The following is a 57,239-nucleotide window of genomic DNA, read 5'->3' on the forward strand; positions in this document are numbered from 1 at the left end:
CAACCGCGGCTCGGCCAGGCCGTACAGCGTGGTCAGCAGCACGAGTCCGCCGAACCACAGCAGCGCCTGGTCGCGCACGAGCCTGCGCGGTACCGCCGTGGCCGCTGCCTGCTCCTCGTCGGTCGGCACGCGCTGCGGATCGGTGGCCCACCGCAGTGCGCGCACTTCGCGGGTGGTGCCCCACCACAGCCCGAGCAACAGCGCGCACGTCGCGTACAGCGGCGCGGCGAGCGCGTCGAGGAGCAAGAGATCCCGGGTGAACACCGACGGGCCCGGCAGGACGAAGCCGACCAGGACGATCGACACGACCATGCCCGTCAGATTGCCCAGCAGCGTGGGCACGGTGAGCAACAGCTGGACGCGGATGCGTCGTAACCCCGACGACTCCTCGGCCGATCCGAGCAATCGCGACCCCCACGGCGCCGCGGCGAGCGTCACCTCCCTGTGTTGCATGGGTGCAGCGTAAGCCGAGTAGCGCCCCAGCGCCGCAGGCCCGACTCGCCCCAGAGGCGACCCGCCGCCCAGGTCCGCTGGGTGTACACCAGCAGTGGACCACGCTCTTCCACAGGAACCCTCGGCGAGGCAGATCCGGTGGTGGCTGGACTGCGGGCGATCAGCGGCCCGGCGGCAACTCCCGGCGGCCGGGCTCCGGAAGCTCGGGGCGGTGGTGGCCCGGCAGTTCGTCACGGTTGGCGCCGGTGGGCAGGCCGTAGCCCGCGGCGCCGGTGGGCGGAAGCGAGGAGTAGTGCGGCGGGGGATAGCCGGCGTCCACGACGGTGGAGGCGATGTGCTGGGCGTGCGCGATCTCGGGCGTCCCCGGCTGCAACTGGTAGCCCATCGCCTGCGGATGCGAGGACTGGCCGTCGACGGTGACCTTGCGGGTGCGCCGCAGCGTGAAGGTGATCTCCTCGACCTCCTCGAACGCCTGCCGCGCCGTGCGCAACGGATGCGTCGCCGTATCGATCGCGTTCGCGACGAACGAAGGAACCAGCGGCCGGATGAAACGCGCCGCGGTGTCGGTGAACGGGACCGTGCCGATCAGCGGCAGCTCGAGACCGCCGCCGCTCGGCGCCGCCGGTGCGGATGCGACGGCAGGGACCTGCGGGTGCACACCGGTGGGAGCGGGTAGGTTCGGCGTCGCCTCGTCGGGCATGGCGCTGTCCTTTCGGTCGTCCGCCGCGGCGGCGGGAAGTTCGGGGCGGCGCGGCGGCTCGGTGATGCCGATCTCGATGCCGCCGATGGCCGCGATGATGCGGGTGCGCTGGCGCTCCCGGTCGATGGCCGTGTCCGCCTCGACGGCGAGGCGGGCGGCGGTGAGTTGTTGCTCGGCGCGCAGGGTTTCGGCCTCCGCGCGCACTTCGGCCTGCTTGACCGCGATCGCCGCGTCGGCCTCGCGCTCGGCGCGGTCGTGCACCGTGCGCGCCGCGTTGTGCCGGTCGAACGAGGTCTCCCCACGCCACCAGCGCAGCGCCAGCGGCAGCAGCGCGAGCGCGACGAACGCCACGATGGTGAGAATCCGCAGCGGCAGCGCGTCGTGCACGGTGTAGTCGTTCATCGCCTGCCAGCGGGCGCCGAGCCCGCGGTCCGCCTCGTCGAAGGCGGCGGTCCGTGCGGACGAAAGGGCGTGCTGGTCGGCGTCGATCCTGCGGTCCGCCGCGTCAACGCGGCCCTGCACGGTGGCGAGCTGCTTGCGGGCGTCGTCGAGCATGGCGTTGGCCGTCTGCGCCTCCGGCCCGCGGCCCGGCACGCCGGTGATCCTGGTTCGCGGGCACTCCGGGCTCGGGTTGAATTCGCAGCGCGCGACCACCAGGGCGTGGTCGATGTCGTTCTGGGCCATCGCGATCGCCTGTTCGAGCGCGGCTCGGTCGGCTTTCGCCCGGTCCAGTTCCGCCTGCGCCGCGACCACCCGGGGCGCCGAATCGAGCGAGCGCTGCGCGTTCTGTTCCAGCACCCGGTCGACGGACCCGCTGAACAGCACGATCGCGGCCAATTCCGCCAGCAGTCCACCGGCCAGCACGGCAACCGCGATGCGCGCGAGCAGTCCGAGCCGATCCGGTCCTCCACTCGGTCGCGCCGTGGCCAGCGCCCTGGCGAGCGCGCCGGTCAGCGCGGTGACGACGATGCCGGAGATCAGCGCGGCCCACCACGGCCACGCGGAGGCCGCGGCCAGTGCGGCGACCACGCCGGAGATCACGGCGAACAACAGCACGACGGCGCCGGTGACGGCGTATCCGCCGCGCTCGTGGCGATCGGTCATCGCGCTGGTCCGGCCGCCGCCGAGCCAGGTGAACAAGCCGGTGACGGTCATCGGAATGCACATCCTCCACGTCCCAGGCGCTTTCACGGGCGCGACGAAACTGTCACGGATTCGTTGTGACAGCGTGACAGGCCCGCACGGTTCGCAGCGACCAGGGACGGCCGGATGTGGCCAGGCTCACAGCTGCCTCGCCGCAGCGCGGGCCGCGGCCGGTTCGTTCGCCTACGCTGGCGCGGCGATTCCTATCGGGGTGGGCGATTGCAGGAGGTCACGACGTGCGCGGAGTCGGGTTGACGCTGCTGCTGGCGGCGGCGCTGCTGATGTGGCCGGTCAGCGCCGACGCCGCTCCGGCCGACCGATCGCTGGACCGGCTGGTCGCCCTCGTCGTGGAGCGCTTGGACACCGCCGACGCGGTGGCCGCGGCGAAGTGGGTGGCCGCAGGGGAGCGCGGCATCGAGCCGACCATCGACGATCCGGTCCGGGAGGCGGAGGTCTACGACGCCATGGCCCGGCTCGGCCGCGATCGTGAGCTGCCGGAGAACTGGGTGCGGCAGGTTTTCCTCGGGCAGATCGAGGCCAACAAGACGGTGCAGCGCGGCCTGATGACGCGATGGCGCTTCGATCCCGCCGCGGCGCCCGCCGCGCCGGTCGGGCTCGACTCGGTGCGTCCCGTCATCGACCGGGTGAACGTCGAGATCATCGATCAACTCGTCCGGCGCCGAGCCGAGCTGACCGCGCCGGACTGCGCGGAACAGTTGGCGCGCAGCGTCTTCGGCGTGTTCGTCACCGACGGCGCCGACGCCCTGCACCGAGCGGCGCTGGTGCGGGCCGCCGTGTCGCTCTGCCCGGTGTAGGTCGCGCCGGGGCCTGTCCGGCGGGGCCGGTCGGAAAAATGTGTCGAACACCACTTTTCGATATTTGCTGGTTATGTGCTGAACCCCACAGTGGACAAAAGAGTCCGGACGGTCGGATCATATTCATTGCTTGTCACGCAGCTGTCGGAAATCTCTCATCGGTTTCGACGCCGAGTTAGCCGCCGGCGCTTGGTTTGCCGGGCACCCGGCGGGGGAAATCCATTTCGACGCAGGTGAGGGCGGTTTCCCGGCCTTGTGAGGAAGGTCTCGGGTGGGTGTCGCGCGTCGGTTTTCCCAGCTGGCACCGGGTGCCATGGGGATCGATCGCACGGCACTCGCTGCTTTACACTGGACGACGCGCACACGTGGAGGACCCGATGCAGAAGCCCAGCTAAACCTGGTTATTAGCGCAACCTAAGTTGGTTGGGCCCTGGACCTGACTTATCGTTTGCTCTTACGCCGAACACAGAACGTTCGGCTACCTCGCCCGCTCGGGCAGCCCTAGCCAGGTGCTCAGCGTAGCGGGTGGGCACCCGCTCGGAGGTAAGGATCTTGTTAGGGATTCGTTACCGAAGGGCACCCACTACGTCACAGAAGCGGGTGGAAAAACTGCAGACCTGACTGCACGCCGAAGACCATCAGCGCGGCTGGCTTCGGAACGTACGGGCGCAGTCTTGTACGGAGGCGTTCGACGAAAGGCCGTTTTCTTCGAAGGCCGACTTTCTTGAAGGCAGAGGCATGACGCAACTTCCTGGCCACCGGTCACCTGGACCCATCGGGCTCTACGACCCGGCGAACGAGCACGACGCCTGCGGCGTCGCATTCGTCGTCGACATGCACGGCCGCCGCAGCCGCGACATCGTCGACAAGGCTATTACGGCTCTGTTGAACCTGGAGCACCGTGGCGCCGCGGGCGCCGAGCCCAACAGCGGCGACGGTGCGGGCATCCTGATCCAGGTCCCGGACCGCTTCTTCCGCGCCATCGTGGACTTCGAGTTGCCGCCGGAGGGGTCCTACGCCACCGGTATCGCCTTCCTGCCGCAGGCCCGCCGCGAAGCCGCGCGCGCCGCCTACGGCGTGGAGAAGATCGTCAAGGAAGAGGGCCTCGAGGTTCTCGGCTGGCGCGAGGTGCCGATCGACGAGTCGTCGCTGGGCGCGCTGGCGCGCGACGCCATGCCGAGCTTCCGGCAGATCTTCATCGCATCGCCGAAGAACGCCTCCGATCCGCTGTCGGATATGGATCTGGAGCGTCGCGCCTACGTGGTGCGCAAGCGCGTCGAGCGTGAGCTGGGGTCGGCCGGAGCTGGTGAGGGTGCGGTCGGCCGTGAGTCGGTCTACTTCCCGAGCCTGTCCGGGCAGACCTTCGTCTACAAGGGCATGTTCACCACGCCGCAGCTGCGCGCGTTCTACCTGGATCTGCAGGACTCCCGGGTGGAGAGCGCCCTCGGCATCGTGCACTCCCGGTTCTCCACCAACACCTTCCCGTCCTGGCCGCTGGCCCATCCGTTCCGCCGGGTCGCGCACAACGGCGAGATCAACACCGTCACCGGCAACGAGAACTGGATGCGCGCTCGCGAGGCGCTGCTGCGCAGCGACGTCTTCGGCGTCGACTCGGCGGGCAAGAACCGGCTGGAGAAGATCTTCCCCGTCTGTACCCCGGGGGCGAGCGACACCGCCCGGTTCGACGAGGTGCTGGAACTGCTGCACCTCGGCGGGCGCAGCCTGCCCCACGCCGTGCTGATGATGATTCCCGAGGCCTGGGAACGCAACGAGAACATGGACCCCCAGCGGCGGGCCTTCTACGAGTACCACTCGATGCTGATGGAGCCGTGGGACGGCCCCGCGTCGGTGTGCTTCACCGACGGCACCGTCGTCGGCGCCGTGCTCGACCGCAACGGCCTGCGGCCGAGCCGCATCTGGGTGACCGACGACGGCCTGGTCGTGATGGCCTCCGAGGTCGGTGTGCTGGACATCGACCCGTCCAAGGTGGTCAAGAAGGCGCGTCTGCAGCCGGGACGCATGTTCCTGGTCGACACCGCCCAGGGCCGCATCGTCGGCGACGAAGAGGTCAAGTCCCAGCTCGCCGCCGAGCATCCGTACCAGGAGTGGCTGGACGCGGGCGTCTCCCGCCTGGCCGACCTGCCCGACCGCCCGCACGTGCACATGTCGCACGACCGCGTGCTGATCCGTCAGCAGATCTTCGGATACACCAACGAGGAGCTCAACCTGCTGATCTCGCCGATGGCCAAGACCGGCGGCGAAGCGCTCGGCTCGATGGGCACCGACACCCCGATCGCGGTGCTCTCGGCCCGGCCGCGCCTGCTGTTCGACTACTTCTCCCAGCTGTTCGCGCAGGTCACCAACCCGCCGCTGGACGCGATCCGGGAAGAGGTGGTCACCAGCCTCAAGCGCAACATCGGCCCGGAGGCCGACCTGCTGCACCCGGGACCGGAGTCCTGCAACATGATCGCGCTCGAGCAGCCGATCCTGGACAACGACGAGCTGGCCAAGCTCGTGCACATCAACGACGACGGATCGCACCCCGAGCTGCGCTCGGTGGTCGTGCGCGGCCTGTACCCGGTGAAGAAGGGGGGCAAGGGCCTGCGCCGGGCGCTGGAGGCGATCAACACCCAGGTGTCGGCCGCCATCGACGGCGGAGCGCGGATCATCGTGCTCTCCGACCGCGAGTCCAACGAGAAGCTGGCGCCGATCCCGTCGCTGCTGCTGACCTCGTCGGTGCACCACCACTTGGTGCGCGAGCGCACCCGCACCATGGTCGGCCTCGTCGTGGAGGCGGGTGACGCCCGCGAGGTGCACCACATGGCCACCCTGGTCGGCTTCGGCGCCGCCGCGATCAACCCCTACATGGCCTTCGAGACCATCGAGGACATGCTCGAGCGCGGTGCGCTCGAGCTGCCGGGCAGCACCGGCGACCTGGCCGCCGACTACCGCAAGGCGGTCGCGAACTACAACAAGGCCGCGGGCAAGGGCGTGCTGAAGGTGATGTCCAAGATGGGCATCTCGACGCTGGCCTCCTACAACGGCGCCCAGCTCTTCCAGGTGATCGGCCTGTCCCAGGACCTGGTGGACGAGTACTTCACCGGCCTGCGCTCGCACCTGGACGGCATCGGCCTGGACGAGATCGCCGAGGACGTCGCGCAGCGGCATCGCATCGCGTTCCTGGAGAACCGCAACGAGCGCGCGCACCGCGAGCTCGAGGTCGGCGGTGAGTACCAGTGGCGGCGCGAGGGCGAGTACCACCTGTTCAACCCGGACACGGTGTTCAAGTTGCAGCACGCCACCCGGTCCGGCCAGTACTCGATCTTCAAGGAGTACACCAAGCTGGTCGACGACCAGTCCGAGCGCCTGGCGTCGCTGCGTGGTCTGTTCAAGTTCAAGCACAACGCGCGCTCCCCGATCTCGATCGACGAGGTCGAGCCGGCATCGGAGATCGTGAAGCGGTTCTCCACCGGCGCGATGAGCTACGGCTCCATCTCGGCGGAGGCGCACGAGACCCTGGCGATCGCGATGAACCGCCTCGGCGGCCGGTCCAACTCGGGCGAGGGCGGCGAGTCGCCCGCGCGCTTCGAGCCGGAGGAGAACGGCGACTGGCGGCGCAGCGCGATCAAGCAGGTGGCCTCCGGCCGCTTCGGCGTGACCGCGCACTACCTGACCAACTGCACCGACATCCAGATCAAGATGGCGCAGGGCGCGAAGCCCGGTGAGGGCGGTCAGCTGCCGGCGCACAAGGTGTACCCGTGGGTCGCCGAGGTGCGGCACTCGACGCCGGGCGTCGGCCTGATCTCGCCGCCGCCGCACCACGACATCTACTCGATCGAGGATCTGGCGCAGCTGATCCACGACCTGAAGAACGCGAACCCGCAGGCGCGCATCCACGTGAAGCTGGTCGCGGAGCCGGGTGTCGGCACCGTCGCGGCGGGCGTCTCCAAGGCGCACGCCGACGTCGTGCTGATCTCGGGCCACGACGGCGGCACCGGCGCCTCGCCGCTGACCTCGCTCAAGCACGCGGGCGGCCCCTGGGAGCTCGGCCTGGCCGAGACCCAGCAGACGCTGCTGCTCAACGGGCTGCGCGACCGCATCGTCGTGCAGGTCGACGGCCAGATGAAGACCGGCCGCGACGTCATGATCGCCGCGCTGCTCGGCGCCGAGGAGTACGGCTTCGCCACCGCGCCGCTGGTGGTCTCGGGCTGCATCATGATGCGCGTCTGCCACCTGGACACCTGCCCGGTCGGCGTCGCGACGCAGAACCCGGTGCTGCGCGAGCGGTTCACCGGCAAGCCGGAATTCGTCGAGAACTTCTTCCTGTTCATCGCCGAGGAGGTCAGGGAGCTGCTGGCGCAGCTGGGCTTCCGCTCGCTGGACGAGGCCATCGGCCGGGTCGACCTGCTCGACACCTCGCGCGCCAAGCAGCACTGGAAGGCCAGCAAGCTGGACCTCTCGCCGATCCTGGACGACGTCGAGACGGCGTTCATGTACCAGGACCGCCGCTGCACCAAGGCGCAGGACCACGGCCTGGACAAGGCACTGGACCAGCAGCTGATCGTGCAGAGCCGCGACGCGCTGGAGCGGGGTCAGGCGGTGAAGATCGAGACCAAGATCACGAACGTCAACCGCACCGTCGGCACCATGCTCGGCCACGAGGTGACCAAGCTCTACGGCGGCGCGGGCCTGCCCGACGACACCATCGACATCACCTTCACCGGGTCGGCGGGCAACAGCTTCGGCGCCTTCGTGCCCGCCGGCATCACGCTGCGGGTGCACGGTGACGCGAACGACTATGTCGGCAAGGGTCTTTCCGGCGGCCGCCTGGTGGTGCGCCCGTCGCTGAACGCGCCAGGCGAGTTCGTCGCCGAGCAGAACATCATCGCGGGCAACGTGATCCTGTTCGGCGCCACCAGCGGTCAGGTGTTCCTCAGCGGTGTGGTCGGCGAGCGGTTCGCCGTGCGCAACTCCGGCGCCACCGCGGTGGTCGAGGGCGTGGGCGACCACGGCTGCGAGTACATGACCGGCGGCCGGGTGGTCATCCTGGGCGAGACCGGACGCAACTTCGGCGCCGGTATGTCCGGCGGCGTGGCGTTCGTCTTCGACCCGGAGGGCACCTTCGCGTCGAAGCTCAACCCCGAGCAGGCCGACGCCGTCGAGCAGCTGGCCGGTGACGACTTCACCTGGCTGCACGACATCATCACCCAGCATCGCGACCAGACCGGTTCCCCGGTCGCCGAGCGGATTCTGAGCGACTGGTCGCAGCAGGTGAACCATTTCGTGAAGCTCATGCCGCGCGAATACAAGAAAGTTTTGCTCGCCATCTCCGAAGCTGAGAAGAGCGGCAAGGACGTGGACGAGGCGATTATGGAGGCCGCTCGTGGCTGACCCCCAGGGTTTTCTGAAGCACACCGCACGCGAACTGCCCAAGCGGCGCCCCGTGCCGCTGCGCCTGATGGACTGGAAAGAGGTCTACGAGGAGAACTTCTCCCATGAGACCTTGCGGACCCAGGCCAGCCGGTGCATGGACTGCGGTATCCCGTTCTGCCACAACGGCTGCCCGTTGGGGAACCTGATCCCCGAGTGGAACGATCTGGTCTACAAGGACCGCTGGCGGGAAGGCATCGACCGGCTGCACGCGACCAACAACTTCCCGGAGTTCACCGGGCGGTTGTGCCCGGCGCCGTGTGAGGCGTCCTGCGTGCTCGGCATCAACCAGGATCCGGTCACGATCAAGCAGGTCGAGGTCGAGATCATCGAGAACGCCTTCGACGAGGGCTGGGTGACCCCGGTCTACCCGACCCGCCTCACCGGCAAGAAGGTCGCCGTGGTGGGTTCCGGTCCGGCCGGCCTGGCCGCGGCGCAGCAGCTGACCCGCGCCGGGCACACCGTGACCGTGTTCGAGCGGGCCGACCGCATCGGCGGTCTGCTGCGCTACGGCATCCCGGAATTCAAGATGGAGAAGCGCTTCATCGATCGCCGTCTCGCGCAGATGGAGGCCGAGGGCACCATCTTCAAGACCGGTGTGAACGTGGGCGTCGACATCACCGCCGAGCAGTTGCGCGAGCAGTTCGACGCGATCGTGCTGGCCGGTGGCGCCACGCTGGCGCGTGACCTGCCGATCCCTGGCCGCGATCTGGACGGCATCCACCAGGCGATGGAGTTCCTGCCCTGGGCCAACCGGGTGCAGCTCGGCGACGACGTCACCGACGAAGCGGGGCTGCCGCCCATCCACGCGAAGGGCAAGAAGGTCGTCATCATCGGCGGTGGCGACACCGGCGCCGACTGCCTGGGCACCTCGCACCGCCAGGGCGCGGCCAGTATCCACCAGTTCGAGATCATGCCGCGTCCGCCGGAGGAGCGGGCCGCGTCCACCCCGTGGCCGACCTACCCGCTGATGTACCGGGTGTCCTCGGCGCACGAAGAGGGCGGCGAGCGGGTGTTCTCGGTGAACACCGAGCGCTTCGTCGGCGCGGACGGCAAGGTGACCGGCCTGGAGGCGCACGAGGTCAAGATGGTCAACGGCCGGTTCGAGAAGGTCGAGGGCACCGACTTCACCCTCGAGGCCGACCTGGTGCTGCTGGCCATGGGCTTCGTGGGTCCCGAGAAGCCGGGTCTGCTCACCGATCTCGGCGTCGGCTACGACCAGCGCGGCAACGTGCAGCGCGACAAGAACTGGGCGACCAATATTCCCGGCGTCTTCGTCGCGGGTGACATGGGCCGCGGCCAGTCGCTGATCGTCTGGGCCATCGCCGAAGGCCGCGCCGCTGCCGCGGGCGTGGACCGGTACCTGGAAGGCGAGACCGCCCTCCCGGCGCCGATCACCCCCACCATGGTGGCTCAGCGCTAGATCCCCTCTCTTACCGGAGCGGAAACGAAGGCGCCTGTGGACAACTCGTCCACAGGCGCCTTTTCGCGTTCGATGGGAAATCCCGCCGCTCGGTTTCCCGGCTTCGAGTCGCCCCGGCAACGGAAATCCGACACACTACGGGGTTCGAATGGCATTGCGGCGGGCGTGGCCTTATTGTGATCTCCGGCGTGCTGCTGATCTTGGGATGTGGTTGTGAGTGCACGTCATCCGATCGGATGACTTGTGTTCACCCGGCGTGCACTGGAACGACATCCGGTGAGTTCAGCATTGACGCGGCAACTCGGCGGGAAGTTCGACGAGGGCGAGGTTTGGAGCGGTATGCAGTGGAAGAAGGTCGTCGCGGCTCTGGGCGCGTCCGCGACCGTGATGTCCGGGCTGGTTTTCGGTAGCGGATCGGTGAGTGCCGCTCCCGGCTGCCCGAGCCTGTACGTGGTGGCGATCCCGGGTACGTGGGAGACCGGGCATGAGAAGAACCCGCAGCCAGGCATGCTGGCCGGCGTCACCCGTGGTCTACCCTCCTCCGCGGAGGTCGACTACGTGACCTACGCCGCGACCGCCTTCCCCTGGGAGGGTGAGGTTTACGGCAACTCCAAGAAAGAGGCGGTCGACAACGCGCGCGGCCTGATCGCGAACATGGCGCAGCAATGCGGCGCGACCAAGATCGCGCTGGTCGGCTACAGCCAGGGCGCGGACGCCGCCGGTGATCTCGCCGCCGAGATCGGCACGGGTCTCGGTGTGGTGTCGCCCGAGCGCGTCGCCGGTGTCGGCCTGATCTCCGATCCGCGCCGTTCGCCCACCGATATCCAGGTCGGCCCGGTCGCGCCGGGAGCGGGCGCCGGTGGCCCCCGCGTCGGCGGCTTCGGCTGGGTCAGCGACCGCACCCGCACCATCTGCGCGCTCGACGACCTCTACTGCGCTACCGCGAGCGAGGACTTCGTCACGCGGTTCGCCGGTTTCCTCGCCCAGGCGTCGGACGCGAACCCGGCCAACATGTGGCGCTACCAGATCGAGGCGGGCAACATCCTCGGCGACCTGATGAGTTCGGGCGGCGTCCCCGTCCTGCAGGCGCAGCTCACCGACTCGGCCAACGAGCAGCGGGTCAAGGACCTGGAGCGTTTCTACAAGTCGCAGGCGCACACCCTGTACGGCAGCTACCCCGTGGGTGGCGGCCAGACGGCCATCACCTGGATGCACAACTGGATCGCGGGCATGGCCTGAGCGGCACCGAAACCACAGGGCCCGCCTCCGACAACTACGGAGGCGGGCCCTTTTTCCTATACGGCCTGAGGACTAGCTGGACCCGGTCGGCGGGAGGACGTGGAAGAAGTGCTTCTCCCGCGGGCCATCCCGCCGCGGGCCATCCCGCCATGGTCCGTCCGGCCCGCAGTCCGGGCCGTCATGCCGTTCGAAGCGTTCGAAGTGATGGGGACCGCCGTCGATGTCGGCGCCCTGCTGCGGCGCGTCCACCAGCTGGATCTGGCCTTGGTCGGAGGGGGTTTCGGCAGACGCGGTCCCGGCGAGGGCCGCGAGCGGGACGGTGATCAGCGCGCCGGCAGCGGCCACCGCGGCCAGACGCCGCAGCGGCGTAACGGTTTTGGAGAGCGACACGGAATTCCTTTCTCTCGAACCGTGAGTCGCTGTTCGGCAGCGGCTCACCGGTCCTATCGAAGATTCCGTCACTGGGACATCGGTGCGACAGGCCTGGCAATCGGCTGTGAATCCACAGCGCTCGTCGACGTCGTCGGCCGGACCCGGCGCCGAAACCGCAGGGCCCCCCTCTGGATTCGAGGCGGGCCCTGCGGTTTCGATGTAACGGGTCGGGTCAGCTCGACCCGGTCGGCGGCAGGAATTGCTGCTGCGGTGCCGGGCCATCCTGCCGCGGACCGTCGTTCGGTCCGCGGTCGGGCCCGTTGTCCGGGCCATGGCCCGGCCCGTTGTCCGGTCCGCGGCCCTGATCGTCACGCCGTCCGTCGCGGTCGAACTGGCGATCGTGGTCGGCGACCTGCTGCGGAGCGTCCACCACCTGCACCACGCCAGGGGCCGCCGGAGTCTCGGCGGATGCGGTCGCTGCGAGAGCTCCCAGCGGGAGGGTGATCAGCGCACCGGCTACGGCCACGCCGGCGAGGCGACGCAGGGGCGTAGCACTTTTGAAGAGCGACACGGAATTCCTTTCGTTGGGACCGTGGGCCGCCGATCGGAGCGGCTCACGTGTCCTATTCCAGATTCCGTCACTGGGACACCGGTGCGATCGGACTGGCAATCGACTGTGAGTGGTCAGCTCGCGCCGATATTGCGCGGCAACAGGTCCCAGACGTGCCCGTTCTCGTTGACGGTGGCGGCCGTGCGGCGCCCCGTGCGGGAGAACAGGATGCGGGTGATCGAGCAGTAGTCGATGGGGAAGGTCAGCGGCCGCTCCAGCCCGAGCACCTCTTGCAGCAGCACGTTGATCACACCGCCGTGCGCGAAGACGACGACAGTGTCGGCCGGATCCGTGGCCGTGACGATATCGGTGACCGCGGCATGCACCCTGGCCTTGAAGGCCGCACCGTCCACCTGTACCGGAAGATGCCCGGCCTTGATCCGGTCGTAGGCGTCGCGGAATTCGATCTTGGCGTCCTCGATGGGGATGTAGGCCGGCAGATCGCGATCGTATTCGGCGAGGTCGTCGACGACATCGACGCCGAGCCCCAGTTTCACGGCGGTCGGGGCCGCGGTCTCCCGAGCCCGGCGCTGCGGGCTGCTCACCACCCGGGAGATCCGGTGATGTCCGAGCGCCGCGGGCACCCGCTCGGCCTGCTCCACCCCCACCGGGGCCAACTCCGGATCGGCGGGCCCACCCGAACTCAGCATCCGGACCGGCTGGGCATGGCGAACGAGAATCAACTGCACGCACCCCACTCTGCCGCATACCCCTGGACCACTCGATCCGGCCCCGGCAACCCATCGTCCGACCCACTAGGGGGTGACATACTCGAACCATGACCGTCGAGCCGTTTCCGCAGTGGCTGCGCCCGCCGCCGGGCGGGTTCGTAGCCGAGGATCTCGATCGCCTGCCAGACCTTCCCCCACACACCGAGTTGATCGACGGGAGTCTCGTCTTCGTGAGTCCGCAGGCGAAGTTCCACATGTTGGTGATCACGCTGCTCGACTCCGCGCTTCGTCACTTCGCCCCTGCGCACCTGCGGGTGCGGCGGGAGATGACGGTGACGCTCGGGCGGGACCAGCGCCCGGAACCCGACCTGATCGTCATCCACGCCGACCGTGACGGCGGTCCCGAACTCACTTCGTACCTCGCCGATGACGTCGTCTTGGCAGTCGAGGTGGTGTCGGCGGAATCCCGTACCCGGGATCGGGAGCGTAAGCCGCAACTGTATGCCCGAGCGGGGATCGCGCATTTCTGGCGAGTCGAGAACGTGGACGGCCGACCGGTCGCCTACGTCTACGAACTGGATCCGGCCACTAAGACTTTTGCGCTTACCGGAATTCACCACGATCGCCTGAAGCTGACCGTGCCGTTCGATATGGACGTCGATCTCACCGAGATCGATCGGCTCTAGACCACAGCAACGACGGCCCGGTTCGCATAGTCCGAGCCGGGCCGTCGAAGTCTGCCGTCAGTTGTTCTTCCTGCGTTTCGTCAGCAGGTAGATGCCGCCGATGATCAGGGCGACCACCAGCAGGCAGCAGAGCGCGCCGATGATCAGGCCGCCGCCGCCCCTGCTCTTCTTCTTTTTGGCGGCCAACTCCAGCGCGGAATTCCACGTGTCGGGGCTGGCCCACACGGAATGGTCCAGCAGACTCGCGTTCGTCAGCAGGTCAAGGTACATATTCGAACCCCTTGGTGTGTCGCGGCCTCCTCCCGGAGCCGAATCTCCAAGGGTAGCGGTCCGATTCGCTCGATGAGAACCCTTCCGGGACGAAGGCTCGCCTCAGCGCGGTTTCACCAAGGGGAACGGCAGCGTCTCGCGAATGCTGCGTCCGGTGATCAGCATGACGATTCTGTCCACGCCCATGCCGAGCCCGCCGGTCGGCGGCATGGCGTGCTCGAGCGCCTGCAAGAAGTCCTCGTCGAGTTCCATCGCCTCCGGATCACCATTGGCCGCGAGCAGCGACTGCTCGGTAAGCCTGCGGCGCTGCTCCACCGGGTCGGTGAGTTCGCTGTAGGCGGTGCCGAGTTCGACGCCCCAGGCGACCAGGTCCCAGCGCTCGGCCACGCCGGGGATGCTCCGGTGCTGTCTGGTCAAGGGGGACACCGAAGTCGGGAAGTCGATGTAGAAAGTGGGCTCCTGGGTGTGCGATTCGACCAGGTGCTCGTACATTTCCAGCACCACCTGACCTGCGTCCCAGCCGTGCTGATAGGGCACCTCGGCCTTTTCGCACAGCGCGCGCAGCTCCTCGATGTCGGTCTCGGGGGTGATATCCGCGCCGACCGCGTCCGACACCGCGCCGTGTACCGTTCGCACCCGCCAGTCGCCGGAGATGTCCACCTCTTCGAAGGTGCCGTCTCCGTTGGGCCGCAGGGCCACCATGGCGCCGTTGGCCGCGAGCGCGGCATTCTGGATCAGCCTTCGGCAGGTGTGCATCATGCGCTCGTAGTCGCTGTGCGCCTCGTAGGCCTCGAGAATGGTGAACTCGGGATTGTGGCTGAAGTCGACGCCCTCGTTGCGGAAGGTGCGCCCGATCTCGAACACCTTCTCCATTCCGCCGACGCACAGCCGCTTCAGATACAGCTCGGGGGCGATCCGCAGGTACAGGTCGAGGTCGTAGGCGTTGATGTGGGTGAGGAACGGCGTGGCGTTGGCGCCGCCGTGCACCTGTTGCAGGATCGGCGTCTCCACTTCCAGGTAACCCAGGGAGTTCAGCGAGTCCCGCAGCGAGCGCACCACCGCACTTCGCTTGGCCAGCACCTCGCGGATCTCGGTGTTGATCGCCATGTCGACGTAGCGGTGCCGCACCCTGGCCTCGGGATCGGCCAGACCCTTCCATTTGTCCGGCAGCGGGTGCAGGCACTTGCCCAGCATCCGCCAGTCCGCCGCGAGCAGCGAGAGCTCACCGCGCCTGCTGGCTCCGATCTGACCGCTCACCTCGATCAGGTCGCCGAGGTCGAAGAACTCGCCGAACTCGGCGCTGCGTTCGGCGCCGACCCGGTCGCGATCGATCACCAGCTGGATGTCGTCGGTCCAGTCGCGGACCACGGCGAAGATCACGCCGCCGTAGTCGCGGATGCGCAGCAGTCTGCCGCAGATCCGGACCGTGGTCCCGCGCGGCGAACGCCGCGCGTCGGCCACGGTATGCGTCGGCGGGTAGGCGACCGGATACGGCTCGATGCCCACACCGGTCATGCGCGTCAGCTTGTCCATGCGTACGCGGACCTGTTCGGGCCTGCGCGGCAACTGCTCGGCAGCCTCGTGCTCGGGGATCTCCGGCGGTCTGCCGTCGGCGTGCAGACCCGTCACGCCCGCGGGCACCGCGACATGCTCGCCGGTGTGGATCGCGGTGTCCGGCTCCTTGCCGAACCGGGGGAGGAAACCCTCCGCCAGCGCGCTGGCCAACGCGACGCGTGGCAGGTGCCTGCGCTCTTCGAACAGGAAGAACCGGGGCACCCAGTACGGCTGGTACTTCACATTCGAGCGATACAGCGCCTCCAGCTGCCACCAGCGGGAGAAGAACAGCAGCACGCCGCGCCACAAGCGAAGCACGGGCCCGGCCCCGATCCGGCCGCCCTCCTCGAACACCGACCGGAACACCGCAAAGTTCAGCGACACCTTGGTGATGCCGTACAGCTCGGAGTTCAGCGCGAGCTGCGAGATCATCAGCTCCATCACGCCGTTGGGGCCCACGGGATCGCGGCGCATCAACTCCAGCGAGACGCCGGTGCGGCCCCACGGCACCAGTGACAGCATGCCGAGCACCCGGTCCTGCGGATTGACGGCCTCGACCAGCAAGCAGTCGCCGTCCAGCGAGTCGCCCAACCGGCCCAGCGCCATGGAGAACCCGCGCTCGGTCTCGGTGTCGCGCCAGGCGTCGGCGCGGGCGATGACCCGGGCGAACTCCTCGGCGGGGATATCGCGATGCCTGCGGATACGGACCACGACACCGTGCTTGCGCAGCCGGTTCGCCGCCTGACGCACCGGCTTCATCTCGGGCCCGGCCAGCGAGAAATTCCTGGTGTCCAGGATCGCCTCGTCGCCGAGGCGCAACGCGGAAAGACCAGCGCGCCGATAGGCCGTCGCTCCGAGTTCGCTCGCGCCCATCACCGCCGGAGCCCAGCCGAATTGATCGGCCTGACGCAGCCAGGCGTCGATCGCTTGCGGCCACGCCTCCCTGATGCCGATCGGGTCACCGCTGGCCAGGGAGACGCCCAGCTCGACTCGATAGGTCACCGCCGCCTTGCCGCTGGGCGCGAACACCACCCCCTTGTCGCGGCGGGTGGCGAAGTAGCCGAGCGAATCCTCCACGTCCGAGCGCTCCAGCAGCCCCCCGGATCGCCGACTCGTCGGTGCCGGTCATCGCGTTCGCCGCGCGCTGTGAGCGCAGCAGGATGACCACCGCGGCCAGCAGCGCGATCGCGCCGAACAGGCCGAGCAGGAAGTTGACGAACGGCCGCGGATGTCCGTCGAAGTGCTCGTTGTCCGCCAGCACCGCCGCGGTCACGCGGTAGACCGCCCACCCCGGCCGCTGCACGCCCCGCGGAAGACTGCCGGGGAACAGTTCCACCAGCCCCCAGCCCAGCAGCGCGCCGATCGCCAGTCCGCCGACCAGCACGCCGAGCGCCTTCCACCCGGCGCCGCGGCGCACCTTGGTGTAGAACTCCGGCCATGCCGCGATGAGCACGCCGATCACGGCCAGGTGCACCACCATCGCCACCAGCGCGTGAATACTGCCGCGGTCGGCGAACGTGACGGCGTTGACCGCCGTGTAGATCCCGAGATAACCGATCAGCAACCACCAGGCGATCCGTTTGCGGCTGGAGATCGCACCGGCGGTCAACCCGACCACCAGCGCCCACATCAGGTTCGTGTCCGGCGCGTCGAAGTAATAGGCATCGATATAACGGCGCGGCACCTGGGTCAGGAAACGCAGTGCGGGGGAAAGGCTCCAGAGGAAGCACGCCACCGCGAATACACCGAGCGTCAACCCCGCGATATGCGGCACTTCCGAAAGGCGTCCGTGACCTCGGTGCGGAACCGGCGGAGTGGGTTTATCCGCGGGTGGTCCGGTGTCGAGGTGTTGCTGGGCTTGCGTGGAGGTCACGGAACCAGTGTGTACGTGAGTGTGTCGGATTTGCCAAGCCTGCGGCGCGCGTGTTCGTGTGGTATTCGCGCGGCCAGGGCATTCGTCGCGGCGTGGTCGCCACCGGGTAGAGCCGGAAACCAACTTTCTCGATTGTGCGCCGACCTGGACGGAGCCGTCAGCCGAATCGCGAGAATTCGGCGTCAGCGGTGGATTTCCGCACGGCGCCGCGATTCCGATGGGTTGCCCGGAGATCGCTGGTGATGTGGGGCGGTTGTCGGCGAGTTGGGATGGGGGAGTATGTATCTAGTTCATGTCGGAACCAGTCGAAGTACCGATCGATGACGACGTTATTCGACTCGGCCAGTTTCTGAAGCTGGCCAACCTGATCGATTCGGGTTCGGAGGCGAAGACGGTGATCGCCGCCGGATTGGTGCGGGTGAACGACGAAGTGGAACTGCGGCGCGGGCGGCAACTGCACATCGGTGATGTGGTCGCTCTCGCCGGTCACAAGGCGATCGTGTCCGCCTGACCACTGCGGGTGCGGCGGCAGGCGCGCCGCCGCACCGGCTCAGTCCTCGGCGCGTACCACGATGCCGTCGTGATCGCTGTAGAGCATGTCGCCGGGGACGAAGGTGACCCCGCCGAACTCGACCGGCACGTCGCGGTCGCCGCTGCCGGTCTGCGTGCTCTTGCGGGGGTTGGTGCCCAGCGCTTTGATGCCGATGTCCAGGGTGCGCAGGATGGCGGAGTCGCGAACGGCGCCGTTGACGATGACCCCGGCCCAGCCGTTCTCGACGCCGCGCCCGGCGATGATGTCGCCGACCAGCGCCGTGTGCACGCTCGCACCGCCGTCGACCACGAGCACCTTGCCCTCGCCCGGCTCGCCGAGCGTCTGCTTGACCAGCAGATTGTCCTGGAAGCAACGGATCGTGGTGATGCGTCCGGAGAACGCGGCCCGCCCGCCGAACTGGAGGAACTGCGTGTCGCAGCTGCGGATCTCCGGGCCGATCTCGTCGGCCAGGTCGGCGGTGGCGATGACATTCTGCGATTCGGGCATGTGGTTATTTTCCAGCGCCCGCGGCGCCGGCTGTTCGCGGGGCTCTGTTTGATTTGCCGCGACTGCGTCGCGGCGTGTTCGCGGCCCCTTATGGCTCGGACCCGGTGCCATTGGTTGTGAGCCGGGCGGCGATCGGTCGGGCTCATCTCGCTCGAACCGGAAGCTGAGCCGGCCGGTGGCCGTCGGGCGTCCTCGCGCGTGGTTGTTCGGCGCGCGTCACTTCTCGATGGCGGCGGCGTTATCTGTGGCCGTAGCGCAGTTCGTAGAGGTCGCGGTCGTGGTCGGTGCACTTTCCGTGGTCGACCAGTTCGGCGTCCAGGCCGTGCTGGACCAGACGGAAGCGACGCCAGACGTAGCTCAGCGCGACCGTGAAGACGACCAGCGGAACGATCATCATCACGATCAAGCCGATCTTCAGCGGCATCGGCCCGGGGAACAGCAGCACCAGGGCGAAGAACGGGATGATCGGCCCGAGAAAACGGACGAGATAGCGTTCCATGGCCCCGTGTCCCACGAGGTCGTGGACAACCCACTCGTGCAGCTCCTCGGGGAGCTCGCGGCCCAGGTCATAGGCGACCCGCTGCCTGAACGTGGGGGTTTTCATGTCTCTAGGCTATGCCCGTGATATAAGCCACCGCCAGGTCTCGATACGGGTCAACCGCGCCCGTGTCTGCGCTCGTAGTCCAGGCGTTCGCGCTCGTCCCGGCGGCGGGCGTCGGCATCCGCGAGCGTGGGGTCGAGACCGTGCTTGATCAGCCGATGGCGCCGGTAGACGTACAGCAGCGCCACCGTGAAGTAGATCAGCGGGATGTACAGCAGCGCCATCATCGCCAGACCCATCCACAAGGGGCCGGGCAGCAACAGGAACAGGCAGAGCACCGGAAGCACGGGCACCAGGAACCGCAGCAGGTAACGCCGCGTAGCGCCCGGCCCGACCAGATCCTCCCGCACCCAATCGGACATCGATTCCGGCAGCGTCCGGCCGAAGATGTAACCGATCCGCTGTCCGAACGAGGGTGTAGCGCTCACCCCTCCAGCATCCCGACCCCGCCAGCACCGGCGCAACCGGATCCGCCCCGCATCGGCGGGGTAGCCGGAACCTCACGTGGTGCGGTCACCCAATGCGGATATCTGGGTGACGAGGTTATGGGCGGTGTGCTGCACGGCGATCTTGACGAACGGCTCGATGGTCTTGCCGAGCGCTCGCCCCGCCAGGCCGCCGGGGATCCGGTAGTCCACGATCGCGTCGACGGTGCACAACCTGTCGCCCTTGGCGTGGAACAAGAACGTGGACTCGACGTCGAAACCCTTGATGGACTCGACGCCGATGGCGAAGTTCTTCTCCCAGCGGACCACGCGGATCCGCGATTTCAGCGAGGCGGGCCCCAGCTTCATGTGCCCGTCGAACGTGGCGCCGACGCCCTCGGTCTGCTCGCCGACCGGGGTGAAGGACTGGATGCCGTACAGGAACCGCGCCAAGTTCCGATAGTCGTTCACGTAGGCGAACGCGGACTCCGCCGAGGCCAGGCAATCCTCGACGATCTTCACTTCGGTCATGCGCAGACCCTAGCGGCTCAGGCTGTCACCGCGAGGGTCGCGGCGAGGCCGAAGGCGAGCGCCATCACGGCCACCTCGGCTACGGCGCGGCGCAGCGAGTCCTTCGCGTCCATCCGGTGGTCGGCCGCCTTCGGCACCCAACTGCGCCGCCACCACCAACCCAGCGCGAGCAAGCCGAGCAACACCACGGTCTTGGCGAGCAGAATCCGGCCGTAACCGGTGCTGACGAACGGAGCTACCCCGCCCACCCGGATCAGCCCGTTGAGCAGCCCCGTAACCGCCACGACCGCCACCAGGGGCAGCGCCACCGCCGAATACCTCGGCAGCACGGCCGCCCACTCGCCGCGGGTCCGCACGACCAGCGCCAGCGCGACCAGCAACCCGAACCAGGCGCCCGCGGCCAACGCGTGCACCGCGGCGAGCACCGACCCGAACGCCTGCTGCGACATGTGCCCGGTGATCGGCCGCAACGCCAGCGCGACCGCCGCGAACACCAGCACCAGATCGGCGGAGGCGGACTCGGGCCGCCGGAAGGCCAGCGCCGACCCACCGGCCACCGTCGCGACCCCGACCAGGATCGCGATCCCGATCTGCCCGCCGCTGACGTCGACCAGATAGGTGCCGAACTCTCCGGCGCCGAGTCCGCTCACCGGAACGCCGACCACCTCGGCAGCCTCGAAGACCAGCACGGCGAATTCGGCGACCGCCCAGATTCCGGCGAGCACCGCGAGCAGCCGCCACGGTGTCCGCAAGCGCGGCGCGACTCTGGGCAGCGCGGCCAGCCCGAGCGCGGTGGCGCCGACGCCGTCGGCCAGCACCCGAACCACGGCCTCGCCGGGGAGCGGGCCGGGCAGGATCAGGACCCAGGCGAGTGCGACGCCGAGCAGCCCGGCCGGGAAGGTGAGGAGCACCGTGGGCCATGGCATTCGGCCGGTGCCGCGGCGAGCGCCGTCCCGGCCGCGAGACTTCACGTCGCTCACCGCTTCTGGTCGCGGCTCCTGCCGCCGAACAGCGCGAACGCGAGCCCGCCCCCGAACAGCACGACAGCGCCCGCGACGAACACCCACAGCGGAATCCCGTCCGAGCCGTCCGCGCTGTCGTTCGATTTCGCGTTCGGTTTCGGTCCCGGCGTGCCGTTGCCCGGCTTGCTGAGCGTGAAGTGCCGTTTGCCGCTGACCGGGTGACCGTCGGCCGAGGTCACCCGATAGGCGATGGTGTATTCGCCGACCGGGCCCAGTTCGCCGACGGCGACGCTGACCGTCTTGCCCTCGACCACCGGGTCACCCTTGGACCACAGATTGCCGTCGGGTCCGACGACGGTGAGCGACGGGAAGCTGGGCTGTAGTTCCTCGTTGAACGTGACGCTGGCACGGTCCGGGCCCGCGTCGACGGTCGCGTTGTCCTCCGGGACGCTTCCGGTCGCCGCGGAGTGCGCGGCGGCGACTCCTGTCGCTGCGATGCCGAATCCGAGCAGTAACAGGCCCGCCACGAAGGCGGCCAGCAGGCGGCGGCTCATTCGCGCCGCCCGCGGATCACGTTGCCGAGGCCGAGCGCGACACCGAGCAGACCCAGGGCGAGGCCGATCCCGCCGAGCCAGCGGGCCGTCTGGTCCTCGTGGTCGGCGTCCTCGTCGTCGGCTTCGCTGCTCACTTTGTGCCCGTCCGCGTGGTCTTTCCCGGCGGCCAGGGTGATCGACGGGGCCGGGTGTTCGGGTTCGTCGCCGTCCTTCTGAATCGGCTGGTCCCAGCTGACCACCTTGCCGTCGGAATAGGTCTGCTTGGCGGGAAAGCTGACCGAATCCAGCGCGGGCAGCGGGCCGACGGACACCGCGAAACGCTGGAACTGACCGGGTGCGATGCCCGGCGCGCCGGGATCGGCGGTCCAGGTGATCGCGGTGACCTCCTTCTTGTCGTTGCGCTCGACCTTGGCCGACCATCCGGGAACCGGTTCGGTCCGAGCCGATTTCAGGTTGGGCATGGTGACGGTGAGCGCGGTGGTGCTCGCGGTGTCCGATTCGGTGGGGACGCGGAAGGTGGCGACGGCGTATCCGCCTTGTGTCGCGCCGGGCGCGTCCACCGTGACGTGTGCCGCGGCGGCGCCGCCTGCGAGCAGAACGAGTGTTGTCGTGGCGACCGTCGTCGTGACGGCGCGGGAAATCGAGCTGGGCATGCTGAAGTCTCCTGTGCGAAAGGAATGAGGGTGTCGGACGATGATCAGACCGACACCGGCGGCGCGCGAGGACCGAGCGCACCCAGCGAAGCACAGCGATAGGGCGGAAGGCCCGGGTCAGCCCAGAGTGGCGCGCCGCCGATGCGCGTCCGTCGCGGCGGAGCGAGTATCACGCGCAGTGCACCGGAGGCGGCGGCGAAAAGCCGCTCGGCGAGGACGATCAGCGCCGCGCAACCGACCGTCGCGACAGTATGCGCGAGCAGCATCCAGCCGGTCGCCGGGGGCGAAATCGTCGCGGTGTCGGCGGTTCCGGAGTGGTCGTGGCCGACCAGCACCGACAGCGCGGCGTGGCTCAGCAGCTGGCCCGCGCCGAGCAGCCCGGCCACGGCGGACGGGCGTAGGCACGCCCGCGTGGTTGTCGCGGCCGCGCCGACTCCGGCCGCGATCAGCAACAGCAATGTCAGTTCGGTGGAGCCAGGCGCGCCGCCACCCGCCGCACCGTGTGCGGCCACGGCGAGCACGCCGACCAGCACGCCGACCACGCAGCCACGCAGGTGGCGGGTGATCGGGTGCGCAGACATCGGGGCGAGTGAACTCAGCGCACGCCGAGCCGGGCCAGGATGTCCGACTCGATCCCGGACAGTTCGTGGGAGATCGACGCGTGCACGGAGCGGCGGCGGTTGGCCGGCATCTGGTCGGAGGTGTGCACGGCGGCCGTCAGGCTGCCGAGGCGATCCTTGGTGGCGGCGACGAACTTCTGCGCCTCGCCCTTGTCCTTGCCGTCCTGCGAACTGATCTTCGCCAGTGCCGCTTCGGCATTCGTGATTCGCGCCTGCAGTTTGGCGCCGTGTCCGGTGAAGTCGCCGAGCTGGTCGATGCCGACGCCGAGCTGCTGAGCGCGGCGGGTGTCGAGCTGCCCGCGCAGGAAGGTCGCGCCCCGGTAGGCCAGCGGAGCGAGCACCGGGATGAGCACCCGGGCCACGCCGAGGTATTTCCGCACCTGACCGGCGCTGAACGGATCGCGTTCGGCCTTGGCCGCCACCTTCAGCGCGGCCTTCTCCTCCGCCTGGAACGCCGCGATCTGCGCCTTGGCGACCTTGCGCTGGGTGCGGGCCTCGGCGCGGCGGGCCTTGCGGTCGTTCTTCGCTACGAGCTTGGCCTCCATCGCGGCCTTGTGCTTGAGAGCTTTCGCCTCGGCCCTGCGGCTCGGCCGCCGCTTGCGCTTCGTGAACAACCCCATCGAAGGCCCTCCGTCATGCTGGTTCGCCATGGCAGTACGACGCCGGGGAAGCCCGTCCGCCCATGTCACACGCTTTGCCGCTACCCTATCGGGTCCGTGCCGTCAGCTGCGAGGGTAGTGCGCGAGGTCCCTCGATTAGTGGAGTTGTCGGGGTGGGGGACCATACTGCATAGCGTGGATTCGGACATCGATGACCGGGATGGTCGCAAGCGCAACGGAACGGCTCTGGATCGGGCCACCGACGTGCCGACCGCCTTCATCGATGCCAGGGCGCTGATCGGCTGCCGCCATCGCCTCCGCATGGACGCCGCGCACCCCCAGGCACTGGCGGGAGTCATCGAGGACGCGGGCGTGCGCCAGCGCCGGGACGCCGCCGTCGCACACCGCGCCCGGGTTCGCGACGCGCTGGTCGGCGCGGACCCCGATGCCTGGGTGGTGATCGATGCCGGACTGCGCGCCGCCGAGCGCGCCGAAGCGACGATGCGCGCGTGCGAAGCCGGCGCACGGCGCATCTGGGGCGGACTACTACCGCAGGAACCGGACACCGGCAGGCGCGGCGGTTCGGAGATCCTGCTGCGCGATGCCGACCGCGGCGGCTACATCCCGATCATCGTGGTGAACCACAAGGTGACCGACCCGCGGCAACCAGAGCCCGCCGACTTCCACCCCACCACCTCGGACCCGTATCACTGGAACCCGCAACCGGATCCGCACCGCAAGCTACGCCAGCAGCCCCGCGATCAACAGCGGCTCGCCCATCTGTACCGGATGCTGCAACGGCACGGCTTGGCCAGCCCCGCGCTGCTCGGCGGCGTCATCGGCTTCGATTTCGATCGCATCCTGATCCACGACCTGGCGCCGCTGCTGGACGATTACGACCGCCGCTACGCCGACCGGATCGCGGTGGTGCGCGGCGAGCTGCCCACCGCCCCCTCGAAGGTGCCCGAGTGCAGGCAGTGCCCGTGGTGGACGCGGGGGATCGAGGGCCCGAGCTGCGAAGGCTGGCTGATCGAACATCGCGACGTCAGCCTGGTGGCGCCCGGCTCCCGCGCCGAGGTGCTGCGCAGGCACGACGTCTCGACCATCGACGAGCTCGCCGCGTGGGCGGGCGAGGATCCCGAGGACTGGCAGCACGGCCCGTTCGACGAGGCCGTGGTCACCGCGCGGGCGTGGATCGCGGGCGCGCCGCTGGTGCGGCGGGTCGAGAACGTGCGGGTCCGGCGGGCGGACGTGGAGGTCGACGTCGATCTGGAGAGCTTCCAGGAGTACGGCGCGTACCTGTGGGGGACACTGCTCAACGGCGTGTATCGCCCGTTCGTCACCTGGGATCCGTTGCCCACCGAGGACGAGGGCCGCTCTTTCGGCGAGTTCTGGACCTGGCTGATGACGGTGCGCGCCGAGGCGGCCGCGGCGGGCAAAACGTTTGCCGCGTATTGCTATTCGCGCACGGCGGAGGACAAATGGCTGTACGAATCGGCGCGCCGGTTCGCAGGCCGCCCCGGCGTGCCGACGGTGGAGCAGGTGCGCGCGTTCGTGGACGGACCGCAATGGGTGGACATGTTCCAAGCCGTCTCCGACCAGTTCATCTGCCCGAACGGCAAGGGGCTGAAGAAGATCGCGCCGGTCGCCGGGTTCTCGTGGCGTGATCCCGAGGCGAGCGGCGAGGCATCGATGAGCTGGTACCGGCTCGCGGTCGGTTACGACGGCGCCGCGCCCGACGCGAGTCAGCGCACGCGGTTGCTGGAGTACAACGAGGACGACGTCCGCGCCACCCAGGTGCTGCGCGAATGGATGACCACCCGCGCCGACGCGGAGGTCGCCGGCCTCGCCGATTTCCGGCCGATTCCCGACGCGGGGGCGCCCGGGACCGTTCCCGGCTACGCGTCCGTGCCTCCTTCGGCTCCGTAGTCCGCGCGCGGCGGTACCATCGCGACGTGACAGAGCACGTCGAAAAACTCGAGTTCCAGGCAGAGACCCATCAGCTGCTCGAGCTGATGATCCATTCCGTCTACTCCAACAAGGACACCTTCCTGCGGGAGCTGATCTCGAATTCCTCCGACGCGCTGGACAAGCTGCGGCTGGAGTCCTTCCGAGACAAGGATCTGCACGTCGACACCTCCGACCTGCATATCGAGCTGGAGGTCGACAAGGACAACCGGATCCTGACCGTCCGGGACAACGGCATCGGCATGTCGCGCGCCGAGGTCGTCGATCTGATCGGCACCCTCGCCAAGTCCGGTACCGCGGAGTTGCGCAAGAAGCTGAACGAGGCCAAGTCCGAGGCCGCCGCCGAGGAGCTGATCGGCCAGTTCGGCATCGGTTTCTACTCGACCTTCATGGTGGCCGACAAGGTCACCCTCACCACCCGCCGCGCGGGCGAGACCACCGCCACCCGGTGGGAGTCGAGTGCGGGCAGCTCCACCTACACGATCTCCGAACTCGACGAGGCCCCGCAGGGCACGTCGGTCGCCCTCCATCTCAAGCCGGTGGACGAGGAGGATCACCTCTTCGACTACACCCAGGAGTGGAAGCTGCGGGAGATCGTCAAGAAGTACTCCGACTTCATCTCCTGGCCGATCCGCATGCAGGTGGAACGCACCGTCACCGAGGGCGAAGGCGAGGACGCCGAGGAGAAAACCATCCTCGAGGACCAGACGCTCAACTCCATGAAGGCGCTGTGGACGCGCCCAAAGAGCGAGGTCTCCGACGAGGAGTACAAGGAGTTCTACCGGCACGTCAGCCACGGCTGGGACGATCCGCTGGAGATCATCCCGCTGAAGGCCGAGGGCACTTTCGAATACCAAGCGCTGCTGTTCATCCCGTCGCACGCCCCGTTCGACCTGTTCACCCGCGACCACAAGCGCGGTGTCCAGCTCTACGTCAAGCGGGTGTTCATCATGGACAACTGCGAAGAGCTGATGCCGGAGTACCTGCGCTTCGTCAAGGGTGTGGTGGACGCGCAGGACCTGTCGCTCAACGTCTCCCGGGAGATCCTGCAGCAGGACCGGCAGATCCAGATGATCCGCAAGCGTCTGGTGAAGAAGGTGCTGTCCACGGTCAAGGATCTGCAGGGCGCCGAGGACCAGACCAACTACCAGACCTTCTGGAAGGAGTTCGGCCGCGTCCTGAAGGAGGGGCTGCTCTCGGACTTCGACAACCGCGACACCATCCTCCAGGTTTCCTCGTTCGCCTCGACGCACTCCGAGACCGAGCTGACCACGCTGGCCCAGTACGTGGAGCGGATGCCAGAGGGGCAGGACACCATCTACTACATGACCGGCGAGACCCGTCAGCAGGTGGAGAGCTCCCCGCATCTGGAGGCGTTCAAGGCCAAGGGCCGCGAGGTGCTGATCCTGACCGACCCGGTCGACGAGATGTGGGTCGGCTCCGTACCGGAATTCGACGGCAAGGCGTTCCAGTCCATCGCCAAGGGCGAGGTCGACTTGGAGACCGAGGAGGAGAAGAAGGCCTCCGAGGCGCTGCGCGAGCAGCAGGACAAGGACTTCGCCGATGTGCTGACGTGGCTGGGCAAGACGCTGGAGCAGAACGTCAAGGAGGTGCGTCTGACCAACCGGCTCACCACCTCGCCCGCTTGCCTGGTCGGTGACGTGTTCGACTTCACGCCGATGCTGGAGCGGATGTACCGCGCCTCGGGCCAGGCGCTGCCGGAGAGCAAGCGCATTCTGGAGCTCAACCCGACCCACCCGCTGGTCACCGGCCTGCGCGACGCGTACGCGGCGAAGCGGGAGGAGGCCGACGCCGGCACGGCGACCGAGCTGTCGGAAACCGCCGAACTGCTGTTCGGCACGGCGGTCCTCGCCGAGGGCGGTGAACTCAAGGATCCGGCGCACTTCGCCCACATCCTCACCGATCGGCTCACTCGCACCTTGTGAGACCGCCCGCGACCGGAGGACCAGCCGATGTCCTCCGGTCGCGGCCGGTGTGGTCGGCGGTGTTTCGGCCATTTCCCGGTTACGGTGACAGGCGGGATGGCATATTCGCAGGACTGGGGAGTTCGCCCCCGGGTGGCGCGGTTAGATGTGGATGCCTGAAAGGATCGTCACAACATGTCCGCAAACCCGCTTGCCGTCGCCGAGCCGTGGGAACTGGTCGCCGACGGATATGACGAGTTCGCACCCGCGATCATGCAACCGTTCTCGGCGCGGGCGCTCGAGTTCGCCTCGCTCTCGGCGGAATCGCGAATCGTGGACGTCGCGGCGGGGCCGGGCACGCTCAGCCTGCTGGCCGCGGGTCAGGTGGCGCAGGTCGACGCCATCGATTTCGCGGAGTCGATGATCGCGCGCCTGGCGAAGAACGCCGCCGCCGCCGGACTGACGAATATCCGGGCGCAAGTGGGTGATGGACAGGACCTGCCGTACGAATCCGACCGATTCGACGCCGGGTTCTCCATGTTCGGACTGATGTTCTTCCCGGACCGCGCCCGTGGGTTCGCCGAGTTGTTCCGGGTGTTGCGGCCGGGCGGTACGGCGGTGGTATCGAGCTGGGCGCCGATCGCGGACTCGCCGCTGATGCGGATGATGTTCGGCGCTCTGACCGCGGCCGACCCGGACATCCAGGAGCCACAACCGAACTTCCTGAGCCTGGAGAACCCGGAGGTCTTCGAATCGGAGATGCGCGGCGCGGGCTTCGAAGCGGTATCCATCCAGCGGCATTCGATCGCGCTGACCTTCGGCAGCCCCGAAGAGATGTGGGAGACCATGGTGCGCAGCAGCGCCCCCTTGGAGCTCATGCGCCACAGCGTGAGCGCGGAGGTCTGGGCTGGGCGCGCCGCCGTCATGAAGGCGTTTCTCGCCGAGAAGTACCGGCCGCACTGCCCGTTGTCCACCACGGCCTATCTCGGCATCGGCCACAAACCGCGGGAATGAGAACAGCGCGTGACCCTTCCTTTGAAGGGCCACGCGCTGCCGGGACCGCGAAGCGAATTACCGCGGCGCCATGCGCAGCGCGCCGTCCATGCGGATGGTCTCGCCGTTCAGGTAGTCGTGCTCGACGATGTACTGCGTCAGCTGCGCGTACTCGTCCGGACGGCCCAGGCGGGACGGGAAGGGCACGCCCGCCTCGAGGCCCTTGCGGTACTCCTCGGTGACGCCGGCCAGCATCGGAGTGTCGATGATGCCGGGGGCGATGGTGTTCACCCGGATGCCGAACTGGGCCAGATCACGCGCGGCCGGAACCGTCATGCCGTGCACGCCGCCCTTGGACGCCGAGTAGGCGATCTGACCGATCTGCCCCTCGAACGCGGCGACCGAAGCGGTGTTGATGATGACGCCGCGCTGGCCGTACTCGTCCACGGCGTCGGTCTTGGCGATCGCGTCGGCGGCCAGCCGCATGACGTTGAAGGTGCCGAGCAGATTGACCGTGATGACCGTGCGGAACAGCTCCAGGTCGTGCGGGCCGTTCTTGGACAGGATGCGGCCCGCCCATCCGACACCGGCGCAGTTGACCACGATGCGCAGCGGAGCGCCGGACTCGACGACCTGCGCGACGGCCGCGCTGACCTCGTCGTTGCTGGTGACATCGGCGGGAATGAGGGTGACCCCGGCGGGCACGTTGTCGCCGGCGCGCTCGATCGACTGCGGTACGTCCAGCCCGAAGACGGTGGCGCCGAGTTCGGCGAGACGCTTGGCGGTGGCGGCGCCGAGGCCCGATGCGCCTCCGGTGACAATGGCGGCGGAACCCGAAATCTCCACGATGGTCCTCTCGTTTGTGACAGCCAGTTGGCCCTTCGTCAATTTGCACCCTAACCGGTAGGCGGCGCGTGGCCCTGCACGGCTCCCGCGACTCGTTCCCGGCGCGGGCCCTTTCCGGCGGGTCGGCGGAACCGACCGCGCAGAATGGAACCGCCCAGTCAGCTCGACCGAACACCGGAGTCACCGCATGACCGAATCGGCCATCAGCGCACGTCTGCCTCGCGGCAGGCACGGCCTGCCACGGGAGCAGGTGATCGCCTCGCAGCGCGAGCGGATCCTCGTCGCGACGGCGGAGGCCATGGCCGAGAACGGTTACATCGGAACGTCGGTCGCGGCGATCCTCAAACGGGCTTGCGTGTCGCGAGAGACGTTCTACGAGCAGTTCCGGTCCAAAGAAGACTGTTTCGAGGCGGCCTATCAACGTGCGGTGCAGTTACTGCTCGACCGGATCGCCGAGGCCACCGAGACGGAAGACGCGGCGGCCGACACGGACGCGGTGGCTCGAATGGACCGGATCCTGCGCGCTTATCTCCAGTATCTGGTGGATGATCCGGCCAGCGCGCGGCTGTTCCTGGTCGAGGTCTTCGCGGTGGGGTCGGCCGCCATCGCGCGCAGGGCCCAACTGCAAGAGCGGTTCGTCGAGTTGATCGCGGCCGTGCTCGACGCGCGGACCGAACAGCAGCGTTTCGCCTGTCAGGCCCTGGCCGCGTCGGTCGGCTCGATGGTCACCGCGCGGATCGCGGCTGGGGACTCGGGAGGTCTGCTGGCGCTGCGGGAACCGCTGCTGGATCTGTTGCGCCGGGGTGGCCACCTGTATGGGGCTGCGCTGGGCTCGAGCGGCGAGTCATCCGCTTGAGCAGCAGCGCCGCACCGGCCAGCGCGGGAGCGAGCGCCGCCAGACCGGCGACGGCGACGCCGCCGAGCCCCGGTGCGGTCGCACCCAGCAGGGTCGCCGCGCCGAAGTAGAGGAACAGCAGTCCCGAGCCGATACCGATCGCGTGCTCGGGCAGGTGCTTGCCGACCAGGATGCCCGCCGCGATGGCCAGCGCGTCGGCGGCGACCATGCCGATGGTCGAGCCCAGCCAGACGCCGACCCAGTCGTAGTCGGTGGCCAGGGCGGCGGTCGCGAACATGGTGCGATCGCCCAGCTCGGCGAGCAGGAACGCGGACAGCACCACGAAGAACGGCGCGCCGCCCGCCTTCGGCGCCTTCGGTTCCGGTTCTTCCTCGCCGGTGCCGAAGTGCTCGCGTAGGGTCCACAGGCCGACGGCCAGGAAGGTGATGGCGGCGATCAGCGCGATCGCTGTGGTCGGCAGTGCCGCGCCGAGGAAATAGCCGATGCCGACCGAGATCAGGTGCACCGCCGCGGAGGCGGTCGCGATGCCGCCGAGGACCACCCACCAGCGATAGCGCAGCGCGAATGTCAGCGCCATCAGCTGGGACTTGTCACCGAGCTCGGCGAGAAAGACTACGCCGATGGTCAGCAATGCGGTGGCGATCATGTGTGGCGGCTCCCAGGTCTCCGGCCTGCCGACCGGAGATACGGGGACGCTCCGGCCGACAACGAAATGGTTGTCCAGGCCGAAGGTCTCGCCCACCGGCCGGAAGCCGGTTCACACAGCCGGACCCGGACCGAGCGGGTCAGTATGTCGACTGTGCGATTGGGGGCTACTCCCCTTCGCTGCCTGCGACTCTACCCGCCCCCTCCTGCTCCCGCCAACCCGTTGTCATCGAAATCGCAATGCGCACAATAAGTTTGGCGATCCGCGTGGCGAGTTTCGGTTACCCTCACGCGGCCAGCAGCATAGCCAGAACCGCCGTGTCGGGATCGCTGATCGGATCCAGTCCGACCCTGCTGACCAGCGACGTCACCGTTCCGTCCGACTCCGCCTCCACCCACGCGGCACGGTGCTCCAGGCCCAGATGGGGCACGCCTGGCAACAAGACGCAGCCGGAGGCGGCACCCGTGCATTCGGGCAGCGTGGGGCGGGTTTCCGACGGAGGATGCAACATCAGCAGGGCCGGTGGGACATGCTCGGCGAAATGGCCGGGTTCCACGGCTTCCTCGCCCAGCACCGGACCTTCGGCAAGCACCAAGCCGACCGTGCCAGGGGCAGGATCGTCGGGTAGATCCTCGCGGACTCCGAAGACCGTCGAGGTCGTCAGCAGTCCGGGCAGTGTGGCCACGCGCACCGCGAGGACCAGCACCTGAGCCCACTCCTTGGTGGTCTCCGGCCACCTGCCGGAGATGACGAAGCCACGCAGCGATCCGCGCGAATGGAACGGCGTGATGCCGATCGGTTCGTTCGTGCGCATTCCTGCCTCCCGTTGTGGAACCGGGGGCGACCTTGCCCGTGTTATTTGATCTGGATTCCCGAATATGAACCAGTTGTCACCTGGCACACAAGTACCAAAGAGTGCTAATCGGACGTCCGGGCGCGGGTCGTCAGGCAATCGGGCTGCGCACGCGGCGGATCGGGCCCCACCTCACCGAGTCCGGATCCGCGACGTCCGGGCGTCGTTCTCGGCAACATGCCCGCGACGCTGGAAACAGAACAGGCCCGTGAATCCGGCCGCGCGTGGCGGCCGGATTCACGGGCCCGGTTCCGTGTGTGGAGCAGGCTCAGCCGAAGATCAGGCCCTTGGCCTGCGAGGTCGCCTTGGCGAAGCGCTCCTGCACGTCGGCCCAGTTGACGACGTTCCAGAACGCGGTGACGTAGTCCGCCTTGACGTTCTTGTACTGCAGGTAGAAGGCGTGCTCCCACATGTCGACCTGCAGCAGCGGGATGATGCCGAGCGGGACGTTGGCCTGCTGGTCGTAGAGCTGGAAGGTCAGCAGCTTCTGGCCGAGGGTGTCGAAGCCGAGCACCGCCCAGCCGGAGCCCTGCAGGCCGTTGGCCGCGGCGGTGAACTGCGCGCGGAACTTGTCGAACGAACCGAACTGGTCGTCGATGGCCGCGGCCAGCTCGCCGACCGGCTTGTCACCGCCGTTGGGGGAAAGGTTCTTCCACCAGATGGAGTGGTTGACGTGCCCACCCAGGTGGAACGCGAGGTTCTTCTCGTGCAGGAAGATGGCGCTGTGATCGCCCGACTCGCGAGCGGCTTCCAGCTTCTCCAGTGCGGTGTTCGCACCGGCGACGTAAGCGGCGTGGTGCTTGGAATGATGAAGCTCGTTGATCTGCCCGGAGATGTGGGGCTCCAGGGCGCTGTAGTCGTAATCCAGATCTGGCAGCGTGTACTCAGCCACGATGTCCCTTCCTATGTCGGGCTGGTTGTGCCCGTTGTTCCGGACACAGCCAACCATCATTCGTACACCCGGTCGATTCCAACTCGGGCCCACGCCCGCGCATTCCGGTGACGCCGCTCACAGCCGGCGGGTCGCGCACCGTCACATCACGCACATCGGCCCCACTGGAAACGCACGCGTAGCATCGAACCATGTCGTGGTACGACGAACTAGTGGGGCGTCTGAGCCTCCCCGAACCCGTCATGGTCGTTCCCGAGCATGCCCTGCCCGGCCGGGCGGAACCGCTCGACGTGCCGGATACCCACTACGTCAACGGTCATCCGATCCGCCCGCCGTTTCCCGATGGACTCCAGCTCGCGGTCGTCGCGATGGGCTGTTTCTGGGGAGCGGAAAAGGGCTTCTGGGAACTCGACGGCGTCTACACCACAGCGGTCGGCTACGTCGGCGGGTACACGCCGAATCCCACCTACGAAGAGGTTTGCAGCGGGCGGACGGGTCACGCGGAAGCGGTGCTCGTCGTGTTCGATCCCGCGGTGATCGACTACGCGGGCATCCTCACACAGTTCTGGGAGAACCACGATCCCACCCAAGGCATGCGGCAGGGCAACGACCGCGGCACCCAATACCGTTCGGCCGTCTTCACCTTCGGCGCCGAGCAGGCCGATCTCGTCCGCTCGACGGCCGATGCCTACGGCAAGCGGCTCGCCGCGGCGGGATACGGGCAGATCACCACGGAGATCGCGCCGCTGCCCGGACTGGCGGCCTTCTACTATGCCGAGGGCTATCACCAGCAGTACCTGGCGAAGAACCCCGGCGGATACTGCCCCGTGCACGCCACCGGAGTGAGTTGCCCGGCGGGTACGGGCGCCTGAGCGCCGACGGACCGCACATCCGGTCACGTGAATGTGCGGTTCGGTCGGACAATTCGGCGATCAGAGCGGCGGAGCGATACCCGGACGACTGGCCCGTGGGTCACCCGCGTCGTGCGCTCGCCACCACCGCGCGCCGCCCGCGACGAAGTCCGCCAGCGGGATCTGCTTGCCCCGCGCGTCGTGCACGGTGAGGTCGTCGAACCACACCCGGACGTCCAGTTCCCGCGGATCGATGCCCTCCTCTTGGGAGAACTCCAGAACGTGCGCGGATTCCTGATCGCTGATGCGTGTGTCGAAGCTGAGCAGCTCGCTCCACAGCGCCCAGCTGCTGTCGTCGAGATCGATGAACTCCCATCCGTGCAGCCGCCCGCCGCCGAAACTCCGGATCGCCTCGTCCAGGCCGTCCAATCGCAGCGGCAGCACTCTGGGTTCCAGATCGTCCCAGTGTTGGGTGCGCAGTGACGCGGCGACCCGGCTCACGCCGGTGAAGGTCACCTGCACTTGGTGGTCATCCGCCGCCGTCCCGTGTTCCGGGAGGGTCAGCACCTCGAGGTCGAGTCGAAGTTCCCCGGCGGCCTTGTCGATCGCGAGGCCGAGGCACGTGGCCTCGGACAAAGCGACGTTGAGCCCTGCGATGTCCATTCCGTGGCGTAGCCCCCTGCTCACGTTCATGGGGCCAAGGCTACCGATCGTTTCCGCAGGATCGCGGGATTTCGGCGGCGTTCTGGATTCGATGGAACCGAATGGGACTCGGCCCCGTCCAAGTAGTTGTCGGAACCCATCGGCCGCGGGTTCCGATGTCGGCGACGAATGGCCGCTCCGGGATTGGTATGGAGGGGAGTCCCGGATCGGCCATTCGCATCGCTCGACCGTTAGGGGCTGAATCCGCACGTTGATCAGGTTCAGCTGGCCGAGTCCGAACCGGAGGTCCGTAACGGCCCCTATTTGGTAGCTGATCAGTTGCTATAAAGCTGGGCGAATCCGGCGAAACACCATCGACAGCTGGGACTTGTGGATCGAGCTGTGGATTATGTGGATAACTTTGCCCGAGTTATGCACAACCAGCATCGGGCGGGTGCGCGGTCGAGTTCCGGAGGGGAGAACATACCCGAAGTCGCGGCTCGCTGTCGAGGTCGCTCCCCTGGCATGGAACTGCACGGCGGTCCGCCACGCATGGCAGGATCGAATCTGTGACGAGCCCCCACGTTCCGTCGGTCACGGTGGAGGACGTGCCTGCCGAATTCGACGGCAGCGCGCCCGCGTCGGCCGACACGCCGCGATCCATCCTGCTCGACGTCCGTGAGGCCGACGAGTGGCGGCTCGGACACGCCCCGGGTGCGATACACATCCCGATGGTCGACGTTCCCGCCCGGATCGATGAACTGGAGTACGACGCGGATCTCTACGTCATCTGCAGGCAGGGCGGCAGGTCCCTTCAGGTGGTCGAATATCTCACGCACATCGGCTACGAGGCCATCCAGGTCCGCGGGGGCATGGTGGCATGGCAGCAGGCCGGCCGCCCGCTGGTCGCGGACGGCGACCACGAGGCGAAGATCTACTGACGAAAGAACGAGGTGCGCGGGTGAGTACTGTGGTGCAACCTTGTGCGCGCTGCGGTGCGCGCTGGGCCGTGCAAGGCGCGCCGATGCACTGGTGCCCGCGCTGCCGTGGCGTACTCCTCTCGCCGGGGCCGATCGACGCGCCCGCCGACCGTCGCAACTATCGGTGGGTGGCGCGCAAACCGGACCACCGTAGGCGAGCCCAGTCATCCGTCCGGCCTGGCCCGCCGAGCCGCACGCCTCGGTACACACAGATCCCACGCTGGGGTCTGATCGACCTGCCACCGCAGGCGGGCGGTGCGGTGCGCCGTCCGTTCGGCAGGCTGACCGACTCGGTGGTCAGGCTGCTCGTCGCCACCGCGGTCGTCTTCGGACTCGCGTCCGTCGCGGAACTGGCTCGCTATGCGGTCCTGCTGCGCAACCGGACGCGCCTCATCCACCCCGCCGTGCTCTACGCGTCCGACGCGTTCGTGATCGGCGCCGGCGTGCTCGCGCTCGCGTTCGCGCTGCTGGCCGCCGTGGCCACGGTGGGAAGGCTGGTCGAGATCAGGCGCTCGGCTTACGCCGCCACGGGCAGGCGTGACCCGCGCTCGCCGCGAGCGCTCGCGTTCGGTTGCCTGGTTCCGGTGGTCAACCTGCTGTGGCCGGGAGTTTTCCTGAGTGAAGTGGCGGCGTTGCAGGGCGATCCCAGGGCCGGACGGGCGGTCCGGATCTGGTGGGCCGCGTGGGTCTTCGGCGGCCTCGTCGCGGTGGCCGCGCTACTGTGGCGGACCGCGGATTCGTTGCAGGCCGAGGCCGACGGAGTGCTGTTCACCGCGTTCACCGACGCGGTCGCCGCCGCGGTCGCGGTGCTGACCCTCTGGGTGCTGCGCACGATCGAGGGGCACGATCTGCTCGGACGCGGCCGCACCGCGCGCCGCTGGCTGATCGCGGTCGATCCCGCCGTGCCGGTGATCGAACCGGTACATCCGGGCGGACGGGGACCGGCCCGTGCCGACGCCCACGAGAACAACGGTGCTCAGGACCGTGAGCAGGAGGAGGTTATGGCCAAGTGAGCCAGGGCAGTCGCGCGCCGTTCGTCGTCGCGCATCGAGGCGCATCGGCGGCGCGCCCCGAGCACACGCTCGCCGCCTACGAGCTGGCGCTCCAAGAGGGCGCCGACGGTGTCGAGTGCGATGTCCGGCTGACCAGGGACGGGCATCTGGTGTGCGTGCACGACCGCACCGTCGACCGGACCTCCTCGGGCAGCGGTCTGGTCAGCGAGATGACGTTGGATGAGCTGCGGGCGCTGGATTTCGGCTCCGACGGCGCCCCGGCCTCGGTGCTGACCCTGAGCGAGCTGATCGGCCTGGTGCTGGACTGGCGCAGCAGGCCGACCAAGCTGTTCATCGAGACCAAGCACCCGGTCCGCTACGGCGCGCTGGTGGAGAACAAGCTGCTCGCCGAGCTTCAGCGCTTCGGCATCGCCACCCCCGCCTCGGCCGATCATTCCCGCGCGGTCGTGATGTCGTTCGCGGCCACCGCGGTGTGGCGCATCCGCCGCGCCGCCCCGCTGCTGCCCACCGTCCTGCTCGGCGAATCGTCCCGTTATCTGGGCGGATCCGCGGCCACGACCGTCGGCGCCACCGCTGTCGGCCCCTCGGTGAAAACCCTCCGCGAGCACCCCGACCTGGTCGACAAGGCCGCCGCCGCGGGCCGCGCCACCTACTGCTGGACCGTCGACGATCCCGAAGACGTCCAACTGTGCGCCGACCTCGGCGTCAGCTGGATCGCCACCAACCACCCCGGTCGCACCAAGTCCCTGCTCCCCGCCGCCTGAGCGGGCTCCGCCGGGGGGCTGCCGCAAAGAGCCCATGGGGCCTCCGCCGCGCCGAAGGAAGCCTCGAGATGCGCGGTGTGCTCCGGCCTGTGCGCCGAAGGCGGTACCGACGTGCGATCAGATCGCGGCCGGGCGAGCGTGTGGCTGCGGATTCGCATGGCGGTCACATCCGCGAACACGCCGCGACGCAGGTCGCGGCAATTCAACACAGCCAGAAAACACGGTAGGTTGACCCCTCGTGGGTAAGAGCAAGCGCAACAGTCCGAAGCCCGGCGGGAACCGGGCCCAGCGTCTCGCCGAGCGGCGGGCGGCGCAGGAGCAGGCGGCACAGGCCGCCGCGCGTCCGTTCGAGGGCCTGGCCGCGGAGTGCGATCTGGTCGCGCTGCGCGAATTCGTTCCGTCGGCCACCGCCCGGTTGACACTGTCGGCCCAGGTCGCGGCGGAGCGGCCGGTCGTGCTCGCCACGGTGCTGCCCGGCGCGGTGGCCGCGTTGGTGCGCGCCGGTGACGAGCCGAGCGGGTACGTCGGCGCACAGGTGCAATTCCAGGGCGCGGATCCGGCCGCCGATCTGGCCGCGGCGATCCTGTGGACCCAGTCCGCCGAGCCCGGTGACTCGCTGACCTCCGTGGAAAGCGTCGCGGGCGGCCCGCGGCTGGCGGATGTCATCGATCCCGCCGCGAGCCTGGACTTGACCGTGCACCAGGACTTCGATTGGTGGGTGCCCGCGGGGGTCGAGCCCGACCCGCAGGTCGCCGCCACCATCGAGCAGGCCAAGCAGGCGATCATGCCCTCGGCGCGGCTCGAACTGGACGCCGACGCGATCGGCGCGGCCTGGTGGGTGGACGCGGGCGAGAAGGCGCACATCCGCTGGGTGCGGCCAGAGGACGAGGACGCGCTCATGCTGGCGCTGGCCCGTGTGCACGCCTCGGGCGGTCTGCACCTCGGCGAGGGTTCCCGATTCGCGGGATCGTTCCGTACGCACGGTGTGCTGGTCCCGGTCTTCGACCTGGACCGTGGGCGCCACCCCGATGAATGGGTGAAGCCCGCAGCGGAATTCGGCGCTCGTCTGTCCGAGGCGCTGGCCGTCGACGCCCCGTTGACCTCCGACGAGCGGCGCTCCCGCGACGGTCTGCGTTCGCGTCAGGTCACCTTGCGCTGAGCAGGCGGATATCGCGAGAATCTGTTTTGTGGTCGTCGGCGTTTCCGATTGCCACCGCTCCGCTCGAAAGATAGGTGAGACTCACCGAACTACTGCGAAATGTAGTGAAACCGTCGCATACGCCGACATTCCGTCTCACCGATCAATAGAAGCTGAACAGCGACAGGCCCGGTTCCTGATAAGGAACCGGGCCTGTTCACCTATTCGGCGAACTGTCCGTCAGACGGAGCCGCCCGCCGCCGAAGGCGCGCCGGAGGCGTCGCTCGGGCCGCTCATTTCCCGGGCGACGAATTCTTCCAGGTCGAACAGGTTCGACCCGGCGCGATCGGCAATGGTGAGCAGGGTGGTCATGTTCGCGACTTCCTCGACCTGTTCCTTCAAGAACCACTGCATGAACTGTTCGCCCAGGTAGTCGCCCTCTTCCCGGGCCGTGCTCGCCAGCTGGATGATCTGCTCGGTGACCGTCTTCTCCTGGGTCAGCGCGAGCGCGATCGGCTCCCTGGCATTCTCGAACCGCGATTTCGCGGCGTCGACGCCGGAAATCTCGACACTGATATCCCGGTCCAGGAAATACTTCACGATCATCATCGCATGGTTGCGCTCTTCGACGGCCTGCTTGTAGAACCGCTTGGCCAGCTGCGGGAGATCGGCATTGTCGAACCACACCGCAATCGCGATGTACTGATGCTCGGCATTGAATTCGTGCCGGATCTGATCGTGCAACAGGCTGTGAAATTTGCTGCGGGGTGATTCCGGATGGCTTGACATGGCATCGAGATTAGCGCTGGTCAAGTTCCGTGTCATCCAAGTACAGCCTTATTGAGGCTAGTGTTGCCTAATTAATTCTTCGCCGCGCCAGCCATTTTCGGCGCCGGGATATCGGTGCGCGGTCGCGACCGCATCTCCCTCGCGACGAACTCCTCGACGTCGAACAACTGCCCATCGGCACGGTCCACCACGGCGAGCAACGTGCTCATCCCGGCGACGTTCTGCACCTGTTCGGCGAGGAACCATTGGATGAAACGTTCGCCGAGATAGTCGCCGGAGGCGCGGGCCGCTCGCGCCAGATCACTGATCCGGCTGCTGCCGATCTGCTCGATCTTCAGCAGCAAAGCGACTGCGCCGCGCGGACTTTCGAAGGCGGAGTCGATCCCGTCCAAGCCGCCGATCTGCACCGGGAGATCCCGGTCCAGCAGATACTGCACCATGCGCAGCGCATTGCCGTAGTGCTCGCGTGACCGGGCGTAGGCGTGTCCGGCCAACTGCGGCAGTCTGCGCGCGTCGAAGTACACGGCGGCCGCGAGATACTGCTGGGCAGTGGTGAATCCGTGACGGATCTGCGTGCGCAGCAAGTCAGGGAAGGACTCGTCGATGTCCGGCATGGCATCGACGCTACCGCGTCAGCAGATCCTCCGGGATCGGACGGTCCTGGGCCAGCGCGTCGAAGAACCGGCTCGCTTTGTCCTTGTCCCACAGCAGCACGTTGCCGCTGTCGGTGTCTTCGAATCCGCCGACCGGAACCGCCGTGGCGACGGTGTCGCCCCGCAGCGCCCAGCCCAGCCCGCCGAGGTTCCAGATATGGTCGCCGTTGTCGACCTTCAGCGACTTGGCGGTGTCGGTGGCCAGCGGCCAGAGCTTGAACGGGTTGGCCAGCGTGGCGCCGCTGGTCGCCTTCTTCAGCAGGGCGGCCATGAAGATCCGCTGGTTGTTCATCCGGTCCAGGTCGGCGAGCGCGGTCGCGCGGCTGCGGACGAAACCCAGCGCCTGTGGTCCGTTCAGTCGCTGGCATCCCGCGGGCAGGTCGATGCCCGCGAGCGGGTCGTCGATCGGCTTGGGCACGCACACGTCGATGCCGCCGAGCGTGTCGACCACGCTGGCGAAGCCGCCGAAACCGATCTGCGCGTAGTGGTCGATGCGCAGGCCGGTGGCGATCTCCACGGTCTGGACCAGCAACGCGGGGCCGCCGATGGCGAACGCCGCGTTCAGTTTGTCCTTGCCCTGGCCCGGGATGCTGACGTACGAGTCGCGCGGCAGGCTGACCAGCGTGGTCTTACCCGATGCGGGCACATGCACGAGCATGATCGTGTCGGTGCGCTCGGGGCCTACCTCACCGCCGGTGGCGAGCTCCTGCTCCTGTTCGGGAGTCAGCCCGCCGCGGCCGTCGGACCCCACCAGCAGCCAGTTCGTACCGGGTGTGTCGCCGACGCGTTTGGCGTAGTTCGCCAGCGCGGGGATGCGGTTGAGCGAGTTGTCCAACTTGATGACGGCGCCGACGGCCGCGAGCACCAGGGCCAGGAGGATGACCAGGAACCAGCGGAAAGGGTGACGCTTGCGGCGCGGCCGCGGAGCCCGTGGCGGACGTTCTCCGCGGGGCGGGACCGGCGGGGGGCCTTCGCGGAACGGCCGTGGCTTCCGAGGCGGCGCGTGCGGCGGACCTTCGTGATGGGGGACCGGCCGCTGTGTGGGCGCGTGCGATGGGACTTCGTGATGCGGCACCGGGCGCTGCGTGGGCGCGTGCCCACGCGGCGGGGGAGGCGGCGGCATTCGCCGCGCCTGCTCGGGCGGGACCTGCGAATACGCCAGCGGGTTCGCGTGCCGCTCGGGAGTTCCATCGCGGCGCATCACCTGGGTGGGCTCGATCGGCGGCCGACCACCGGACCCCGGGGGCGGCAGGCGACGGGGCATGGGAGGTTCACCGGGCCTGCCGGGCGGCGGCATCCGGCGCGTATGCGCGTTGCGCTGGGGGTCGTCGCCGTTCATCACTGAAACTCTACTTATCGGGCGGTTGTGACGTGCCGCATGTGGACACCGGGCGCTCGCGGAAGCGGCGCTGCTTCGTAATTCGTGGGCGGCACCGGATCGTTAGCGTTCCCGAGGGCACAGTTGCGTCACGGGAGCCACGAAACATGGCCGCGCAGAATGGTATAGCCGATGTAGGCGACCGCATCGATGGTCGCATGGGCGAGGATCAGTGGCCACAGCCGATTCGTGCGCTGCCAATAGCGACCGAATATGACGCCCATCACAAAGTTTCCGAGCCCGCCGCCGATTCCTTGGTACAGGTGATAGCTGCCACGCAGCACCGCCGAGGTCAGCAGAGCCGAGTTCGCCGACCACCCGAGCCTGCGCAGCCGGGTGAGGAGGAACGCGACCACGATGACCTCTTCGGCCAAGGCGTTCGCGCAGGCCGACAGGACGAGCGCGGGCAGCCGCCACCAATAGTCACCGAGCGAGGCGGGGACGATCGTCACGCTGAGACCCAGTGCGTGTGCCGCGAGATACAGCCCGAGCCCCGGCAGTCCGATGATCGCGGCCAGCGTCAAGCCGGGTACCACGTCGGTGCGCCAGCGCAGCCGGTTCGCCAGCCCGATCAGTCGCGGGCCGATGCCGCCGCGCCACAGCAGATACAGCCCCAGCGCCGCCCATCCGAGCAGCCGCAGCACGCTCAGGAGCTGGAACAGCAGGTCGATGGTGGACTGCGTGGATCGCGACGGATTCAGCGCGACGGTCCGCCCTCCGATCCCGCCCGGCGCGAGCGCGCTCTCCACCAGTGAGAGCGCGGCGCTGAGCCCGCTGAGGCCGAACGTGACCAGCAGCACCACGGCGATCTCGAGTTTGATCGCCAGCCGCTCCCGATCGGTCGGCTCGGCCTCGTCCCACTGGGCACTGGACTCCGCACGCATGGGTCGAATCTATTGGGCTCGTCCGGTGCGGCGCGCGGCGCGTCGGCATGTGAACTGCCTGTGTGTCGTCGCCGATGCGCCACCCGTCTCGCCGAGTCAGATCCGGCGCAGTCCATTGAGGAACGGGCAGCCCGCGAGCATGCGTACCGCCCGGCTGAGCCCCTCGATGTCGTCGGCCGGCGCGCTGAACGGCAAGCGGAAGTCGTGGTCGCCGTCGTGCCCTTCCACCCGCAAGGTGAGCCCGTATCGGTCGATGGCCAGCGGGTGCACGATGCCGCGCCGCAGGTGTGGCGGCAGGTGCCTGGCCAGCTGGGCGACGACGTCGGCGTGATCGGCCCGCATGTGCTGCAGCCACGCGGATTCCATGGCGCAGAACGGATCCGGCTGCGCCAGGCGCAGCTCGTCGATGCTCACCGATTCCGCGCCGGTCGAGTCGGCCACCACCGCTGAGTTGATCACCAGCCGCAGCAGGGTGGCGCCGTAACCGATATCGAGCAGCCCCGGATGCGGATGCTCTTCGGCCACCTCGGTGGCCAGGGCGCGCTGTTCCTGGGTGGGCACCGCGCGCACCCAACCGCGCAGCCAGACCAATGCGCGCACCGGCTCGCGCAGCGGCAGCGGGGCGTGGTCGGTGAGTTCCAGCACCGCGGGTGCGCCGTGCTCTCCGGAGTTACCGGCCAGGATCGCGGCGACCGAGGCCGTCGGCACCGCGATCACGGCGTCGCCGCACTGCCGTACGTGGTGCACGGACGCGGGCGTCGGATCGATGCCCGGCATGGCCAGCACCGCTTGCTCCGCATGAGCGCAGGCGCTGCGCACTCGCTCGGCGGTGGACGGTGCGACGGTCGAGGACGGACGCGGCATACAAACCTCCGTGGAGCGTGCGGCGCTGGAAATGTGATTAGGTTACCCTAAGCTAAGTGACTGGACGGGGATCCGCAAGCGTTCCGATCCGGGCGATCGCAGCGAACTGGGTCGATTCCGCTCGAACCGGGTTGTTACGGTGAGGGCGTGTCGGAAGGGACGGAATCCGCAGAACCGGTGCTGGTGACGTTGTCGACGCCGCCACGGCGCAGCCTGGTCGACGGGCTGGTCCGCAACATCGGCGCAAGCCCGGCCGCGCCGGCGCTCGAGCTGGACGCCTCCGACACAGAGGTCGCCGACTTCCTCGCGCACGTGGCCCACTCCGATACCGGCTTCGTCGCGCGCACCTCCTCGGGGGAACGCGCGGTGGCCATCGTCGCCGCGACGGCCGCCGCCCTGTGCGGCGAGGACATCGGCACGGCCATGCGCGACCCGGACATCGCCTTCCTGACCTCACTGAAACCACAGGCCGTCGAGGCGGTCCGATCGGTTCTGCTCGCGATCGAGACCGAGGCCGCTGACCGGGTGAACGCCGCGTTGCGGGTGCTCAACGGAGGTTGAACGCCGCCTGGGCTGCCGTGGAACAGATGCCCATGGCCGACGGGCCCCTCGCAATTGGTGGGGAGCCGAGCGAGCGCGCAAGTAATGTCGTAACCGTGCCGCGAATCGCGTACTTCGGGCCGTCCGGAACGTTCACCGAGATGGCCCTCGCCCAACTTGAATCCTCGGGAACCTTCAACGGGCCCGTCGAGCGGATTGCCGCGCCCAGCCAAGGCGCCGCGCTCGACCTGATCCGCTCCGGTGACGTGGATGGCGCGGTGGTGCCGATCGAGAGCTCCGTCGAGGGGTCCATCTCGGCGACGCTCGACTCGCTGGCAATCGGTCCGCGCCTGCAGATCGTCGCCGAAACCGAACTCGAGGTCAGTTTCACGATCCTCGGCAAACCGGGCACGGCGCTACCGGACGTGCGCACCCTCGCCGCATACCCCGTCGCCGCCGCGCAGGTGCGGTTGTGGGTGGCACGGCATCTGCCGCAGGCGCAGCCCTACACCTCGGCCTCCAACGCCGCGGCCGCCGAGGACGTGGCTGCCGGCCACGCGGATGCCGCCGTGTCGACCGCCTTGGCGGGAGAGCGGCTCGGGTTGATCGCGCTGGCCTCCGGGGTCGCCGATCACGAGCAGGCGATCACGCGGTTCGTGCTGTGCACCCGGCCCACGGTGGCGCCGCCCGCCACCGGAACCGACCGCACCTCGATCGTGCTCGAGCTGCCGAACGTCCCGGGCTCGCTGATGCGCGCCTTCGCCGAATTCGCCACGCGCGGTATCGATCTGACCAGGATCGAGTCCCGGCCCACTCGAACCGGCATGGGCACCTACCGTTTCTATCTGGACTGTGTCGGGCACATCGACGACGCGGCGGTGGCCGAGGCGCTCAAGGCGCTGCACCGTACCGCGCACATCCGCTTTCTCGGGTCCTGGCCGGCGACTTCCGCGACCGGCACGCCACCACCGCCGGATGAAGCGGATGCGGAGTGGTTGATCCAGTTGAGAGAGGGGAAGGCGGACCTATGACCGGGAGGTTGATTCTGGTCAGGCACGGGGAGACCGAGGGCAACGTCGCCAAACTGCTGGACACCCGGATTCCCGGGCTACCGCTGACCGAACGCGGTGCGGCACAAGCGAAGACGTTCGGTGAGGGCCTGCTCCGGCCGCCGAAGGTGCTGTTCTCCTCGGCGGCGCTGCGCGCACGCCAGACCGCGAGCTACATCGAGGCGGCGACCGGTGTCGCCGCCATGGTCCTCGACGGACTGCACGAGGTTCAGGCCGGAGATCTGGAAGGAGAACACAGCGAGGAGGCGCACCAGACCTTCCAACGGATCTACCGTGCCTGGCACGAGGGCGATCTCGATCTGCGAGTGCCGGGCGGCGAATCCGCCCAGGATGTGCTGGATCGGTTCCTACCCGCGATCCGGGAGCTGCGGAACACGTATCTGACCCCGGACGACGACGCGCACGGTGACGTGATGGTGGTCAGTCACGGTGCTGCCATGCGGCTCGTCGGCCGCACGCTCGCGGATGTGCGGCCGCCGTTCACCACGAACAACCACTTGGACAACACCGAGACCATCGAGCTGGTTCCGATGCCGGACGGCGGGTGGGAGTGCATTCGCTGGGGACGGTTCACGCCGCCGTTCGGCTACGAGGTCGCGCCGACCTCGGACGATCCCATGGGGTAGCGACGCCGGTCCGGTGCGCTCAGGACAACTTCGGATTCCGCGGGAACTCTTCGCGTTCCGGTAGGAAATTGATCAGATCCTGCACCGCCGTACGCAATCGCGCGGGAGTCCCGCTGCTGAGCGATGTCCACTTCACGCCGTCGTCGGACCTGCTCGCCGTCGCGATGAAGCGGCCTGCGCGAGTATTGAAGACGGCGATGTGGTTGTCGGCTATCTCTCTGGTGCCGTCGCCGTAGATCACACCGACGATCTCGGCGTACGAGTGGATCTCGACCAGAGCCGCCGCCAAGGTCTTCACATCCTGGGCCGGGTGGCCCACCTTCGCCAGCCGTTCCGCGGTGGCCGCGGCGTCACCGGTGTCGCCGAAGATCGTAGCCAGCTCTTCGGTCGGGGCGTTCAGGCCGTACAGCTCGAGCGGCTCGGCGTAGCCGAGGGCGGCGAGAACCGTTCCTGGCAGGTCGTTTCCGGCTTCGTCGATGACGTAGGAGTCTTGCCCCCGAAGGGCGACGACCGGGAGGTCGACGCCCTTCGCCAGACAAAAGCGGCTCACCCAACCATCGACGACCAACCGCAGCGCGATGATCCAGTGGGGCCGGTTCAGCGCGCGCAGCCGATTTTCCAGATCACGATGCAGCACATCGTCGATCAGGAGTTCCCGCTGGGCGAGGGACTCGGCGGCCGCGTCCATCGCTGCTTTGTGGTCGGTCAGATTGTCGTACCGTGCCCGAGCGTTCAGAACGACGGGGACCTCGATCTGCAGTTTCTCCACGAGAAACTGCATCTCATCGAGCGACAAAACGACCGCATCGAGCGTCGAGGGGCCGCGGCCCGCACCGAGTACGGTCACCTAACCGTCCCGCTGAGGTCACCGCCGATGACCCCATCGGCGGTGAAACGGCCGTCGCGGAAGTGTTCGGTCGACCGCAGGTAGTCCCTGCCGTCGTGTTCGGTCTCGTCGTCTTCGTCGCTACGCGCCTGGTTACCGAGCAAGGGGTTGCCGTTGCCGGTGTTGGCGGGCCGGACCGGCGCCGCCTCGACACTCTTGACCGCGACGGTCTCCTGGGTCGCAGTGGTGCCGCCACCGATCGTGCCGTTGGAACCCCAGCCTTCTGGAAGCTTGAGCGACCCGCTGCTGATACCCGCCGCCGCACCGAGACCGGAGAACGACACGGCACGCGTCGCCGCGCCGGTCGCGGTGGCCGCCGCGCCGACACCCATGGCCATGGGAGCCATGCCGGAGAAGGTCGGCGCGGAGCTGGTGGTCGCCGCCGCGATCGCGCTGCCCGCGACATTTCCGACGGTGGAGACACCGGTGGTGGCGATCGAGCCGACGGCCTGAGCGGCCTGGGTGGCGGCGCTCGCCACGCCGGGGTTGCTCAGGAACGCCTGGGTGGCGGCCACGGCAGCCTGGATCGGATCGGCCGGGACCTCGGTGGTCGTGGTGTCCGCCGCCTGCTCGGGGTTGGCCGTCCCCGCGCCCTTCGCGATCGCGGGGGGCTGCACGAACTCGGCGGGTGTGGCGACCATGGCGCTGGTCGCGGCCTCATAGGTCTCCATGACAAGCGCGGCACGGATGTCCATGGCGTTCCTGGCGACCTCGGCGGCCTCGAACGCGCCGCTCAACACGCCCGGCGGATTCGCCGACGCGGCCAAGGCGGTGTTGACGGCCGCGATCTCGGGCGGGCTCGGCATCGCCAGCGCGGCGACGGTGTAGGCGGTGGCGTTCGCCGCGGCCTTGGCGCCCATCGCGGCCGCCTGCACGCCCTGCTGCTCGGACCAGCCGAGGAAGCCGGTGAGCTTGCTCAGCGCGGCGATACCGTTGATGCCCTGCATTCCGACGCCGAGCTCGGCCATCACCCTGGCGACGGTCGTCGTCGCGTCGACCCAGGCGGCGGTGAGTCCGCCCCAAGCGGTGGCGGCGGCCGAGATCGGAATCGCGTGCGCGCCCGCGTGAAGGGTGGCCGAATTGACCTCCGACGGGCGGGCCGCCCAGATCACCCCGGTGACTCCTGCAACCATGTTTGACTTCTCCCCTGCTTAAAGCGTTGCTGATGGATCTCGCTTGCGGAACTAGACCTGGAAGGCGCTGATGCCCGCGGCGCGGACCACGTCGCCCGCGACATGCTGGGCCAGCTGCATGCGCAGCGTCGCCGCGGCGTGGTGGCATTCCAGAATCGCCTGCGCGATCGCGCGATCGTGCGACATCGCCCCCTGATTGAAATGGCTCGCGCTGAGGAAGGAGACTTCCTCCGCCCCGGAGGGCAGCACGTGCGTCGCGGGCGCGGTGATCGCCGCGGCGGCGGCCAGACGTTCGGCGACGAGGTCGAGTTCGGCCGCGGCGGCGAGAATGGCTTCGGGTGCGATCAGTACATGTCCAACCATGACTCGACTCCTTCTAGTGGCTGTGGGGCGGAACCACGAGAATTCCCCCTTCGAGTGATAGGACGCGACAGCAACGCGATCGGTTCCATCGAATCCCCAACTTTTCGATCTCCGTGCCGATTACACACCCACCGCTGGTGGTACGCAATACAGCTCGGTTCAGACTATCCCCATCCCAGCTGATGCAGGCGGTCTTCGTCAATGCCGAAATAGTGTGCGATCTCGTGGATCACGGTGATCGCCACCTCCTCCACCACTTCCGCTTCGTCGCCGCAGTGTTCGAGAATCGCCTCGCGGTAGATGGTCACGGTGTCGGGAAGCGCTCCGCCGTAATGACTGTCGCGCTCGGTGAGGGCGATGCCGTGATACAGGCCGAGCAGATGTGGATCCTCCGGATTGCGCGGCTCGATCAGCACGACCACATTGTCGATCGCGCGGGTCAGTTCGGGTGGGATGAGATCGAGTGCGTCGCCGACCAATTTCTCGAACCGGTCGTCGGACATCGTCACGGGCATCGGCGCTCGGCTACCTCGGCTGGGGTTGCGGCGGCAGCGGTGCGGCGCCGGGCAGCGGTGCGGGAGTGGAACGTCCGTTGTTCGGCGGCGGCACCGGGGCCTGGCCGTTGATCAGGATATCGCCCTTGGCCGAACCGGTGATCGGCGCGAAGCCCTCCCGGTCGGCCCCCTTGCCGATCATGCAGTCCAGCTTGCGGCTGCCCGCCATCCAGCTGCGGGCATCGATGTAGTCGAAGAACAGCGTGAGCGTCTTGTTCCGGATGACGTCCGGACCGCCCAGGTAGTCGGTCGAGGTGCGCGTGCACTCCTCCTCGACGAACTTGTCCTGGTCGTCCTTCGCGGGCGGACCGCCGTTGAAGTGGGCGGCCAGGTCGACGGTGGAGACGATCTCCACGGCGTGCGGCTGGGCGCAGTCCACCGGATCGGTGGGCAGGTTCTGGTTGATGCCGAGACACACGCCCGGCTCGTACACCTTGGACTGGTCGTGCTCGGTGGCGCTGCCGACCGAAGGCGGGGTGCCGACGCTGGCCGCGACCTGCAGGCCGCAGCGCAGGGTGCGGTCACCGTGCTGCCAGCCGTCCGGACTCGGGTACATCAGCCCGACGATGTACTTGCCGCGCGGATCGAATCGGCCCGACATGTACTTCTGCACCGCCGGCACGCAGTGCTCTTCCTTCAGCTCGGTGAGGCGCAGCGAGTCCGGGAACCGGGAGCCGGGGCCGAACTCCTTGCCCGGATACCTGCTCATGTCGATGTCGGCCGCGACCTCGAACATGTGCTTGCTCGAGCAGTTCACCTTGACCAGGTCCGAGCGGTCGGGCTTGGTCCAGCTCAGGCAGTCGCCCTTGGCCGCGGTGCCGAACTCCTTGTCCAGCACCGGCTGCGCGGGTGCGCCGGGGTTGTGCGCCTCCAGGCCCTTCTCGTTGTCGAAGCCGGTGACGAACAGCGTCACCAGGGCCGCGACCACGGCGCCGACGGCCACCGCGAGCAGCCCCCAGCGCAAGGTGGGCGCCGACAGGTGCAGGTCGCGCAGCTCGCTGTCGGCAAGCGCCGTCCTGGCCGAGTCGAACGAGCGGCGCATCGCGTCGGCGCGCGACGGCGCGCCACGCTTGCGCGACTTCGGGGACCGGGGCACACGTTCGGAGGACATCGCGGTCCATCATGGCAGCGTCGGTGCCGTGGTGCCACGACCTGGCCCGATCGGCGCGGCTCGGTCAGCCGCGCAGGGCCGAAAGGAAGACGCCGGGCAACCGGGCGGGATTGACGTCGGCGTAGAACTCGGTGAGCCTGCGCCCGGTGGTCGCGGCGGTGGCGTTGTCGACGAACCAGGGCGGCTTCGGGGAGAGGGCGAGTTCGCCGCCCAGCAGCGAGCGCGGCACCGGCCGGAACGGACCGCGCACCACGGTGCGCTCCACATCGTCGAGCAGCAGGGCGTTGTGCACTACGCCGATACCGCTCTGCACATCGTCGAGGGTGTGCCCGGGGAAGGCTCCCCAGGCGGCCCGCGGCGCGAGGAAGGCCAGGCCGGTCCAGGTGTTCACCGCGATCGCGCCGTAGCGCAGCCGCTCGATCGCGCGGTCGAAGGCGACGCCGAGCCTGCGCATGGTCGTCGGATGGGCGATCACGTTCGCACCGAGCGTGCCGGTCAGCTCGGTGTTGGCGAAGTCCACCGCGCGCTGCATGAACTCGCCGCCCACGTAGGGCAGCTCCACCACGCCGAGCACGGGGGAGAAGTACTCGGTGCGCAGCAGCGGCGAGCCGGTTCGCGGCAGTCCGTCGATCAGCACCCGTCCCGCGCCGAGCCGCTCGGCCTCCGGATACGAGGCCAGCGCGTCGGCGACCCGCGCGTCGCTGCCCGGGTAGTAGGCCGTGCGCTGTGGCGCCCGCTCCATGGCCAAGCGCAGCTCGGCGAGGAACTCGTCCTTGCGGTCCCATTCGGAGCTGATCACCACCGCCTGCGCGGCGACGCAGTTGTAGCCGCCGTTGTGCAGCCGCTGGGTGGCGACGTGTTCGGCCTGGTAACGCAGATCGGCGTCGGACCAGTCGCCGGGTGCCACGATGGTCGGGGAGACGCCGCCCAGCTCGCTGGTGATCGGCTTGTCCAACAAGGGCCGGTTGTCCTTCTTGCGCTCAGCGCCTTCCGTGCCGGATCCCCACACGATGGCGTCGTGGGTCTGCGCGCTGCCGGTCATGTGCACGTGCGCGACATCCGGATGACGCACCAGGTAACCGCCCTGCTCCGCGCCGCCGGTGAGAATCCGCAGCGCGCCGAGTTCCAGCAGCGGTTCGAACACCATCTCGAACACGGTGAACATCGGGTCGGTGATCGGGTTGAGCTTCAGTGCGACCACGCGGTTGTGCGCGAACAGCTCGTACAGCGCGTCCAGCGGCGGAATCGAGGTGATGTTGCCCGCGCCGAGCACGGCGCCGATCCCACCGGTCGCGGTGGGATCCAGCTGGGCCAGCCCGGCCCGCCTGCGCGCGGTATCGGCGTCGACGCCCGGCCGCAGCCACACCTCGCCGCGGAAACCGTTGAGCAGCAGCCGGTCGTAGACGCCGAACGGGAATACCGGCACAGCCAATCGTCCGCCGGGCGCCGCCCGCAGCGTGCTGCCCGCCAACGGGCTCCGCCCGGCCTCCAGCGCGGCCAGGGTCGCCGACAGCGCGTCCGTGGCTTGCAGCAGGGCGAGCGGGCCGGACATCCACTCCTCGCCGACCAGCGGAGAGTGCGCGCCGAGATCCTTGACGACGCATGCCGCGCGCACCCAGTCCTCCGCGAAGCGGCCGGTCCTGGCGTGGATCTCGTCGAGCAGCGCACGGCGACGGCGCAGCGGCGTCCCGGCCCACGCCTTCTCGCCCGCCGCGAGATCGGCCAGCGCGTTGTCGATGGCCGTCTCGTCGAATGGGGTGCCCACAAGCCAACTATGCGCGCGATCCGGCGTGAATGGTCCGCATCCTGGGATATCGGCGTGAAAGCGCAACACACCGACTACTAGGCTGGTGGCCCATGATCGACCTCCGATTCCTGCGGGACAACCCGGACGCGGTCCGCGCCTCGCAGCGCGCCCGCGGCGAAGACCCCGCCCTCGTCGACGCGCTGCTCGAGGCGGACGCGGCGCGGCGTGCCGCGGTGGCCACCGCGGACAATCTGCGCGCAGAGCACAAGGCGATGGGCAAGTTGATCGGCAAGGCGAGCAAGGAGGAGCGCTCCGCCCTGCTGGCGCAGGCGTCGGAGATGTCGGTCAAGGTCAAAGAGGCGGAGGCCGCGCAGCACGCCGCCGACGCCGACTTGGACGCCGCGCACCGTGCCATCTCCAACGTGGTGCAGGACGGCGCGCCCGCGGGCGGCGAGGACGATTTCGTCGTGCTGCAGACCGTCGGCACGCCGAGGGAGTTCGATTTCGCGCCGAAGGACCACTTGGAGCTCGGCGAGTCGCTCGGTCTCATCGACATGGAGCGCGGCGCGAAGGTCTCGGGCGCCCGGTTCTACTTCCTGACCGGCTACGGCGCGTTGCTGCAGCTGGGAATGCTGCAGCTGGCCGCGCAGAAGGCGGTGGCCAACGGCTTCACCATGATGATTCCGCCGGTGCTGGTGCGCCCGGAGGTCATGGCGGGCACGGGGTTCCTCGGCCAGCATTCGGCCGAGGTCTACCACCTCGCCGACGACGACCTCTACCTGGTCGGTACCTCGGAGGTGCCGCTGGCGGGCTACCACTCCGACGAGATCCTCGACCTGAGCGACGGCCCCAAGCGGTACGCGGGCTGGTCGTCGTGCTTCCGCAGGGAGGCGGGCAGCTACGGCAAGGACACCCGCGGCATCATCCGGGTGCACCAGTTCGACAAGGTCGAGATGTTCGTCTTCACCACGCCCGACCAGGCCGACGCCGAGCACCAGCGCCTGCTCGCCTGGGAACAGGAGATGCTCGCCGCGATCGAGGTGCCCTACCGGGTGATCGATGTCGCGGCCGGTGATCTCGGCAGTTCCGCCGCGCGCAAGTTCGACTGCGAGGCATGGGTACCGACGCAGCAGACCTACCGGGAGCTCACCTCGACCTCCAACTGCACCACGTACCAGGCGCGGCGGCTGGCCGTCCGCTATCGAGACGAGAACGGAAGGCCGCAGATCGCCGCCACATTGAACGGCACGCTCGCGACCACCCGCTGGATCGTGGCCATTCTGGAGAACCATCAGCAAGCCGACGGGTCGGTCCGGGTTCCGCAGGCCTTGGTCCCGTTCGTCGGTACCGACGTGCTCCGACCGTCGAATTGACTACGCTCGAATTACGTTCAGGTGAATAGCTGCTGGTTCGCCATGCCGGATTCCCGGGATGTGGCAACCAGGGGGATTCCTTATGTCTAGGCTATTCGTCGTGCGAGGAATCGGGTCTCGCGGCGATACCCGAACCCGGGTGCGGGCCGCGTCTGCGCTGGCGACGGCTATGGTCATGGCTCGGACCACCGGGGCGTTCTACGTCATGGGCGGGGTGCTCGGTCTACTGATCACCGCCATCGCCCCTGGTGAGGAGGGTAATCGTCCGCTGGTAGGCGGGGCGGCAGCGGTGGCGCTGGTGCTCGGTCTCACGCTGCTCGCCTGGGGGCCGCGGCTGCCGCATTCGATCCACCACGTCTACGTGGCGATCGCGACGGTGCTGGTGACGATCGCGGTGCATTCGTTCCCGAACACCGTGGGCGCGATCAGCCTCGCGGCGTTCTATGTCTTCATCGCGTGCGATGCCGCGCTGTTCTTCGCCTGGTCGCAGGCCGCCGCCCATATCGCGTTCGCCTTGGCGCTGTGCCTGTGGGTGCTGCCCGCGCGGCCGGTGACGCCCGGGCTGCCGTGGTGGTCGGGCTTGATTCCGGCCGGTGTGACCTTCGGTGTCGGCGTCGTCGTCGGAATCCTGACCAGGATGGCGTCCGAAGCCGATATCGACGTGCTCACCGGTCTGCTCAACCGGCGTGGCTTCGACCGGGCGCTGAACACCGCTATCCAGCAGGCCACCAGGTCCGGGCACGGACTCGCGCTGGTGCTGGTCGACCTGGACCGCTTCCAGAAGATCAACGACCATCTCGGGCACCGCGCCGGTGACGCCGTCCTGCAGCGGGTGGCCGACACCTGGTCGAAACTGCTGGCCCCCGATCAGCGCCTGGCGCGCTACGGCGGTGACGCGTTCGCCTTGCTGCTGCCGAACACCACCGAGCAGGCTGCGATCCTGCTCACCGAACAGCTACGCGCCGCGGTGACCACCGGCTGCTCGGCCGGTGTGACGTCCTGGCAGCCGGGCGAATCCGGGTCCCTGCTGGTCAGCCGCGCTGACGTCGGCCTGTACCGGGCCAAGCAGGCCGGACGCAACCGGACGGTGCTGGAGTCCTCCCGGCAGCTGCCGCTGGCGGTGGAGCTGCGCGAGGCGATCGACCGCGGCGCACTGGACGTGCACTACCAGCCGATCGTCAGCCTGACCGAGGGCGGCGGCAAGGCGGTCGGTGTGGAGGCGCTGCTGCGCTGGTCGTCGAGCGCGCAACCGGATGTCACCACCGAGGGCCTGATCCGCGTCGCCGAGGAATACGACCTCATCGCCGATCTGGACGAGCTGGTGCTGCGCCGGGCCTGCGCGGACGCCGCGCGGTTGCAGGAGACCTTCGCTCAGCTGGATCTGACGCTGAACGTCAACGTCAGCGGGCTGGAGCTGGCCGAGACCGGTTACGCCGACCGGGTGGCGGGCATTCTCGCCGCCACGGGATGGCCCGCCGATCAGCTGGTGCTCGAGGTGACCGAGAGCGAACTGGCCGCCGAATCGCAGACCGCGATCGAGAATCTGCATACCTTGCGCGACCGAGGTGTGCGCATCGCCATCGACGACTTCGGCACCGGGTACTCCTCGCTGAGCCGGCTGGCCACGCTGCCCAGCGATATCCTCAAGGTCGACCAGTCCTTCGTCGCCGCGATCCGCTCGGACTCGCCCGCGCCGCCCTTGCTCGGCGTGATCGCCGCGCTCTCCAACGCGCTGGACCTGCAGGTCATCGCCGAGGGCGTGGAGACCGAATACCAGGCCGCCGTGCTCACCGAACTGGGCTTCGCGCTCGCGCAGGGCTATCACTACAGCGATTCGCATCCGGTGTCGGAGCTGATCAGCGACCTCAACGAGAACAAGGGCCGGATCGGCCCCGGCGTCACCGACGGTGAGCTGGGCGACGGCGATTCTGTTCCCGCGAACGGCTGGGTGCCGCTGCCCTGATTCCGTTCGACGGCCGCCGAGCGGTAATTCCCTTGACGTCGTGAGGCAGGGATCGCCATGCTGACGGCATGCGGTTGCTCGTCTACGCCTATTGATTCGCTGGATCGACGCGCGCCCGTCGGACGGGTAGCGCGCGTACTTTCAGCCTGCGCTCGCTGACGGTTCGGGCGGTGCTTTTCAAAAGCACCGGTGAACTGATTCCGCTGTACGCGCTGTATGCCCTGCTGTTCGCCGATCACGGCATGAGCACGGGGCAGATCTCCTTGCTGTTCGCCATCTGGTCGGCGACCTCGTTCCTGCTCGAGGTGCCCTCCGGTGCGTGGGCCGATACGGTTTCCCGGCGTGGGCTGCTCGTGCTCAGCGGCGTCTTGCTGACGGCTGGCTTCGCGCTCTGGACGGTGGCGCCGTCCTTCGAGGGCTTCGCCGCCGGATTCGTGCTGTGGGGTACCTCGGGCGCCCTGGCCTCCGGCACCTTCGAGGCACTGCTGTACGACGATCTCGCTGCCCGCGGTGCCTCGTCGACGTATCCGCGCATCCTCGGCTACACCCGTGCGGGTGCGGAAACCGCCGTCGTCGTCGCGATCGTCGCCGCGACGCCGTTGTATCTGGTGGGTGGCTATGCCCTTGTCGGCTGGTCCAGCGTCGCTCTGGCTGCCGTGCACACGCTGGTCGCGCTGTCGCTGCCCACCGCGCCGAAGGCGGTGTCCGCAGCGGACGTCGATGATCTCGAAGAGGAGGAGTCGGCATCCTCCGCGCCGGCCGGTGATGCGCCCGGCCGCGGTTTCGCGAGCCACTCCGCGCAAGTCCCCGCGCCGGGGCCGGACGCGGATGGAAACGGTTCCGTCGCGGTGATCGAGGGATGCGACGAGGCAGGGGAGCCCGCGGCGTTCCCCTCGGAGACCTCCGCGGCACACTCGAGACCGTTCGCGCGATACCTCACCATGCTGAAAGCCGGTGTGGGCGAAGCGCTTCGGGTGCGGGTGGTGCGCTACGGCGTGCTGCTGGAGGCGCTGCTGTTCGGGATCACGGCGTTCGACGAGTATTTCGCACTGCTGGCGGAGGAGGCGGGTGTGTCGACGGCCGTCGTGCCACTGCTGGTCGGCCTCACCGTGCTCGGTTCGCTGACCGGTTCGGTGCTGGCGGGCCGCACCGAAGGGATGTCCGGCCGGACGATGTCGATCGCGGTGGGCGTCGCGGGCCTGCTCTTCCTCGGCGGCGCACTGATCGCCGGCCTCGCGACCGGTCGTCCGGACGCGGTGTACCTGCTGACCGGCCTCGGCTTCGCGTCGATCGGAATCTCCTACGGCATCGTCTACAACGCGGGCATCGTCGCGGCCGCCCGCCTCCAAGACGCCATCGAGGGTCCCGCCCGAGCCACCGTCACCTCGGTCTCCGGCCTGCTGGGCGAGGTGATCGCCCTAGCGGTCTTCGGCTTCGCCGCCCTGGTCACCCTCCACGCCCCCATCTCCACCCTCCTGGCCCTGCTCGGCGCCTCCATCCTCGCCATCGCCGCCCTCACCCCTCGCTGGCTCCCACCCCGCCACTGATTGCGAGTGGCACACCATCGAGAGCTCTCTCGCGAAATGCCGCAGTGATGTACCACTCGACGATTGGGTAGCGTGCGGGGGGTGCGGTTGGGGCTGGTTGCGGGGTTCGGGATCGGCGCTGGGGTAGCGGTGCAGGGGCGGATCAATGGTGCGTTGGGGGCGCGGCTGGAGGATGGGGTTGCCGCGGCGACGATCAGTTTCGGGGTGGGATTGGTCGTGTTGGGGGTGGCGTTCGCGGTGAGTGGGCGGCTGCGGGACGGTGGGCGGCGGGTGCGGTTGGCTTTGGCCGAGGGCGGGCTGCGGCCGTGGCAGTTGCTCGGGGGGCTCTGCGGCGCGTTCTTCGTCGCGTGTCAAGGGTTGACGGTCGCGGCGATCGGCGTCACCGCGTTCACCGTGGCGACCGTCGCGGGGCAGTTGCTCAGCAGCCTGGCCGTCGACCGGCTCGGGCTCGGTCCGAGCGGGCGGACGCCCGTCACAGGGGTACGTCTCGTGGGTGCGGCGCTCGGGGTGACGGCGGTGCTGGTGGCCGGATTCGGACACCAGCGCGCAAACGGCGGTCTCTCGGTGCCCGATGCCCTGCGCGGTGCGCCGACCGCGCTGCTGATCGTGCTGCCCGCGCTGGCGGGTATCGGCCTGGCCTGGCAGCAGGCGGTGAACGGCAAGGTCGGTGCGGTCGGCGGAGCGCTGTCGGCGGCGATGGTCAATTTCTGCGTCGGCCTGGCGGCACTGCTGGTCATCGAGGCCGTTGTCCTCGCGCTTTCGGGCGGCCCGGCCGGATTTCCGACCGAGCCATGGCTCTATCTCGGCGGGTTCATCGGCGTCGCCTTCATCGCCCTCGCCGCCCTCGCGGTCCGCTGGATCGGCGTTCTGCTGCTCGGGCTCACCTCGGTGGCGGGGCAATTGCTGGCCTCCGTGATCCTCGACGTGCTCACCCCGACCAGCGCGGGGTTGTCCGCCACGGCGATCGTCGGCTGTGCGCTGACGTTCGTCGCGGTCGCCATCGCCACTCGGTCGCAGTCCTGAGAACACTCGCCGAGTCGTTCATGTCCGAAGCGCATGAATGTGGGAGGGTGCGCTCATGCTGATCGAATACGGTGTCTGGGTTTCGCGGCTCGGCCTGAGTGTCGTGTTCGGGCTGTCGGCGTGGGGCAAGCTGACGGATCGCGGCGCGGCGCGGCAGGCGGTGAATGATTTCGGGGTGCCGCTGCGCTGGGCGCCCGCGGTGGCCTTGGGACTGCCGATCGCCGAGGCGATGATCGCGGTCGGCGTGCTGCTTCCGTGGGTTTGCGGCCCGGCGGCGCTTGCGGCGCTGTTGCTGCTCGCCGTGTTCACCACGGTGATCGCGCGCTTGCTGCGCCGCGGCGAGCATCCTTCCTGTTCCTGCTTCGGCGCCGCGAGCACCGCGCCGATCGGGCCGAAAACGCTGGTGCGCAACGGTCTTCTCGCGGTGCTCGCGGTGGCTGTCGGTATCGGCGCGCAGACACATCCGCGCGTGCCGATGGACCTGCCCGCCGACAACGCGATCGGCTGCGCGGTGGTCGCCGCCGTGGTCGCGGTGCTGGTGTGGTTGACGGGTCAGCTGCGCGTGCTGCGCCGCCGGGTGGACGAGCAGGCGTTGTCGACGCTGGGGGCGGAGGGTTTGCCGGTCGGCGCGGTCGCGCCGGAATTCGAACTGTTCGGCCCCGAGGGAGCGAAGACCACGCTCGAGGACCTGCTCGCCCCGGCGAGGTCGGTGCTGCTGGTCTTCGTGCATCCCGGCTGCGAGCTGTGTGCTGCGCTGGCCAGGGAACTTCCCCGCTGGCGCGCGCGAACCGGTGACGCCCTCGCGATCGTCGCGGTCGGGAACGGCGATGCCGCCGAGCAAGCCGCGTGGGGAGCCGAGCACGGGTTGGGCGATATCCCCTCGCTCGTACAACAGGGCAACGAAGCGGCATTGCGCTACCGGGTGCGCGGTACGCCGTCCGCCGTGCTGATCGATCCCGAGGGACGTATCGCCGCGCCGGTGGCCAGAGGAGGCATCGCGATCCGCGAGTTGATCAGCACGGTGCGGACAGCGCCGCGCAAGATGGTGCGCGACAAGATCCCGGCCGGTGCCGCGCGTTAGTTTCGGGGCGTACCTCTTTTCTGCCTCCGAGACCGACCCCAGTCCGGTTATCCACTGGTTAGCA

At 68.5% G+C, this 57,239-nt stretch carries 52 protein-coding genes and 3 pseudogenes; 23 read left to right on the top strand and 32 right to left on the bottom strand.

Annotation, left to right across the window (positions count from 1 at the left end; genetic code table 11):
- Positions 1-453, bottom strand: a pseudogene (locus ON21_RS00105) (adenylate/guanylate cyclase domain-containing protein); the annotation flags it as partial.
- 160 nt (positions 454-613) lie between these two features.
- Positions 614-2,308, bottom strand: coding sequence for a DUF4407 domain-containing protein (locus tag ON21_RS00110; RefSeq protein ID WP_051020108.1), 1,695 nt, complete (start codon positions 2,306-2,308; stop codon positions 614-616).
- 224 nt (positions 2,309-2,532) lie between these two features.
- On the opposite strand from ON21_RS00110, the gene aroQ reads away from it, so the two are divergent.
- The 4 genes from aroQ to ON21_RS00130 all read left to right on the top strand — a co-directional run bounded on the left by aroQ (position 2,533) and on the right by ON21_RS00130 (position 11,203).
- Positions 2,533-3,111 carry a gamma subclass chorismate mutase AroQ gene (gene aroQ / locus ON21_RS00115; RefSeq protein ID WP_039794167.1) on the top strand — a complete coding sequence of 193 codons (579 nt, stop codon included), beginning with the start codon at positions 2,533-2,535 and terminating at the stop codon, positions 3,109-3,111.
- A gap of 738 nt (positions 3,112-3,849) precedes the next feature.
- Complete coding sequence (gltB, locus tag ON21_RS00120; RefSeq protein WP_039794169.1) at positions 3,850-8,502, top strand: glutamate synthase large subunit; 4,653 nt, start codon at positions 3,850-3,852, stop codon at positions 8,500-8,502.
- The gene (locus ON21_RS00125; RefSeq protein ID WP_039794172.1) at positions 8,495-9,964 is read left to right on the top strand and encodes a glutamate synthase subunit beta; all 1,470 of its coding nucleotides are present in this window, start codon (positions 8,495-8,497) and stop codon (positions 9,962-9,964) included. Before gltB ends, ON21_RS00125 begins: the two co-directional genes overlap by 8 nt.
- A gap of 339 nt (positions 9,965-10,303) precedes the next feature.
- Entirely contained in the window at positions 10,304-11,203 is a 900-nt protein-coding gene (locus ON21_RS00130) for a cutinase family protein (protein ID WP_051020110.1), read from the top strand.
- A 72-nt stretch (positions 11,204-11,275) separates the two neighbouring features.
- Here ON21_RS00130 and ON21_RS00135 read toward each other — a convergent pair whose 3' ends face one another.
- The 3 genes from ON21_RS00135 to ON21_RS00145 form a co-directional block, all read right to left on the bottom strand.
- The gene (locus tag ON21_RS00135) at positions 11,276-11,593 is read right to left on the bottom strand and encodes a hypothetical protein (RefSeq protein WP_039794174.1); all 318 of its coding nucleotides are present in this window, start codon (positions 11,591-11,593) and stop codon (positions 11,276-11,278) included.
- A gap of 214 nt (positions 11,594-11,807) precedes the next feature.
- Positions 11,808-12,146 carry a hypothetical protein gene (locus tag ON21_RS00140; RefSeq protein WP_039794177.1) on the bottom strand — a complete coding sequence of 113 codons (339 nt, stop codon included), beginning with the start codon at positions 12,144-12,146 and terminating at the stop codon, positions 11,808-11,810.
- Between the two features lie 113 nt (positions 12,147-12,259).
- The gene (locus ON21_RS00145; RefSeq protein WP_039794179.1) at positions 12,260-12,874 is read right to left on the bottom strand and encodes a histidine phosphatase family protein; all 615 of its coding nucleotides are present in this window, start codon (positions 12,872-12,874) and stop codon (positions 12,260-12,262) included.
- Positions 12,875-12,963: 89 nt separating this feature from the next.
- Here ON21_RS00145 and ON21_RS00150 point away from each other — a divergent pair, with 89 nt between their 5' ends.
- On the top strand, positions 12,964-13,542 hold the full coding sequence (locus ON21_RS00150; protein WP_039794182.1) for a Uma2 family endonuclease: 579 nt from the start codon (positions 12,964-12,966) through the stop codon (positions 13,540-13,542).
- Between the two features lie 57 nt (positions 13,543-13,599).
- Here the strand turns inward: ON21_RS00150 and ON21_RS00155 are convergent, their stop codons facing one another.
- Together ON21_RS00155 and lysX are read right to left on the bottom strand one after the other, a co-directional pair.
- Positions 13,600-13,812 carry a hypothetical protein gene (locus ON21_RS00155; protein WP_039794184.1) on the bottom strand — a complete coding sequence of 71 codons (213 nt, stop codon included), beginning with the start codon at positions 13,810-13,812 and terminating at the stop codon, positions 13,600-13,602.
- A gap of 102 nt (positions 13,813-13,914) precedes the next feature.
- Positions 13,915-17,239 (bottom strand): annotated as a pseudogene (lysX, locus tag ON21_RS00160) (bifunctional lysylphosphatidylglycerol synthetase/lysine--tRNA ligase LysX).
- 292 nt (positions 17,240-17,531) lie between these two features.
- Between lysX and ON21_RS00165 the strand changes: the two are divergent.
- A complete protein-coding gene (locus ON21_RS00165; RefSeq protein ID WP_039794186.1) occupies positions 17,532-17,750 on the top strand; it encodes an RNA-binding S4 domain-containing protein in 219 nt (72 codons plus the stop codon).
- A 39-nt stretch (positions 17,751-17,789) separates the two neighbouring features.
- On the opposite strand, the gene rraA is transcribed toward ON21_RS00165, so the two are convergent.
- The 9 genes from rraA to ON21_RS00215 form a co-directional block, all read right to left on the bottom strand.
- On the bottom strand, positions 17,790-18,278 hold the full coding sequence (gene rraA, locus ON21_RS00170; RefSeq protein WP_039794188.1) for a ribonuclease E activity regulator RraA: 489 nt from the start codon (positions 18,276-18,278) through the stop codon (positions 17,790-17,792).
- Between the two features lie 238 nt (positions 18,279-18,516).
- Entirely contained in the window at positions 18,517-18,882 is a 366-nt protein-coding gene (locus ON21_RS00175; protein ID WP_039794191.1) for a DUF5313 family protein, read from the bottom strand.
- Positions 18,883-18,932: 50 nt separating this feature from the next.
- Complete coding sequence (locus ON21_RS00180) at positions 18,933-19,307, bottom strand: DUF5313 family protein (protein WP_039794193.1); 375 nt, start codon at positions 19,305-19,307, stop codon at positions 18,933-18,935.
- A 72-nt stretch (positions 19,308-19,379) separates the two neighbouring features.
- The gene (locus ON21_RS00185; RefSeq protein WP_039794195.1) at positions 19,380-19,835 is read right to left on the bottom strand and encodes an SRPBCC family protein; all 456 of its coding nucleotides are present in this window, start codon (positions 19,833-19,835) and stop codon (positions 19,380-19,382) included.
- Between the two features lie 17 nt (positions 19,836-19,852).
- Positions 19,853-20,761: a CopD family protein gene (locus ON21_RS00190; protein ID WP_039794270.1), complete on the bottom strand. Its 909-nt coding sequence runs from the start codon at positions 20,759-20,761 to the stop codon at positions 19,853-19,855.
- A 50-nt stretch (positions 20,762-20,811) separates the two neighbouring features.
- On the bottom strand, positions 20,812-21,351 hold the full coding sequence (locus ON21_RS00195; RefSeq protein ID WP_039794198.1) for a copper resistance CopC family protein: 540 nt from the start codon (positions 21,349-21,351) through the stop codon (positions 20,812-20,814).
- Positions 21,348-22,004, bottom strand: a complete 657-nt coding sequence (locus ON21_RS00200) for a YcnI family copper-binding membrane protein (RefSeq protein ID WP_039794200.1) — start codon at positions 22,002-22,004, stop codon at positions 21,348-21,350. Before ON21_RS00200 ends, ON21_RS00195 begins: the two co-directional genes overlap by 4 nt.
- 44 nt (positions 22,005-22,048) lie before the next feature.
- Positions 22,049-22,585, bottom strand: coding sequence for a hypothetical protein (locus ON21_RS35550; RefSeq protein ID WP_051020100.1), 537 nt, complete (start codon positions 22,583-22,585; stop codon positions 22,049-22,051).
- A 14-nt stretch (positions 22,586-22,599) separates the two neighbouring features.
- The gene (locus tag ON21_RS00215) at positions 22,600-23,244 is read right to left on the bottom strand and encodes a DUF6474 family protein (protein WP_039794202.1); all 645 of its coding nucleotides are present in this window, start codon (positions 23,242-23,244) and stop codon (positions 22,600-22,602) included.
- Between the two features lie 300 nt (positions 23,245-23,544).
- Here ON21_RS00215 and ON21_RS00220 point away from each other — a divergent pair, with 300 nt between their 5' ends.
- From ON21_RS00220 to ON21_RS00230, 3 genes are all read left to right on the top strand, one after another.
- Entirely contained in the window at positions 23,545-25,152 is a 1,608-nt protein-coding gene (locus ON21_RS00220) for a TM0106 family RecB-like putative nuclease (protein WP_245562380.1), read from the top strand.
- Between the two features lie 26 nt (positions 25,153-25,178).
- Positions 25,179-27,137 carry a molecular chaperone HtpG gene (htpG, locus tag ON21_RS00225; RefSeq protein WP_039794203.1) on the top strand — a complete coding sequence of 653 codons (1,959 nt, stop codon included), beginning with the start codon at positions 25,179-25,181 and terminating at the stop codon, positions 27,135-27,137.
- A gap of 174 nt (positions 27,138-27,311) precedes the next feature.
- Positions 27,312-28,130: a class I SAM-dependent methyltransferase gene (locus tag ON21_RS00230; RefSeq protein ID WP_039794204.1), complete on the top strand. Its 819-nt coding sequence runs from the start codon at positions 27,312-27,314 to the stop codon at positions 28,128-28,130.
- A gap of 57 nt (positions 28,131-28,187) precedes the next feature.
- Here the strand turns inward: ON21_RS00230 and ON21_RS00235 are convergent, their stop codons facing one another.
- Complete coding sequence (locus ON21_RS00235) at positions 28,188-28,955, bottom strand: SDR family NAD(P)-dependent oxidoreductase (RefSeq protein WP_039794206.1); 768 nt, start codon at positions 28,953-28,955, stop codon at positions 28,188-28,190.
- 187 nt (positions 28,956-29,142) lie between these two features.
- Between ON21_RS00235 and ON21_RS40550 the strand changes: the two are divergent.
- Positions 29,143-29,358: pseudogene (locus ON21_RS40550) on the top strand (TetR/AcrR family transcriptional regulator); the annotation flags it as partial.
- 322 nt (positions 29,359-29,680) lie between these two features.
- Here ON21_RS40550 and ON21_RS00245 read toward each other — a convergent pair.
- From ON21_RS00245 to ON21_RS00255, 3 genes are all read right to left on the bottom strand, one after another.
- Positions 29,681-30,457, bottom strand: coding sequence for a TMEM165/GDT1 family protein (locus ON21_RS00245; protein ID WP_051020112.1), 777 nt, complete (start codon positions 30,455-30,457; stop codon positions 29,681-29,683).
- A 286-nt stretch (positions 30,458-30,743) separates the two neighbouring features.
- On the bottom strand, positions 30,744-31,271 hold the full coding sequence (locus tag ON21_RS00250) for a hypothetical protein (protein ID WP_039794209.1): 528 nt from the start codon (positions 31,269-31,271) through the stop codon (positions 30,744-30,746).
- Between the two features lie 307 nt (positions 31,272-31,578).
- On the bottom strand, positions 31,579-32,202 hold the full coding sequence (locus ON21_RS00255; protein ID WP_039794275.1) for a superoxide dismutase: 624 nt from the start codon (positions 32,200-32,202) through the stop codon (positions 31,579-31,581).
- A 191-nt stretch (positions 32,203-32,393) separates the two neighbouring features.
- Here ON21_RS00255 and msrA point away from each other — a divergent pair, with 191 nt between their 5' ends.
- Positions 32,394-33,074, top strand: a complete 681-nt coding sequence (gene msrA / locus ON21_RS00260; RefSeq protein WP_039794210.1) for a peptide-methionine (S)-S-oxide reductase MsrA — start codon at positions 32,394-32,396, stop codon at positions 33,072-33,074.
- A 60-nt stretch (positions 33,075-33,134) separates the two neighbouring features.
- On the opposite strand, the gene ON21_RS00265 is transcribed toward msrA, so the two are convergent.
- Positions 33,135-33,746: a hypothetical protein gene (locus tag ON21_RS00265; RefSeq protein ID WP_039794211.1), complete on the bottom strand. Its 612-nt coding sequence runs from the start codon at positions 33,744-33,746 to the stop codon at positions 33,135-33,137.
- 518 nt (positions 33,747-34,264) lie between these two features.
- Here ON21_RS00265 and ON21_RS00270 point away from each other — a divergent pair.
- From ON21_RS00270 to ON21_RS00285, 4 genes are all read left to right on the top strand, one after another.
- Entirely contained in the window at positions 34,265-34,636 is a 372-nt protein-coding gene (locus ON21_RS00270; protein ID WP_039794213.1) for a rhodanese-like domain-containing protein, read from the top strand.
- A 20-nt stretch (positions 34,637-34,656) separates the two neighbouring features.
- Positions 34,657-35,688, top strand: coding sequence for a DUF4328 domain-containing protein (locus ON21_RS00275; RefSeq protein WP_039794214.1), 1,032 nt, complete (start codon positions 34,657-34,659; stop codon positions 35,686-35,688).
- Positions 35,685-36,452, top strand: a complete 768-nt coding sequence (locus ON21_RS00280; RefSeq protein ID WP_039794216.1) for a glycerophosphodiester phosphodiesterase — start codon at positions 35,685-35,687, stop codon at positions 36,450-36,452. Before ON21_RS00275 ends, ON21_RS00280 begins: the two co-directional genes overlap by 4 nt.
- Positions 36,453-36,690: 238 nt before the next feature.
- Positions 36,691-37,611 (top strand): DUF5926 family protein, encoded by a 921-nt coding sequence (locus tag ON21_RS00285; protein WP_039794217.1) that lies wholly within the window; start codon positions 36,691-36,693, stop codon positions 37,609-37,611.
- A 219-nt stretch (positions 37,612-37,830) separates the two neighbouring features.
- On the opposite strand, the gene ON21_RS00290 is transcribed toward ON21_RS00285, so the two are convergent.
- From ON21_RS00290 to ON21_RS00310, 5 genes are all read right to left on the bottom strand, one after another.
- Entirely contained in the window at positions 37,831-38,379 is a 549-nt protein-coding gene (locus ON21_RS00290; RefSeq protein ID WP_039794218.1) for a ferritin, read from the bottom strand.
- 71 nt (positions 38,380-38,450) lie between these two features.
- Positions 38,451-38,993, bottom strand: a complete 543-nt coding sequence (locus ON21_RS00295; RefSeq protein ID WP_039794219.1) for a ferritin — start codon at positions 38,991-38,993, stop codon at positions 38,451-38,453.
- A gap of 10 nt (positions 38,994-39,003) precedes the next feature.
- The gene (locus ON21_RS00300) at positions 39,004-40,371 is read right to left on the bottom strand and encodes an LCP family protein (RefSeq protein WP_063820994.1); all 1,368 of its coding nucleotides are present in this window, start codon (positions 40,369-40,371) and stop codon (positions 39,004-39,006) included.
- 128 nt (positions 40,372-40,499) lie between these two features.
- Positions 40,500-41,294: a CPBP family intramembrane glutamic endopeptidase gene (locus ON21_RS00305; protein WP_039794220.1), complete on the bottom strand. Its 795-nt coding sequence runs from the start codon at positions 41,292-41,294 to the stop codon at positions 40,500-40,502.
- A gap of 96 nt (positions 41,295-41,390) precedes the next feature.
- Positions 41,391-42,158, bottom strand: a complete 768-nt coding sequence (locus ON21_RS00310; protein ID WP_039794222.1) for a DUF2470 domain-containing protein — start codon at positions 42,156-42,158, stop codon at positions 41,391-41,393.
- 147 nt (positions 42,159-42,305) lie between these two features.
- On the opposite strand from ON21_RS00310, the gene ON21_RS00315 reads away from it, so the two are divergent.
- The 3 genes from ON21_RS00315 (at position 42,306) to ON21_RS00325 (ending at position 44,394) form a co-directional block, all read left to right on the top strand.
- A complete protein-coding gene (locus tag ON21_RS00315; RefSeq protein ID WP_039794223.1) occupies positions 42,306-42,719 on the top strand; it encodes a hypothetical protein in 414 nt (137 codons plus the stop codon).
- A 95-nt stretch (positions 42,720-42,814) separates the two neighbouring features.
- Complete coding sequence (gene pheA / locus ON21_RS00320) at positions 42,815-43,729, top strand: prephenate dehydratase (protein WP_039794224.1); 915 nt, start codon at positions 42,815-42,817, stop codon at positions 43,727-43,729.
- Entirely contained in the window at positions 43,726-44,394 is a 669-nt protein-coding gene (locus tag ON21_RS00325) for a histidine phosphatase family protein (protein ID WP_039794225.1), read from the top strand. Before pheA ends, ON21_RS00325 begins: the two co-directional genes overlap by 4 nt.
- 19 nt (positions 44,395-44,413) lie before the next feature.
- On the opposite strand, the gene ON21_RS00330 is transcribed toward ON21_RS00325, so the two are convergent.
- The 6 genes from ON21_RS00330 to ON21_RS00355 form a co-directional block, all read right to left on the bottom strand.
- Positions 44,414-45,241: an ESX secretion-associated protein EspG gene (locus ON21_RS00330; protein WP_039794226.1), complete on the bottom strand. Its 828-nt coding sequence runs from the start codon at positions 45,239-45,241 to the stop codon at positions 44,414-44,416.
- Positions 45,238-46,413, bottom strand: coding sequence for a PPE family protein (locus ON21_RS00335; protein ID WP_039794227.1), 1,176 nt, complete (start codon positions 46,411-46,413; stop codon positions 45,238-45,240). The genes ON21_RS00330 and ON21_RS00335 overlap by 4 nt, the downstream gene beginning before the upstream one ends.
- 51 nt (positions 46,414-46,464) lie before the next feature.
- The gene (locus ON21_RS00340) at positions 46,465-46,776 is read right to left on the bottom strand and encodes a PE domain-containing protein (protein WP_039794229.1); all 312 of its coding nucleotides are present in this window, start codon (positions 46,774-46,776) and stop codon (positions 46,465-46,467) included.
- 164 nt (positions 46,777-46,940) lie between these two features.
- Complete coding sequence (locus ON21_RS00345; protein ID WP_039794231.1) at positions 46,941-47,291, bottom strand: metallopeptidase family protein; 351 nt, start codon at positions 47,289-47,291, stop codon at positions 46,941-46,943.
- A gap of 10 nt (positions 47,292-47,301) precedes the next feature.
- The gene (locus tag ON21_RS00350) at positions 47,302-48,441 is read right to left on the bottom strand and encodes a septum formation family protein (protein ID WP_039794232.1); all 1,140 of its coding nucleotides are present in this window, start codon (positions 48,439-48,441) and stop codon (positions 47,302-47,304) included.
- Positions 48,442-48,505: 64 nt separating this feature from the next.
- Positions 48,506-50,206, bottom strand: coding sequence for an aldehyde dehydrogenase family protein (locus ON21_RS00355; RefSeq protein WP_039794235.1), 1,701 nt, complete (start codon positions 50,204-50,206; stop codon positions 48,506-48,508).
- A 92-nt stretch (positions 50,207-50,298) separates the two neighbouring features.
- On the opposite strand from ON21_RS00355, the gene serS reads away from it, so the two are divergent.
- From serS to ON21_RS35555, 5 genes are all read left to right on the top strand, one after another.
- A complete protein-coding gene (serS, locus tag ON21_RS00360; RefSeq protein ID WP_039794237.1) occupies positions 50,299-51,561 on the top strand; it encodes a serine--tRNA ligase in 1,263 nt (420 codons plus the stop codon).
- Positions 51,562-51,736: 175 nt separating this feature from the next.
- On the top strand, positions 51,737-53,524 hold the full coding sequence (locus tag ON21_RS00365; RefSeq protein WP_245562374.1) for a putative bifunctional diguanylate cyclase/phosphodiesterase: 1,788 nt from the start codon (positions 51,737-51,739) through the stop codon (positions 53,522-53,524).
- 170 nt (positions 53,525-53,694) lie between these two features.
- Positions 53,695-55,071 carry an MFS transporter gene (locus tag ON21_RS00370; RefSeq protein ID WP_039794240.1) on the top strand — a complete coding sequence of 459 codons (1,377 nt, stop codon included), beginning with the start codon at positions 53,695-53,697 and terminating at the stop codon, positions 55,069-55,071.
- An 81-nt stretch (positions 55,072-55,152) separates the two neighbouring features.
- A complete protein-coding gene (locus ON21_RS00375) occupies positions 55,153-56,094 on the top strand; it encodes a DMT family transporter (RefSeq protein ID WP_083880317.1) in 942 nt (313 codons plus the stop codon).
- 55 nt (positions 56,095-56,149) lie between these two features.
- Positions 56,150-57,175, top strand: a complete 1,026-nt coding sequence (locus ON21_RS35555; RefSeq protein WP_169332657.1) for a MauE/DoxX family redox-associated membrane protein — start codon at positions 56,150-56,152, stop codon at positions 57,173-57,175.
- Positions 57,176-57,239: the final 64 nt, after the last annotated feature.

The organism is Nocardia araoensis NBRC 100135 (assembly GCF_000308435.1).
GTDB classification, from domain to species: Bacteria; Actinomycetota; Actinomycetes; order Mycobacteriales; family Mycobacteriaceae; genus Nocardia; species Nocardia araoensis.

Excerpts from the sequence above, each read along its gene's own strand:
- ON21_RS00110 (WP_051020108.1), bottom strand. The coding sequence starts at position 2,308 with ATGACCGTCACCGGCTTGTTCACCTGGCTCGGCGGCGGCCGGACCAGC.
- gltB (WP_039794169.1), top strand. The coding sequence starts at position 3,850 with ATGACGCAACTTCCTGGCCACCGGTCACCTGGACCCATCGGGCTCTAC.
- ON21_RS00130 (WP_051020110.1), top strand. The coding sequence starts at position 10,304 with ATGCAGTGGAAGAAGGTCGTCGCGGCTCTGGGCGCGTCCGCGACCGTG.
- ON21_RS00150 (WP_039794182.1), top strand. The coding sequence starts at position 12,964 with ATGACCGTCGAGCCGTTTCCGCAGTGGCTGCGCCCGCCGCCGGGCGGG.
- ON21_RS00155 (WP_039794184.1), bottom strand. The coding sequence starts at position 13,812 with ATGTACCTTGACCTGCTGACGAACGCGAGTCTGCTGGACCATTCCGTG.
- ON21_RS00165 (WP_039794186.1), top strand. The coding sequence starts at position 17,532 with ATGTCGGAACCAGTCGAAGTACCGATCGATGACGACGTTATTCGACTC.
- rraA (WP_039794188.1), bottom strand. The coding sequence starts at position 18,278 with ATGCCCGAATCGCAGAATGTCATCGCCACCGCCGACCTGGCCGACGAG.
- ON21_RS00175 (WP_039794191.1), bottom strand. The coding sequence starts at position 18,882 with ATGAAAACCCCCACGTTCAGGCAGCGGGTCGCCTATGACCTGGGCCGC.
- ON21_RS00185 (WP_039794195.1), bottom strand. The coding sequence starts at position 19,835 with ATGACCGAAGTGAAGATCGTCGAGGATTGCCTGGCCTCGGCGGAGTCC.
- ON21_RS00190 (WP_039794270.1), bottom strand. The coding sequence starts at position 20,761 with ATGCCATGGCCCACGGTGCTCCTCACCTTCCCGGCCGGGCTGCTCGGC.
- ON21_RS00195 (WP_039794198.1), bottom strand. The coding sequence starts at position 21,351 with ATGAGCCGCCGCCTGCTGGCCGCCTTCGTGGCGGGCCTGTTACTGCTC.
- ON21_RS00200 (WP_039794200.1), bottom strand. The coding sequence starts at position 22,004 with ATGCCCAGCTCGATTTCCCGCGCCGTCACGACGACGGTCGCCACGACA.
- ON21_RS35550 (WP_051020100.1), bottom strand. The coding sequence starts at position 22,585 with ATGTCTGCGCACCCGATCACCCGCCACCTGCGTGGCTGCGTGGTCGGC.
- ON21_RS00215 (WP_039794202.1), bottom strand. The coding sequence starts at position 23,244 with ATGGGGTTGTTCACGAAGCGCAAGCGGCGGCCGAGCCGCAGGGCCGAG.
- ON21_RS00220 (WP_245562380.1), top strand. The coding sequence starts at position 23,545 with ATGGACGCCGCGCACCCCCAGGCACTGGCGGGAGTCATCGAGGACGCG.
- ON21_RS00230 (WP_039794204.1), top strand. The coding sequence starts at position 27,312 with ATGTCCGCAAACCCGCTTGCCGTCGCCGAGCCGTGGGAACTGGTCGCC.
- ON21_RS00245 (WP_051020112.1), bottom strand. The coding sequence starts at position 30,457 with ATGATCGCCACCGCATTGCTGACCATCGGCGTAGTCTTTCTCGCCGAG.
- ON21_RS00250 (WP_039794209.1), bottom strand. The coding sequence starts at position 31,271 with ATGCGCACGAACGAACCGATCGGCATCACGCCGTTCCATTCGCGCGGA.
- msrA (WP_039794210.1), top strand. The coding sequence starts at position 32,394 with ATGTCGTGGTACGACGAACTAGTGGGGCGTCTGAGCCTCCCCGAACCC.
- ON21_RS00265 (WP_039794211.1), bottom strand. The coding sequence starts at position 33,746 with ATGAACGTGAGCAGGGGGCTACGCCACGGAATGGACATCGCAGGGCTC.
- ON21_RS00290 (WP_039794218.1), bottom strand. The coding sequence starts at position 38,379 with ATGTCAAGCCATCCGGAATCACCCCGCAGCAAATTTCACAGCCTGTTG.
- ON21_RS00295 (WP_039794219.1), bottom strand. The coding sequence starts at position 38,993 with ATGCCGGACATCGACGAGTCCTTCCCTGACTTGCTGCGCACGCAGATC.
- ON21_RS00300 (WP_063820994.1), bottom strand. The coding sequence starts at position 40,371 with ATGAACGGCGACGACCCCCAGCGCAACGCGCATACGCGCCGGATGCCG.
- ON21_RS00305 (WP_039794220.1), bottom strand. The coding sequence starts at position 41,294 with ATGCGTGCGGAGTCCAGTGCCCAGTGGGACGAGGCCGAGCCGACCGAT.
- ON21_RS00310 (WP_039794222.1), bottom strand. The coding sequence starts at position 42,158 with ATGCCGCGTCCGTCCTCGACCGTCGCACCGTCCACCGCCGAGCGAGTG.
- ON21_RS00325 (WP_039794225.1), top strand. The coding sequence starts at position 43,726 with ATGACCGGGAGGTTGATTCTGGTCAGGCACGGGGAGACCGAGGGCAAC.
- ON21_RS00335 (WP_039794227.1), bottom strand. The coding sequence starts at position 46,413 with ATGGTTGCAGGAGTCACCGGGGTGATCTGGGCGGCCCGCCCGTCGGAG.
- ON21_RS00340 (WP_039794229.1), bottom strand. The coding sequence starts at position 46,776 with ATGGTTGGACATGTACTGATCGCACCCGAAGCCATTCTCGCCGCCGCG.
- ON21_RS00345 (WP_039794231.1), bottom strand. The coding sequence starts at position 47,291 with ATGCCCGTGACGATGTCCGACGACCGGTTCGAGAAATTGGTCGGCGAC.
- ON21_RS00350 (WP_039794232.1), bottom strand. The coding sequence starts at position 48,441 with ATGTCCTCCGAACGTGTGCCCCGGTCCCCGAAGTCGCGCAAGCGTGGC.
- serS (WP_039794237.1), top strand. The coding sequence starts at position 50,299 with ATGATCGACCTCCGATTCCTGCGGGACAACCCGGACGCGGTCCGCGCC.
- ON21_RS00365 (WP_245562374.1), top strand. The coding sequence starts at position 51,737 with ATGGCTCGGACCACCGGGGCGTTCTACGTCATGGGCGGGGTGCTCGGT.
- ON21_RS35555 (WP_169332657.1), top strand. The coding sequence starts at position 56,150 with ATGCTGATCGAATACGGTGTCTGGGTTTCGCGGCTCGGCCTGAGTGTC.